At 71.6% G+C, this 57,671-nt stretch carries 47 protein-coding genes and 1 tRNA gene (2 of these 48 cut by a window edge); 36 read left to right on the top strand and 12 right to left on the bottom strand.

The genetic code is table 11. From position 1 onward, the window contains the following. Nucleotides 1–50 (top strand) — tRNA-Ala (locus ACWDGI_RS05350); it begins 23 nt to the left of the window's first position. A 197-nt stretch (nucleotides 51–247) separates the two neighbouring features. On the opposite strand, the gene ACWDGI_RS05345 is transcribed toward ACWDGI_RS05350, so the two are convergent. Together ACWDGI_RS05345 and ACWDGI_RS05340 are read right to left on the bottom strand one after the other, a co-directional pair. Next, nucleotides 248–1,858: an NADH-ubiquinone oxidoreductase-F iron-sulfur binding region domain-containing protein gene (locus tag ACWDGI_RS05345; RefSeq protein WP_450755578.1), complete on the bottom strand. Its 1,611-nt coding sequence runs from the start codon at nucleotides 1,856–1,858 to the stop codon at nucleotides 248–250. Next, nucleotides 1,855–3,159, bottom strand: coding sequence for a cytochrome b/b6 domain-containing protein (locus ACWDGI_RS05340; protein WP_450755576.1), 1,305 nt, complete (start codon nucleotides 3,157–3,159; stop codon nucleotides 1,855–1,857). The genes ACWDGI_RS05345 and ACWDGI_RS05340 overlap by 4 nt, the downstream gene beginning before the upstream one ends. Before the next feature lie 426 nt (nucleotides 3,160–3,585). Here ACWDGI_RS05340 and leuS point away from each other — a divergent pair, with 426 nt between their 5' ends. The 9 genes from leuS (at nucleotide 3,586) to holA (ending at nucleotide 15,522) form a co-directional block, all read left to right on the top strand. Continuing rightward, nucleotides 3,586–6,465, top strand: a complete 2,880-nt coding sequence (leuS, locus tag ACWDGI_RS05335) for a leucine--tRNA ligase (RefSeq protein WP_450755574.1) — start codon at nucleotides 3,586–3,588, stop codon at nucleotides 6,463–6,465. A gap of 167 nt (nucleotides 6,466–6,632) precedes the next feature. Next, nucleotides 6,633–7,361 carry a hypothetical protein gene (locus tag ACWDGI_RS05330; protein ID WP_450755572.1) on the top strand — a complete coding sequence of 243 codons (729 nt, stop codon included), beginning with the start codon at nucleotides 6,633–6,635 and terminating at the stop codon, nucleotides 7,359–7,361. Between the two features lie 72 nt (nucleotides 7,362–7,433). Next, nucleotides 7,434–8,279: a DegV family protein gene (locus tag ACWDGI_RS05325; protein WP_450755570.1), complete on the top strand. Its 846-nt coding sequence runs from the start codon at nucleotides 7,434–7,436 to the stop codon at nucleotides 8,277–8,279. Between the two features lie 131 nt (nucleotides 8,280–8,410). Continuing rightward, nucleotides 8,411–9,514 (top strand): helix-hairpin-helix domain-containing protein, encoded by a 1,104-nt coding sequence (locus tag ACWDGI_RS05320; protein WP_450755568.1) that lies wholly within the window; start codon nucleotides 8,411–8,413, stop codon nucleotides 9,512–9,514. Continuing rightward, nucleotides 9,511–12,192 (top strand): ComEC/Rec2 family competence protein, encoded by a 2,682-nt coding sequence (locus ACWDGI_RS05315; protein ID WP_450755566.1) that lies wholly within the window; start codon nucleotides 9,511–9,513, stop codon nucleotides 12,190–12,192. The genes ACWDGI_RS05320 and ACWDGI_RS05315 overlap by 4 nt, the downstream gene beginning before the upstream one ends. A gap of 4 nt (nucleotides 12,193–12,196) precedes the next feature. Then, nucleotides 12,197–13,051 (top strand): arylamine N-acetyltransferase family protein, encoded by an 855-nt coding sequence (locus ACWDGI_RS05310; RefSeq protein ID WP_450755564.1) that lies wholly within the window; start codon nucleotides 12,197–12,199, stop codon nucleotides 13,049–13,051. A 174-nt stretch (nucleotides 13,052–13,225) separates the two neighbouring features. Next, nucleotides 13,226–14,107: a YceI family protein gene (locus ACWDGI_RS05305; RefSeq protein WP_450755562.1), complete on the top strand. Its 882-nt coding sequence runs from the start codon at nucleotides 13,226–13,228 to the stop codon at nucleotides 14,105–14,107. Nucleotides 14,108–14,169: 62 nt separating this feature from the next. Then, entirely contained in the window at nucleotides 14,170–14,415 is a 246-nt protein-coding gene (locus tag ACWDGI_RS05300; RefSeq protein ID WP_450755560.1) for a hypothetical protein, read from the top strand. 117 nt (nucleotides 14,416–14,532) lie between these two features. Further along, nucleotides 14,533–15,522, top strand: a complete 990-nt coding sequence (gene holA, locus ACWDGI_RS05295; protein ID WP_450755558.1) for a DNA polymerase III subunit delta — start codon at nucleotides 14,533–14,535, stop codon at nucleotides 15,520–15,522. A gap of 212 nt (nucleotides 15,523–15,734) precedes the next feature. Here the strand turns inward: holA and rpsT are convergent, their stop codons facing one another. Continuing rightward, nucleotides 15,735–16,001 (bottom strand): 30S ribosomal protein S20, encoded by a 267-nt coding sequence (gene rpsT / locus ACWDGI_RS05290; RefSeq protein ID WP_351691285.1) that lies wholly within the window; start codon nucleotides 15,999–16,001, stop codon nucleotides 15,735–15,737. Nucleotides 16,002–16,222: 221 nt separating this feature from the next. Between rpsT and lepA the strand changes: the two genes are divergently transcribed. Both lepA and ACWDGI_RS05280 read left to right on the top strand, forming a co-directional pair. Continuing rightward, a complete protein-coding gene (gene lepA / locus ACWDGI_RS05285; protein ID WP_450755555.1) occupies nucleotides 16,223–18,097 on the top strand; it encodes a translation elongation factor 4 in 1,875 nt (624 codons plus the stop codon). A 273-nt stretch (nucleotides 18,098–18,370) separates the two neighbouring features. Beyond that, on the top strand, nucleotides 18,371–20,245 hold the full coding sequence (locus tag ACWDGI_RS05280) for an AMP-dependent synthetase/ligase (protein WP_450755553.1): 1,875 nt from the start codon (nucleotides 18,371–18,373) through the stop codon (nucleotides 20,243–20,245). 11 nt (nucleotides 20,246–20,256) lie between these two features. Here ACWDGI_RS05280 and ACWDGI_RS05275 read toward each other — a convergent pair whose 3' ends face one another. Continuing rightward, nucleotides 20,257–20,853: a response regulator gene (locus tag ACWDGI_RS05275; protein WP_450755551.1), complete on the bottom strand. Its 597-nt coding sequence runs from the start codon at nucleotides 20,851–20,853 to the stop codon at nucleotides 20,257–20,259. Next, complete coding sequence (locus ACWDGI_RS05270) at nucleotides 20,850–24,953, bottom strand: HAMP domain-containing protein (protein ID WP_450755550.1); 4,104 nt, start codon at nucleotides 24,951–24,953, stop codon at nucleotides 20,850–20,852. The genes ACWDGI_RS05275 and ACWDGI_RS05270 overlap by 4 nt, the downstream gene beginning before the upstream one ends. 102 nt (nucleotides 24,954–25,055) lie before the next feature. On the opposite strand from ACWDGI_RS05270, the gene ACWDGI_RS05265 reads away from it, so the two are divergent. Both ACWDGI_RS05265 and hemW read left to right on the top strand, forming a co-directional pair. Further along, nucleotides 25,056–27,089 (top strand): SpoIIE family protein phosphatase, encoded by a 2,034-nt coding sequence (locus tag ACWDGI_RS05265; RefSeq protein ID WP_450755548.1) that lies wholly within the window; start codon nucleotides 25,056–25,058, stop codon nucleotides 27,087–27,089. 27 nt (nucleotides 27,090–27,116) lie between these two features. After that, on the top strand, nucleotides 27,117–28,349 hold the full coding sequence (gene hemW / locus ACWDGI_RS05260; protein ID WP_450755546.1) for a radical SAM family heme chaperone HemW: 1,233 nt from the start codon (nucleotides 27,117–27,119) through the stop codon (nucleotides 28,347–28,349). Between the two features lie 85 nt (nucleotides 28,350–28,434). Here the strand turns inward: hemW and ACWDGI_RS05255 are convergent, their stop codons facing one another. Continuing rightward, nucleotides 28,435–29,250 carry a DUF3097 domain-containing protein gene (locus tag ACWDGI_RS05255; protein WP_450755544.1) on the bottom strand — a complete coding sequence of 272 codons (816 nt, stop codon included), beginning with the start codon at nucleotides 29,248–29,250 and terminating at the stop codon, nucleotides 28,435–28,437. A 34-nt stretch (nucleotides 29,251–29,284) separates the two neighbouring features. Beyond that, nucleotides 29,285–30,007 (bottom strand): MBL fold metallo-hydrolase, encoded by a 723-nt coding sequence (locus ACWDGI_RS05250; protein ID WP_450755542.1) that lies wholly within the window; start codon nucleotides 30,005–30,007, stop codon nucleotides 29,285–29,287. A 163-nt stretch (nucleotides 30,008–30,170) separates the two neighbouring features. Between ACWDGI_RS05250 and hrcA the strand changes: the two genes are divergently transcribed. The 10 genes from hrcA to ACWDGI_RS05200 all read left to right on the top strand — a co-directional run bounded on the left by hrcA (nucleotide 30,171) and on the right by ACWDGI_RS05200 (nucleotide 41,239). Then, nucleotides 30,171–31,187 (top strand): heat-inducible transcriptional repressor HrcA, encoded by a 1,017-nt coding sequence (gene hrcA / locus ACWDGI_RS05245; protein WP_360484040.1) that lies wholly within the window; start codon nucleotides 30,171–30,173, stop codon nucleotides 31,185–31,187. Continuing rightward, complete coding sequence (dnaJ, locus tag ACWDGI_RS05240; RefSeq protein ID WP_450755540.1) at nucleotides 31,188–32,324, top strand: molecular chaperone DnaJ; 1,137 nt, start codon at nucleotides 31,188–31,190, stop codon at nucleotides 32,322–32,324. Between the two features lie 269 nt (nucleotides 32,325–32,593). Continuing rightward, complete coding sequence (locus ACWDGI_RS05235; RefSeq protein ID WP_450755538.1) at nucleotides 32,594–33,703, top strand: nitronate monooxygenase; 1,110 nt, start codon at nucleotides 32,594–32,596, stop codon at nucleotides 33,701–33,703. After that, nucleotides 33,700–34,458 (top strand): 16S rRNA (uracil(1498)-N(3))-methyltransferase, encoded by a 759-nt coding sequence (locus ACWDGI_RS05230; protein WP_450755536.1) that lies wholly within the window; start codon nucleotides 33,700–33,702, stop codon nucleotides 34,456–34,458. The genes ACWDGI_RS05235 and ACWDGI_RS05230 overlap by 4 nt, the downstream gene beginning before the upstream one ends. Nucleotides 34,459–34,506: 48 nt before the next feature. Then, nucleotides 34,507–34,899, top strand: coding sequence for a VOC family protein (locus ACWDGI_RS05225; RefSeq protein WP_450755534.1), 393 nt, complete (start codon nucleotides 34,507–34,509; stop codon nucleotides 34,897–34,899). 97 nt (nucleotides 34,900–34,996) lie between these two features. Beyond that, nucleotides 34,997–35,563 (top strand): hypothetical protein, encoded by a 567-nt coding sequence (locus ACWDGI_RS05220; RefSeq protein ID WP_450755532.1) that lies wholly within the window; start codon nucleotides 34,997–34,999, stop codon nucleotides 35,561–35,563. Between the two features lie 46 nt (nucleotides 35,564–35,609). Then, a complete protein-coding gene (locus ACWDGI_RS05215) occupies nucleotides 35,610–38,819 on the top strand; it encodes a S41 family peptidase (protein ID WP_450755530.1) in 3,210 nt (1,069 codons plus the stop codon). A 141-nt stretch (nucleotides 38,820–38,960) separates the two neighbouring features. Further along, nucleotides 38,961–39,314 carry a histidine triad nucleotide-binding protein gene (locus ACWDGI_RS05210; protein ID WP_450755528.1) on the top strand — a complete coding sequence of 118 codons (354 nt, stop codon included), beginning with the start codon at nucleotides 38,961–38,963 and terminating at the stop codon, nucleotides 39,312–39,314. A 6-nt stretch (nucleotides 39,315–39,320) separates the two neighbouring features. After that, nucleotides 39,321–40,226 carry a ribonuclease Z gene (locus ACWDGI_RS05205; RefSeq protein WP_450755526.1) on the top strand — a complete coding sequence of 302 codons (906 nt, stop codon included), beginning with the start codon at nucleotides 39,321–39,323 and terminating at the stop codon, nucleotides 40,224–40,226. Nucleotides 40,227–40,246: 20 nt separating this feature from the next. Beyond that, a complete protein-coding gene (locus ACWDGI_RS05200; protein ID WP_450755524.1) occupies nucleotides 40,247–41,239 on the top strand; it encodes an adenosine deaminase in 993 nt (330 codons plus the stop codon). On the opposite strand, the gene ACWDGI_RS05195 is transcribed toward ACWDGI_RS05200, so the two are convergent. Beyond that, nucleotides 41,236–42,417: an MFS transporter gene (locus tag ACWDGI_RS05195; RefSeq protein WP_450755522.1), complete on the bottom strand. Its 1,182-nt coding sequence runs from the start codon at nucleotides 42,415–42,417 to the stop codon at nucleotides 41,236–41,238. The two genes, ACWDGI_RS05200 and ACWDGI_RS05195, sit on opposite strands and share 4 nt — an antisense overlap. Before the next feature lie 335 nt (nucleotides 42,418–42,752). Further along, complete coding sequence (locus ACWDGI_RS05190; RefSeq protein ID WP_450755520.1) at nucleotides 42,753–43,532, bottom strand: IclR family transcriptional regulator; 780 nt, start codon at nucleotides 43,530–43,532, stop codon at nucleotides 42,753–42,755. A 155-nt stretch (nucleotides 43,533–43,687) separates the two neighbouring features. Here ACWDGI_RS05190 and ACWDGI_RS05185 point away from each other — a divergent pair, with 155 nt between their 5' ends. The 3 genes from ACWDGI_RS05185 (at nucleotide 43,688) to ACWDGI_RS05175 (ending at nucleotide 47,142) form a co-directional block, all read left to right on the top strand. After that, nucleotides 43,688–44,584: a 5-dehydro-4-deoxyglucarate dehydratase gene (locus ACWDGI_RS05185; RefSeq protein WP_450756475.1), complete on the top strand. Its 897-nt coding sequence runs from the start codon at nucleotides 43,688–43,690 to the stop codon at nucleotides 44,582–44,584. Beyond that, nucleotides 44,581–45,870 (top strand): glucarate dehydratase family protein, encoded by a 1,290-nt coding sequence (locus ACWDGI_RS05180; protein WP_450755518.1) that lies wholly within the window; start codon nucleotides 44,581–44,583, stop codon nucleotides 45,868–45,870. Before ACWDGI_RS05185 ends, ACWDGI_RS05180 begins: the two co-directional genes overlap by 4 nt. Before the next feature lie 96 nt (nucleotides 45,871–45,966). Continuing rightward, a complete protein-coding gene (locus ACWDGI_RS05175; RefSeq protein WP_450756473.1) occupies nucleotides 45,967–47,142 on the top strand; it encodes a carbohydrate kinase family protein in 1,176 nt (391 codons plus the stop codon). Between the two features lie 58 nt (nucleotides 47,143–47,200). Here ACWDGI_RS05175 and ACWDGI_RS05170 read toward each other — a convergent pair whose 3' ends face one another. After that, complete coding sequence (locus ACWDGI_RS05170; RefSeq protein WP_450755516.1) at nucleotides 47,201–47,890, bottom strand: FAD binding domain-containing protein; 690 nt, start codon at nucleotides 47,888–47,890, stop codon at nucleotides 47,201–47,203. Nucleotides 47,891–48,141: 251 nt separating this feature from the next. Between ACWDGI_RS05170 and ACWDGI_RS05165 the strand changes: the two genes are divergently transcribed. The 8 genes from ACWDGI_RS05165 (at nucleotide 48,142) to ACWDGI_RS05130 (ending at nucleotide 55,339) form a co-directional block, all read left to right on the top strand. After that, nucleotides 48,142–49,209: a PhoH family protein gene (locus ACWDGI_RS05165; RefSeq protein ID WP_450755514.1), complete on the top strand. Its 1,068-nt coding sequence runs from the start codon at nucleotides 48,142–48,144 to the stop codon at nucleotides 49,207–49,209. Between the two features lie 14 nt (nucleotides 49,210–49,223). After that, a complete protein-coding gene (ybeY, locus tag ACWDGI_RS05160; protein WP_351691360.1) occupies nucleotides 49,224–49,721 on the top strand; it encodes an rRNA maturation RNase YbeY in 498 nt (165 codons plus the stop codon). Nucleotides 49,722–49,739: 18 nt separating this feature from the next. Next, nucleotides 49,740–51,041, top strand: coding sequence for a hemolysin family protein (locus tag ACWDGI_RS05155; protein WP_450755512.1), 1,302 nt, complete (start codon nucleotides 49,740–49,742; stop codon nucleotides 51,039–51,041). Continuing rightward, entirely contained in the window at nucleotides 51,038–51,397 is a 360-nt protein-coding gene (locus tag ACWDGI_RS05150) for an MmcQ/YjbR family DNA-binding protein (protein WP_450755510.1), read from the top strand. Before ACWDGI_RS05155 ends, ACWDGI_RS05150 begins: the two co-directional genes overlap by 4 nt. 50 nt (nucleotides 51,398–51,447) lie before the next feature. Then, complete coding sequence (locus ACWDGI_RS05145; protein WP_450755508.1) at nucleotides 51,448–51,798, top strand: cytidine deaminase; 351 nt, start codon at nucleotides 51,448–51,450, stop codon at nucleotides 51,796–51,798. Between the two features lie 445 nt (nucleotides 51,799–52,243). Beyond that, nucleotides 52,244–52,711, top strand: a complete 468-nt coding sequence (locus tag ACWDGI_RS05140) for a hypothetical protein (RefSeq protein ID WP_450755506.1) — start codon at nucleotides 52,244–52,246, stop codon at nucleotides 52,709–52,711. A gap of 154 nt (nucleotides 52,712–52,865) precedes the next feature. After that, on the top strand, nucleotides 52,866–54,200 hold the full coding sequence (locus ACWDGI_RS05135) for a beta-xylosidase (protein ID WP_450755504.1): 1,335 nt from the start codon (nucleotides 52,866–52,868) through the stop codon (nucleotides 54,198–54,200). 80 nt (nucleotides 54,201–54,280) lie between these two features. Next, nucleotides 54,281–55,339, top strand: a complete 1,059-nt coding sequence (locus ACWDGI_RS05130; RefSeq protein WP_450755502.1) for a WxL protein peptidoglycan domain-containing protein — start codon at nucleotides 54,281–54,283, stop codon at nucleotides 55,337–55,339. On the opposite strand, the gene ACWDGI_RS05125 is transcribed toward ACWDGI_RS05130, so the two are convergent. Beyond that, entirely contained in the window at nucleotides 55,233–55,571 is a 339-nt protein-coding gene (locus ACWDGI_RS05125) for a P-II family nitrogen regulator (RefSeq protein ID WP_450755500.1), read from the bottom strand. The genes ACWDGI_RS05130 and ACWDGI_RS05125 overlap by 107 nt on opposite strands. Next, complete coding sequence (locus ACWDGI_RS05120; RefSeq protein ID WP_450755498.1) at nucleotides 55,568–56,878, bottom strand: ammonium transporter; 1,311 nt, start codon at nucleotides 56,876–56,878, stop codon at nucleotides 55,568–55,570. Before ACWDGI_RS05120 ends, ACWDGI_RS05125 begins: the two co-directional genes overlap by 4 nt. 142 nt (nucleotides 56,879–57,020) lie before the next feature. On the opposite strand from ACWDGI_RS05120, the gene era reads away from it, so the two are divergent. Continuing rightward, nucleotides 57,021–57,671, top strand: the 5' portion of a protein-coding gene (era, locus tag ACWDGI_RS05115) for a GTPase Era (protein WP_450755496.1). Its footprint extends 318 nt past the window's final position; the window shows 651 of its 969 coding nt (coding positions 1–651); the start codon lies at nucleotides 57,021–57,023; its stop codon lies off the right edge, out of view.

The raw sequence follows: 57,671 nt of genomic DNA, 5'->3' as shown, positions 1-57,671 counted from the left end.
GCGCCTGCATGGCATGCAGGAGGTCAGGAGTTCAATTCTCCTTAGCTCCACAGAAGTCGAAGGCGGACCGTCCGGATGGACGGTCCGCCTTCGACGTTTTCGGGAAACATTCGGAAACACCGGAAACGGGCGCCGCGAAACGTGTGTCACAGGTAAGGCGGGCCACCCGACCGGGTGGCCCGCCTTACCTGTCGTGCTGGTGCTGGTGCTGGTGCTGGTGCTGGTGCTGGTGCTGGTGCTGGTGCGGTCAGCGGCCGAGGGCGCGGCGGCCGCGGCCCTGCGAGAGGACCGGCAGGTTCTTGGCCGGCGCCTGGGAGCGCGTGTCCTCCTCGAGACGCAGGGCGAGCGCCGGGCAGCGGCGCACCGCGCGCAGCGCCTTGGCCTCCGCGAACCGCGGCACCTTCGCCTGCGCCACCGTCGGGAAACCGTCCGCGCCCAGCTCGAAGACCTCCGGGAGGATGTCCGCGCACAGGCCGTGGCCCCGGCACAGCGTCCAGTCGACGTGGATCTTCTGACGGCTGCCGCCGGTCTCCTCGGGCTCTCCGCCGCCCGGGATACCGGCCGGCATCTTGCCGTCCTCGAAGAGTGGCAGAACGCCCTCCACGGGCCGTCCGCAGCCGTTTCCGAGGACATGCGCGGCCAGGTCGTCGGTGAACGCCTTGATCGTCGATTCCAGGAACATCGCGGAGCCGTCCGGGTGTGAGCACGCGCCGCGCCGCTTCACGTTCTTGGCGACCTGCTTGAGCGCCTCCAGGGCGGCCGGTCCGCCGCCGTTGAGGATGTCCTCCATGCCGCGCGCTGCCGCCGGCAGACCGAGGTAGCAGGGACCGCACTGTCCCGCGCTCTCCTCCGCCAGCCACTGGGCGACCCGCAGCGACTCGCCCAGCGGGCAGGTGTCCTGCGTGATCGGCAGGATCGCGCCGGCGCCCAGTGCTCCGCCCACCGCGTCCAGGGAGTTGCGGGAGACGATCGCCTCGTTGACCGTCGCCGCGTCGATCCACTTGCCGTGATAGCCGCCGGTCAGCACACCCTGCGGCACCGGCGGGGCGCCGGCCAGCTGCAGGACGTAGCGCAGCGGCACACCCGTGGGCACCTCGATCACCATGGGGCGGGCGACCGCGCCCGAGACCGTCAGCATGACGGTGCCCGGTTCGTCGTACAGGCCGGTGTTGCCGTAACGCTCCGGGCCGATCCGGGCGGCGATCGCCAGCTGCGCGAACGTCTCCGCGTTCGACAGCAGCGTGGGCGCGCCGCCGACACCGTTCTGGGAGGCGCTGGTCTTACGGCCGGGCGGGACCGCCGGGCCGCCGTCGATCGAGCGGACGAGCGACGCCGCCGCGCCGGTGACCATCCGGACCGGGTTCCGCTGGACGAACGCCTTCAGGGCCGAACGGCGGCCGGTGCTCAGACCGCGTTCGGCGAGCGCCTGCTCCATGGAGCGCTGCGTGGACTCGCGGGTGACCCCCACCACGAGCGTGCGGGCACCCAGCGCCTCGGCGCACAGCAGCGCACCGTCCAGGATCAGATGCGGGGCACGGTTGATCAGCACCGTGTCCTTGCGGCAGGCCGGCTCGTCCTCGCTGCCGTTGACGACGACCACCGGCCGGACACCGCGCTTGATCGCCGCTTCGGCGACCGAGCGCAGCTTTTTGTGGAAGGGGAAGCCCGCGCCGCCGCGGCCCTTCAGGTTGATGCGTTCGGAGAGCTGCGCGAGCTGCTCCCCGCCCAGGGGTTCAAGCGGCCCGTGCACCTTGAGGTGCATGGGCAGATCGAGTCTTTCGACAAGGTCGAAGCCCGACGTGAGCTGCGGAAGGCCGACCACGCGGACTTCTGGGACGTCGGGCAGGGCCTCGTTCACCTATAGCCTCCGGAAGGCGTGTTCCAAGGTTCGCCCGAACCCGGTGCGTCGAAGGACGCGCCGGGTGCTGGTTCGTTGGCGGGACCGCTGTTGTACGTGTCGTTCGAGTTGTACGTGCCGTAGCCGGGGTTCGTCTCACCCGTGTCGTACACATCACGTCCACCCGGTCCGCCGACGCCCGGATTGCCATAGACCGGGATGTTGTATCCGGTGTCCTGGAGCGGGTCGTACGCCGACGGGGGCGCCTCGCCGACCGGCGGCGGCGACGGGACCGGCCAGCTGCCCGAGGTGCTGCCGGGGCCGTCCATGCGCGGGAAGGCCTCGGTGGCCTGGAGGTCCAGCCGCTCCATGCGCGCGGTCTGACCGGCCGCGAACGGCGACTGGGGCTGGGGCTGGGGCTGACCGGGCGTGGAGGTGGCCCGGTAGGCGGCCGCGAAGCCGGAGGCCGCCTCGGGGGCGGGCATGCCGGTCGGGAACAGCGGGTTGGGCTGCGGGGCCCCGGCGTCTGCTCGGGAGGACCTCGGCTCGCGTTCGCGTCCGCCGTCGTAGCCCGGCAGGCCGGACTCGCCCACCCGGGCGCGGCTGGCGTCCAGCTCGTCCAGGTCGGGGCGCTCCGAGCTGCCCAGGATGGAGACGAGACGGTCGGCGACCTTGCGCTTGAACGGGCGCGGGGCGGCGCGCAGCGCCAGCGCGCCCATCACGCCGACCAGGCACAGCTCGTACGAGATCATGAAGAAGGGCTTCGCCGCGCGGCCCGCGAACAGGCCGTGGATCAGCGCGGCGCACCAGGCCGGGTAGGCCAGCATGTGCATGGCCCGCCAGCGGGCCGCCACCACGGCCGGGGCGGCGAAATTGCTGCGCAGGGCGCCGGTGACACCCACGAAGATCATCAGCAGTCCGGCCAGCGAACCGAGTCCGATCAGGCCGGCGCTTCCGGTGACGCCGAGCGAGAACGGGATGATCGCGGCGATCACCACGGTGTGATCGAGGGCGATCTTCGTGACGATGTGCACCAGCAGGAACGCGATCGAGGCGACCGCGGTCGTCCGGTGCACCGCCTGCCCGACGATCCGCTGGCGGGTGTTGAGGAAGATGCGGTCCTGTGCGACCAGACCCCAGATCACCGAGCAGCTCAGCGAGACGAGCGAGAGCACGCCCGCGCCGAAGTTCAGGAACGACTGGAACTGGCTGCCTCCGGTCAGCACGACCACGGGTATGAGCAACAGAACGACAGCGGACGCCACCCCCCAGGCCGAGCGGCCTGGCTTGGGGAGCGAGCTGTTACTACGACGAGGGTTCATGGGGGCAACTCCGAGCAGTTCGGGAAAGCGGTCCCGGTGCCGCAGCCTAAGTGGCGCCATACCGATCAGTACGAGGTTTGAGTTATTGCGTTGTTATCAAAGGGCAATGCGGGACTTGCGATGTCCCTTAGTGGTTGTTACGCGAAGTAAGTTTTGAACCTGGTTCAACTATCGTCCCGGTTGTCGCCTTGGACGTACGTGTCAACCGTTGATACGTAAGCGCGTCGCGGCTTGCTCAAGTGCTGCGGTACCCTGACGCCATGCGTGCCGTACGCCTTCTGCTTAGCGGGCCGCGCTGATCAGTCCCGACCGCCGGGCCAAACGGCCGGTCGGCATCGGCGCGGCGTCCCCTCCTGTGCGAGGGGATTTTTCGTTTCTAGAAAGTCACAGCCGCAGGCAGAGACGATCGATGGAGCTTTGAGGATCATGAGCGAGACGAACCCCGCTGCCGCCGCCACGTCGGCGGAGGCCGCGCCGCACCGCTACACGGCCGCCCTGGCGGCCGAGATCGAGGCACGCTGGCAGGACTTCTGGGACGCCGACGGCACCTACGCGGCCCCCAATCCCAAGGGTGACCTGGCCGGCGACCCCGAGCTGGTCGCCAGGCCCAAGAAGTTCATCATGGACATGTTCCCGTACCCGTCCGGGGCGGGACTGCACGTCGGCCACCCCCTGGGCTACATCGCCACCGACGTCTTCGCCCGCTTCCAGCGGATGAACGGCCACAACGTCCTGCACACCCTGGGCTTCGACGCCTTCGGCCTGCCCGCCGAGCAGTACGCCGTGCAGACCGGCACGCACCCGCGGGTGTCCACCGAGTCCAACATCGAGAACATGAAGGCCCAGCTGCGCCGGCTGGGCCTGGGCCACGACAAGCGCCGGTCGTTCGCCACGATCGACCCGGACTACTACAAGTGGACCCAGTGGATCTTCCTGCAGATCTTCAACTCCTGGTACGACGACGAGGCCAAGAAGGCCCGCCCGATCTCCGGGCTGATCGCCCAGTTCGAGTCCGGTGAGCGAGCCGTACCGGGCCACACGCGCGCGTGGAACGAGCTGACCGCAGTCGAGCGAGGCGACGTCCTGGGCGAGTTCCGGCTGGCCTACGCCTCCGACGCGCCGGTCAACTGGTGCCCCGGGCTGGGCACCGTGCTGGCCAACGAGGAGGTCACCGCCGACGGCCGTTCCGAGCGCGGCAACTTCCCGGTCTTCAAGGCCAAGCTGCGCCAGTGGAACATGCGCATCACCGCCTACGCCGACCGGCTGCTGGACGACCTGAACGAGCTGGACTGGCCCGAGGCCATCAAGCTGCAGCAGCGCAACTGGATCGGCCGTAGCGAGGGCGCCCGCGTCGACTTCCCGATCGACGGCGAGAAGATCACCGTCTTCACCACGCGCCCCGACACCCTGTTCGGTGCGACCTACATGGTGCTGGCCCCCGAGCATCCGCTGGTCGACGAGTTCGTTCCGGCCGCCTGGCCCGAGGGCACCCACGACGTGTGGACCGGCGGTCACGCGACGCCCGTCGAGGCCGTGGCCGCGTACCGCGCGCAGGCCGGCGCCAAGTCCGACGTGGAGCGGCAGGCCGAGGCCAAGGACAAGACCGGCGTCTTCACGGGCGCGTACGCGACCAACCCGGTCAACGGCGAAAAGGTCCCGGTGTTCGTCGCCGACTACGTGCTGATGGGATACGGCACCGGCGCGATCATGGCCGTCCCGGCCGGCGACCAGCGCGACTTCGAGTTCGCGCGCGCCTTCGAGCTGCCGATCGTCTGCATCGTCGAGCCGACCGACGGCCGCGGCACCGACACCTCGACGTGGGAGGACGCCTTCGCCTCGTACGACGCGAAGATCATCAACTCCTCCAACGACGACATCAAGCTGGACGGCCTGCCGGTCGCCGAGGCCAAGGCCCGTATCACCGAGTGGCTGGCCCGCAAGGGCATCGGCGAGGGCACCGTCAACTTCCGGCTGCGTGACTGGCTGTTCAGCCGCCAGCGCTACTGGGGCGAGCCCTTCCCGATCGTCTACGACGAGGACGGCGTCGCGCACGCGCTGCCCGAGTCGATGCTGCCGCTGGAACTGCCGGAGGTGGAGGACTACTCGCCGCGCACCTTCGACCCGGAGGACGCGGACACCCAGCCCGAGACGCCGCTGTCGCGCAACGAGGATTGGGTCAACGTCACCCTGGACCTGGGCGACGGGCCGAAGAAGTACCGCCGCGAGACCAACACCATGCCCAACTGGGCCGGTTCCTGCTGGTACGAGCTGCGCTACCTGGACCCGCACAACGACCAGCAGCTGGTCGACCCGGAGATCGAGCGGTACTGGATGGGCCCGCGCCAGGGCCTGCCGCACGGCGGTGTCGACCTGTACGTCGGCGGCGCCGAGCACGCGGTGCTGCACCTGCTGTACGCCCGTTTCTGGTCGAAGGTCCTGTACGACCTGGGGCACGTCTCGTCCGCCGAGCCGTTCCACAAGCTGTTCAACCAGGGCATGATCCAGGCCTACGTCTACCGCGACGGCCGCGGCTTCCCGGTGCCCGCCACCGAGGTCGAGGAGCAGGACGGCGCCTACTACTACCAGGGCGAGAAGGTCACCCGGCTGCTGGGCAAGATGGGCAAGTCCCTGAAGAACGCGGTGACTCCGGACGAGATCTGCGCCGAGTACGGCGCCGACACGTTGCGCCTGTACGAGATGGCGATGGGCCCGCTGGACGTCTCCCGGCCGTGGGACACGCGCGCGGTGGTCGGGCAGTTCCGGCTGCTGCAGCGGCTGTGGCGCGTCATCGTCGACGAGGCGACCGGTGCGGTCACCGTCACCGACGCCGATGCCGACGAGGACACGCTGCGTGCTCTGCACAAGGCGATCGACGGTGTCCGCCAGGACCTGGAGGGCCTGCGCTTCAACACCGCCATCGCCAAGGTCACCGAGCTGAACAACCACCTGACCAAGGCGGGCGGCGCGGTGCCGCGTACGGTCGCCGAGCCGCTGGTGCTGATGATCGCGCCGCTGGCCCCGCACGTCGCCGAGGAGCTGTGGCGCAAGCTGGGTCACACCGACTCGGTCGTGCACCGCGACTTCCCGGTCGCCGACCCGGCGTACGTCGTGGACGAGACCGTGACCTGCGTCGTGCAGATCAAGGGCAAGGTCAAGGCCCGCCTGGAGGTGTCGCCGGACATCTCCGAGGACGAGCTGGAGAAGGTGGCGCTGGCCGACGAGAAGGTCGTCGCGGCGCTGGACGGCGCGGGGATCCGCAAGGTGATCGTCCGCGCGCCGAAGCTGGTGAACATCGTCACGGCGTAACGGCCACGGGCCGCCTTCGGGTGGTCCCCTAAGGGCAGGTTCGGGGTCTTTCTGGAACTCCGGGCCTGCCCTTTGCGTTTACCGTTGAAGGGGCGGCCGCCCCTGCCGTGCTCGGAAGCGATCGGGTGGTCGGGTGGTCGGGTGGCCGTCAGCGGAGGAGGAGCACCGTGGAAACAGTGATCGCCGTATTCGCCGTGCTCTTCCTGCTCTTCGTCGCGGGCGGGGCATACGTCACGTTCAAGGCGGTCGGCGCCGCCAAGCGCGGTGTGGACCGTACGATCACGCAGGCCCGGCGTACGGTCGAGGACCACACGCTGCGCGCCAAGTCCATGGTCCAGATCGGCCCGGCGGCCGAGATCGCCCAGCTGCGGCTCACCCTGCGCACCTCTATGCGGGCCACCCAGGACGCGCTGCACGCCGGCGTCGCCGAGGACGAGTCGCTGAAGGAATCCCTCGGCCTCTTCCAGCGGCTGAGTGTGCACGGGCAGGAACTGGACGGCGAGCTCAGGCGCCTGGAGTCCGAGCCGGACCGGGCCACGCTCACCGCCCGGCTGCCCGAGCTGCGCCGGCGCACCACACGCGTCACCGAGTCCGCGGACGCATTGCGGTGGGCGGTGCGTGACCGTGCCCACCGGTTCGCCGACGACGACCTGGACACCTTGAGCACGCAGATCGGCGTCGAGGCGGAAGCCCTGCGGCACTGGACCCGTCCCGCCCCCGCACCCGAGACCCCGCCGTGGCCCGACGCCGCCGCCGGTCAGGGGGATCGCCAGACCTGGCCGGAGGCACCCCGGTCCGCCCCGGAGGAGGAGCCGGCGCAGCCCGCGATCACGCCGCCCGGGCGGCGTCAGGCCTACCCCTGGCAGAAGAAGCCCCGGCCGGAGAGCACCACTTGACACGGCCGGTCCTGGCCGAGGCGGGCGGGGGCGGGCTGCCGCCCCTGGGCTACGCCAGGTAACCTCCAGCTCATGTCCCGCCATGTCGCGATCGTCACCGATTCAACGGCCTACCTGCCGCCGCGGACGATGGAGCGCCACGGCATCACCGCGGTTCCCCTGACCGTGGTCCTCGGCGACCGGGCGTTCGAAGAGGGCACCGAGATCTCGACCCGTTCCCTGGCCCAGGCTCTGCAGAAGCGGCGCTCCGTCACCACGTCCCGGCCCAGCCCCGAGGTGTTCGCGGAAACGTACCGCAAGGTCGCCGAGTCCGGTGCCACCGGCATCGTCTCGCTCCACCTGTCCGCCGAACTGTCGGGTACCTACGACGCGGCGGTCGTCGCGGCGCGCGAAGCATCCGTTCCGGTGCGGGTGGTGGACACCGGGATGGTCGCGATGGCGCTGGGTTTCTGCGCGCTCGCGGCGGCCGAGGCCGCCGAGGCGGGCGGCACCGCCGACGAGGCCGTCACCGCGGCGGAGAAACGCGCCGCCGGCACCTCGGCGTACTTCTACGTCGACACCCTCGACTATCTGCGCCGTGGCGGCCGCATCGGCGCGGCGCAGGCGCTGCTGGGTTCCGCGCTGGCCGTCAAGCCCCTGCTGCGGCTGGACGGCGGTCGGATCGAACTGCTGGAGAAGGTACGGACGGCGTCCCGGGCCATCGCCCGCCTCGAGGAGCTCGCCGCCGAGCGTGCGGGCGGCGCCGAGGTGGACATCGCCGTCCACCATCTCGCCGCCCCCGACCGGGCCTCTGCCCTCGCCGACCGGCTGCGGGCACGGGTGCCGGGACTGGCCGAGCTGCACGTGAGCGAGGTCGGTGCGGTGATCGGCGCGCACACGGGACCTGGGCTGCTCGGGGCGGTCGTCTCACTGCGGTGACCTGTGGATCAGAGGGCGGCGGTCTCGCCGCTTTCACTCGTGTGGGTGGTGAAGTTATCCACAACCGGGCCGTGATCCACGGAACTTGAGCAAGATCATCGTGGATCGGCGGAAGGCCTGATCCTCGTCGCATGGCACTTCGATCACGCTCACACGAGACACATGCGACCAGTGGCCCGGGCCGGGGCCCTTCCTCCGACGGCCGGACCCGGCACCGCCGGTCCCCGGCCCGGGTCCGCACCCGGCACCGCCCGGCCCCGGCGGAAGAACTGCGCCGCCGGGCGGAGCTCCTCTTCGGCGAACGGGGAGTCACCAGGCCGGATCCGGGACACGGCCTCCCGCACGCGGGCACGGTGACCGGTACCGGTACGGCGGCCGGACTGACCGCGGCCACCTCCGGGTTGCGCACCGCCGCGTCCGGGGTGCGCACCGCCGCGGCCGTACTGTCCACGGCGGCGGCGGTGATGTCCTCGGCCCGTGCGCTCGCCGACGAGGGCACGGGCCTGCGCGAACCGGCGCTCCCCAAACTGCGGTCCCGCGTCGGGCTCGCCGTGCGGGAGCGGATGCCGGTGTGGCTGCAGACCCGCTGCGGGCTGGAACGCCGGGGCGCCGTCGCCATCGGGGTGGTTCTCGTGGTGGCCGGGGCCCTGGCCGTGCAGCACTTCTGGACGGGCCGGACCGAGGCGGTGAGTGCACCGGAGGTGGTGCGCGCCGAGGCACCGTACGAGAAGAGCGAGGAGAAGGTTCCGGCCGCGGGCACCGGTACCGCCGCGGCGCCCGCCGGGCCGGCGGGGCCCGGCGGCGAGGTCGTCGTGGATGTCACCGGGAAGGTGCGTGAGCCGGGGGTCCACTCCCTGCCAGCCGGGTCCCGGGTGACCGACGCGTTGAGGGCGGCGGGCGGGGTGCGGCCCGGTACGGACACCGGCGGACTCAACCGAGCCCGTTTCCTGGTGGACGGCGAACAGATCGTCGTCGGGGGCCCTGCCCCGCCGCCCGCCCCGGACCAGGTGGCAGACGGTGCCGCGACGGGAACGGGCCCGGCCGCCCCGATCTCCCTGAACACGGCGACCGTGGAGCAGCTCGATGCCCTGCCCGGGGTCGGCCCGGTACTGGCCCAGCACATCGTCGACTACCGGACCCAGCACGTCGGCTTCCGCTCGGTCGACGAACTCCGCCAGGTCAAGGGCATCGGCGACCGCCGCTTCTCCGACCTGCGGGATCTGGTCCGGCCATGAGCCGCGTGAGCGACGGAGCGCCGTCGGGATCCGTGACGGTACGCCGGGCCGTGCACGCCGGTTCGGGCAAGCGGCTCGGGACCGCGCACCCCCGGCAGGACGCCGCGGCCGACCTGCGGCTGGTGCCGCCCGCGCTGGCCGCCTGGGCGACGGCGGCGCTGACCCTGGACGCGCCGCCGAATTGGACGGCCGGGACCGCCGGCATCTGCCTGGTCGTCGGACTGATCCTGCTGTGCCGGAGCCGGTCAGGCCGCCGACCCGGCACGGCGACTCGCAACTCTCCGGATCTCGGGTCCGTGACGGTGACCGGCAACTCTCCGGATCCCGGGTCTGGGACGGTGACCGGCCACTCTCCAGTCCCCGGGCATCGGAGGGTGACTCGCAACCCCCCGGCCCTCCGGTCGACTTGGCGGAACGCCTCCGTCGGTGCTCTGCTCCTCTGTGTCGCCGGGGCCGCCGCCTCCGCGGGGCTGCACGGGGCGGATGTCCGCCGGGGGCCGGTGCCCGGCCTGGCCCGCGCCTACGCGACCGTGACCGCGGAGGTGGAACTCACGGGCGATCCGTGGCTCAGCAGGCCGCGCGTGCGGGGTGACCATGCCACTCCCGTCGCCGTGCTGGTGCGGGGCGAGGTACGGCGGGTGGAGAGCGGCGAGGGGGCGGCGGTGACGACGAGGTCACCGGTGCTGATGGCCGTCGACCCGGGGGTGCGGGCGCCGGGTGGCGGTGGCCGCGCGGAGTGGCTCGGGCTGCTGCCCTCCACCCGGCTGCGGGTGAGCGGGCGGCTGGCACCGGCGACGGCCGGCGGGGACCGGACCGCGGCGATGCTGCGGGTGCGGGAGCGTCCCGCGCCGGTGGTGGTGGGTGAGCCCAGCGGGCCGCAGCGGCTGGCCGGACGGCTGCGGGCCGGGCTGCGGGAGGCGACCGAGGGACTGCCCGAAGACGCGCGGGCACTGCTGCCCGGGTTGGTCGTCGGGGACACCTCGCGGATCACCCCCGAACTGGACGAGGCCTTCGAGCAGACCGATCTCGCGCACACCCTCGCGGTCTCGGGCAGCAACCTCACCATCCTGCTCGCCCTGCTCATCGGACCGCCGGGACTGGCCCAGCAGGTCGAGCGGCGCGGCCTCGCCCCGCGCCTGGGGCTGTCGCTGCGATCGACGGCGCTGTTCGCGTCGGCACTCACCCTCGGATTCGTCGTCGTGTGCCGGCCGGACCCCAGCGTGCTGCGGGCCGCGGCCTGCGGAGCCGTCGCCCTGCTCGCCCTGGCGACCGGGCGCCGCAGGTCCCTGATCCCGGCACTGGCGACGGCGGTTCTGCTGTTGGTGCTGTACGACCCGTGGCTGGCACGCAGTTACGGCTTCCTGCTGTCGGTGCTGGCCACCGGGGCGCTGCTGGTGCTGGCGCCCGGCTGGAGCGAGGCGTTGCGGCGGCGCGGGGTGCCGGAGCGGCTGGCCGAGGGCCTGGGCGCGGCTGCCGCCGCGCAGGCGGTGTGTGCGCCGGTGGTCGTGGTGCTGTCGGCGCGGGTGAGTCTGGTGGCGGTGCCGTGCAATCTGCTGGCCGAGATCGCGGTCGCGCCGGCCACGGTGCTGGGGTTCGCGGCGCTCGCTGCGGCCCCGGTGGCGATGCCCCTGGCCAAGGCGCTGGCGTGGTGCGCGAGCTGGCCGGCCGGGTGGATCGCGGGGATCGCCCGGACCGGGGCCGCGTTGCCGGGCGCGGGCGTGGACTGGCCCGGGAGCTGGGCGGGGGCGCTGCTGCTGGCCGGGGTCACGGTGGTCGTCGTACCGCTGGGGCGGCGGTTGCTGCGGCATCCCTGGTGGTGCGGGGCGCTCGGGTTGCTGCTCGTGCTGCTGGTGGTGCGGCCGGCGCCGCTGACCCGGGTGATCACGGGCTGGCCGCCGCCCGGCTGGCGGCTTGCGATGTGCGACGTCGGGCAGGGCGACGCGACGGTGCTCGCGGCGGGCGCCGGCACGGCCGTGGTGGTCGATGCAGGACCCGATCCGGCACTGGTCGACCACTGCCTGCGGGAACTCGGCGTCACCCGCGTCCCGCTGGTCGTCCTGACCCACTTCCACGCCGACCATGTCGGCGGGCTGCCCGGGGTGCTGCGGGGGCGGACGGTGGCGCAGATCGAGACGACCGGGTTCGAGGAACCGGCGGAACAGGCCGAGTTCGTACGCAGGGAGGCGGCCGAGCACCGGATCCCCCTCACGCGCGCGGTCGCCGGGGAGCGGCGCACCACCGGCGGGCTGGACTGGCGGGTGCTGTGGCCGCCCCCGGATCCGGCACCGGAACCCGACGGCCCGAACGACGCCAGTGTCGCCCTGCTGGTCCGTTCGGCCGGACTGCGGATGCTGCTGCTCGGAGACCTCGAACCCCCGGCCCAGCAGGAGCTGCTGAGATCACCGGCGGCCGCAGGACTGGGCCGGGTGGATGTTCTGAAAGTGGCCCACCACGGGTCCGCGTACCAGGATCCGCAGCTGCTGCGGCTGGTGGCACCCCGGGTGGCGCTCATCTCGTGCGGGGCGGACAACCCGTACGGGCATCCGGCGCCCGACACGGTGGCGCGACTGAGGGCCGCGGGTGCGGTGGTGCTGCGGACCGACCGGGACGGGGCGCTCGCGGTGACCGGCGGCCGTACGGGACGGGAGGCGGGGGAGCTGGCAGTGGCGCGAGACTGAGGGCATGAACGCGGTGAACAGCACGCAGACCGACGCCTACCTACACCGGCTCGGGGCCGCCCGCCCGGCCCGGCCCACCGCCGAGGCTCTGCGGGATCTGCATCTGAGGCATCTGCGGGCCGTGCCCTTCGAGAACCTCGCGATCCACCTCGGCGAGGAGATCGTGCTGGCGCAGGAGCGGCTGGTGGACAAGGTGGTGGGCGTGGGCCGGGGCGGGTTCTGCTACGAACTCAACGGCGCGTTCTCGGCGTTGCTGACCGCGCTCGGTTTCCAGGTGACGCTGCTGGCGGGGCGGGTGTACGGGGACGAGGGGAGGCTCGGGATCCCGTACGACCATCTCGCGCTGCGCGTGGGGACGGTGGACGGGGGCGAGTGGCTCGCCGACGTCGGGTTCGGGGCGCACAGCCACTACCCGCTGGCGTTCGCGGAGCGGGGTGAGCAGGCGGATCCGGGCGGCACGTTCCGGATCACCGGGGCCGGGCCGGACGCGGCGGGGGCCGGGGGAGCACCGGGTGCGGTGGCCGGGGACCTGGACGTGCTGCGGAACGGGAAGCCGCAGTACCGGCTGGAGGTCCGGCCCAGGGTGCTCGGGGACTTCACGGCCGGGGCGTGGTGGCACAGCACCTCGCCGTCTTCCCATTTCACGCAGTCGCTTGTGTGTTCCCGGGTCACCGAGGACGGCGGCCGGATCACGCTCGGCGGGCGGACGCTGACGGTGACGGCGGCGGACGGGGCGCGTGAAGTACGGGAGTTGGAGGGCGACGAGGAGGTGCTGGGGGTCTACCGGGAGCGGTTCGGGATCGAGCTGGACCGCCTACCCGTTGTGCGAACTCCACGGAACATCAACCGGAACGGCTAAGCCGGGCGTCACGGGAGAACAGGTCGCTACCGGCGCGTAGCGTGCTACTCGTGGGTAGTTCCGGCACATATGCTGGATTCCCGTGATGTGGGCCCGTGTTGCCTCGAAAGCCGCATCAGTGTTCGAATGTTTCTTCGGTAACGGATGGTGGCGAGGCGTACAGGGGTGGCGTGGATGTTCGGCGGCTTGAGGGGAAACCGAACGAACCGGGTGCAGCGGACGAGTCCCCTCGCGGCGGTGCAGACTCCGCCCGACGCCGGGGTGCTGAGCTGCCGGGTGATCGACCCGGTCAACGAGCCGGTGACGAACGCGGAGTTCGCGGTCAGCGACACCCTGGGGCGCACGGTGGTCAGCGGGGGCGCGGATCCCTACGGTTCGTTCATGACGACCGTCCCGGCGGGGGAGTACCGGCTCGCGGTGTCCGCCGAGGGCTTCAAGCCGTACCGGGCCACCGCGCGGGTCGGCGAGAACAGCCTCGCCTCGCTCGGTGACGTGACCCTCCAGGTCGCCCAGCCGCCGGAGCTGCCGGCGCCCGGGGACTGGCAGATCGAACCGACGCATTCCTCGATCGCGTTCACCGCCCGGCACATCGGACTGGCCCGGATCCACGGGCGGTTCAACTCGTTCGCGGGCGCGGTACGGATCGCCGAACCGATGGAGCGGTCCGCCCTGCACGTCGTGATCGACGCCGCGACCATCGACACCGGCGTGCGCATGCGGGACGACCATCTGCGGTCGGCGGACTTCCTGGACGTGCTGCGGTTTCCGACGCTGGAGTTCTACGGCGACCGGTTCGCGCACCGGGGCGGCACCAGGTGGGCCGTCACCGGGGCACTGTCCCTGCACGGCGTGACCCGGACGGTCACCCTCGACACGGAGTACCTCGGGCTCGGCAACGGCATGGAGGGCGAGGTGCGGGCGGCCTGCCGGGCCACCACCGAACTGCACCGGGACGACTTCACGGTGAGCTGGCAGACGATGCTGGCGCGCGGGATCGCGGTCGTCGGGCCGAGCATCCGCGTCGACCTCGACGTGCAGATCGTGCCCCAGGGCTGAGCAGGCCGCTCCTGCCCGGCTCCGGCTCGTTGCGGCCGGTGGCGGTACCGGAGAATGGTGCCGTGAGCGATGTGAGACATGTGCTGGTGCTGCCGGACCGGGACGCGGCGGAGGAAGCCGCCGAGGCGCTCGGGGAGCGCTTCGGGATCGGTGAGGAGCCGCGGCTGGTGCGGGACGCGCTGGCGGGGGAGGACGACGCCGAGGACGCACAGTGGCTGGTGCTGTTGCGGGACGTGGAGGAACGGCTGGACCCGGCGGAGCTGGACGAGTTCGCGGGCGAGTGGGAGGGATGGCGGGAGGAGCCGTAGCGGGTGCGCGGGGCCGCCGCGGCCACTCCTGCCGGCTCGGCGGTACGACGGTCCTCGCCCGCGTCGGCAGGCGGCACGGCCGCCGCGTTGTCAGTGGGCCGTGGGATGCTTGGCGTGATGGCAAAGAAGACTGCTGATGACGATCCGCTCGCCCCGCTGACGCTTGCCGTGGGGCAGGAGGAGCTGCTGCTCGACCGTGCCGTGCAGCAGGTGGTGGCCGCCGCCCGGGCCGCCGACGCCGACACGGACGTACGGGATCTGACCCCGGACCAGTTGCAGCCCGGCACGCTCGCCGAGCTGACCAGCCCGTCGCTCTTCGCGGAGCGCAAGGTCGTCGTCGTACGCAACGCGCAGGATCTGTCGGCCGACACGGTCAAGGACGTGAAGGCGTACCTCGGGGCGCCCGCCGAGGAGATCACGCTGGTGCTGCTGCACGCGGGCGGCGCCAAGGGCAAGGGGCTGCTGGACGCGGCGCGCAAGGCGGGGGCGCGGGAGGTCGCCTGCCCGAAGATGACGAAGCCGGCGGACCGGCTCGCGTTCACGCGGAACGAGTTCCGGGCGCTGGGCCGCTCCGCCACCCCGGAGGCCTGCCAGGCGCTCGTGGACGCCATCGGCAGCGATCTGCGCGAGCTGGCCTCCGCCGTGACGCAGCTCGCCGCCGACGTCGAGGGCACCATCGACGAGGCCGTCGTCGGGCGCTACTACACCGGGCGGGCCGAGGCGTCGAGCTTCACCGTCGCCGACCGGGCCGTGGAAGGACGTACGGCGGAGGCCCTGGAGGCGTTGCGCTGGTCGCTGGCGACCGGCGTTGCCCCGGTGCTGATCACGAGTGCGCTCGCGCAGGGGGTGCGGGCGATCGGGAAGCTTTCGGGCGCGCGGGGCGGACGGCCCGCCGATCTCGCCCGGGAGCTCGGGATGCCGCCGTGGAAGATCGACCGGGTACGGCAGCAGATGCGGGGCTGGACGCCCGACGGGGTGGCGGTGGCGCTGCGGGCCGTCGCCGAGGCCGACGCGGGCGTCAAGGGCGGCGGGGACGATCCCGAGTACGCCCTGGAGAAGGCCGTGGTGACCATCGCGCGGGCGGCGCGGTCGCGCGGCAGGGGGTAACCGGCCGGACGTACCGCAGGGGGACGGGCTCGCCCGGAAACGCCGAAAGCCCCGGCGTCCGTCCTGGGGAAGGGCGGAGTGCCGGGGCATCGGTTTCAAGCTTTTCGAGCCCGTTCCCGCGTGGCGAACGCAGGCCGCGAACAGGCTCTGGGGGCCGGTCGGGGGCGGATGAGAGAGGGCCCGCCCGGGTCCTTCCGGCGTCGTATCAAGTGTCAGCCCTGGAGGGACGCGACCTTGGAAGCGAGCGCCGACTTCTTGTTGGCAGCCTGGTTCTTGTGGATGACGCCCTTGGAGACGGCCTTGTCGAGCGCACGCGACGCGGCGCGCTGGTACTCGGTGGCCTTCTCGACGTCACCCGCGGCAGCGGCCTCGCGGGCCTTGCGGATCGCGGTCTTGAGGGAGGACTTGACAGCCTTGTTGCGCTGACGAGCCTTCTCGTTGGTCTTGATCCGCTTGATCTGGGACTTGATGTTCGCCACGAAAGAGCCTTTTCAGGTTCTGGTGCGGGACCGTGCAGATCCCGTACCGATGATTTCTCGAAGACGTGCCTCGCGCTGAGAGGGCATGAGACACAGCTGCCCAGACTAGCAGCGGGGCGGGGAACCGCCCAAACCGGTCCCCGGTCCCCCGTCATGGGACCATGGAGGCTACGTATCGATCCGACCCGAGGCATAAGGCGCCTCAAGAGACAGGACCCTGCGTGCCCGCGACCCCTAACAATGTGCCCGAGCCGAGCCGTACCGACCCGGCTCTGATCCGCAATTTCTGCATCATCGCGCACATCGACCACGGCAAGTCCACGCTCGCCGACCGGATGCTCCAGCTGACCGGTGTGGTCGAGCAGCGGCAGATGCGTGCTCAGTACCTCGACCGGATGGACATCGAGCGCGAGCGCGGCATCACGATCAAGTCCCAGGCGGTGCGTCTGCCCTGGGCCCCGACCGAGGGCCCCGACCAGGGCAGCACGCACATCCTCAACATGATCGACACCCCGGGGCACGTCGACTTCACCTACGAGGTCTCGCGGTCGCTGGCGGCCTGCGAGGGGACCGTCCTCCTCGTCGACGCCGCCCAGGGCATCGAGGCGCAGACCCTCGCCAACCTCTACCTGGCGATGGAGAACGACCTCACGATCATCCCCGTGCTCAACAAGATCGACCTGCCGGCCGCCCAGCCGGAGAAGTTCGCGGAGGAACTGGCGAACCTGGTCGGCTGCGAGCCGGACGACGTGCTGCGGGTCTCCGCCAAGACCGGCCTCGGTGTCGACGCCCTGCTGAACAAGGTCGTCAAGGAGATCCCGGCGCCCGTCGGTGTCGCCGACGCGCCCGCCCGCGCGATGATCTTCGACTCGGTCTACGACTCCTACCGCGGTGTCGTCACCTACGTCCGTGTCATCGACGGCCAGCTCAACAAGCGCGAGCGCATCAAGATGATGTCGACCGGCGCCACCCACGAGCTGCTGGAGATCGGGACGAACTCGCCCGAGATGCTGGGTGCCGACGGCCTCGGCGTCGGCGAGGTGGGCTATCTGATCACCGGTGTGAAGGACGTGCGGCAGTCCAAGGTCGGTGACACCGTCACCAGCCAGCACAAGGGCGCCACGGAGGCCCTCGGCGGCTACAAGGACCCGAAGCCGATGGTCTTCTCCGGTCTGTATCCGCTGGACGGCTCCGACTACCCCGAACTGCGCGAGGCCCTCGACAAGCTGCAGCTCAACGACGCCGCGCTCGTCTACGAGCCGGAGACCTCCGCCGCCCTCGGCTTCGGCTTCCGTGTCGGCTTCCTCGGCCTGCTGCACCTGGACGTGATCCGGGAGAGGCTGGAACGCGAGTTCGGGCTCGACCTGATCGCGACCGCTCCGAACGTGGTCTACCGCGTCGTCATGGAGGACGGCAGCGAGCACACGGTCACCAACCCGAGTGAGTTCCCCGAGGGGAAGATCGGCGAGGTGTACGAGCCGGTCGTGCGCGCCACCATCCTGGCGCCCAGCGAGTTCATCGGCTCGATCATGGAGCTGTGCCAGACCCGGCGCGGCACCCTGCTCGGCATGGACTACCTGTCCGAGGACCGCGTCGAGATCCGGTACACGCTGCCGCTCGCGGAGATCGTCTTCGACTTCTTCGACCAGCTGAAGTCGAAGACGCGCGGTTACGCGTCGCTGGACTACGAGCCCACCGGCGAGCAGACGTCCAGCCTGGTCAAGGTCGACATCCTGCTGCACGGCGACAAGGTGGACGCCTTCTCGGCGATCACGCACAAGGACGCGGCGTACGCGTACGGGGTGCGGCTCGTCGCCAAGCTGCGCGAGCTCATCCCCAGGCAGGCCTTCGAGGTGCCCATCCAGGCCGCCATCGGCTCCCGGGTGATCGCCCGCGAGACCATCCGCGCCATCCGCAAGGACGTCCTCGCCAAGTGCTACGGCGGTGACATCTCCCGTAAGCGCAAGCTGCTGGAGAAGCAGAAGGAAGGCAAGAAGCGGATGAAGATGGTGGGTTCCGTGGAGGTTCCGCAGGAGGCCTTCATCGCGGTCCTCAGCAGCGATGACAGCGCGGGATCGGCCAAGAGCAAGAAGTAACCGCCGGTAACAATCGGCGACGGCCGCAAATCGGGTACAACAGGGGTCCGCCGTACGAAAGTGCGGCGGACCCCTACGCGTGCGTAGGGTCGCTCTGTGTGGAACATGCGGGGAAACAGACAGGCCGATGCCCCTTACGTACAGGCCGGTCGCGGCTTACTCTGATCCCTGCTCGATAGTTACTCGCGAGTTAAACAAGTAGTGCGATCCGCACCGTGAGTAAACCCAGCCGCACTGAGCCAGCCGCACCGTCGCGGGCCCCCGGAGGATGTCGTGAGCGACACGCAGACACTGATCGAGAACCGTCCGCCGTCTGTGGCGGCCCTCTTCCTGGAGCGTGTGGCGGCCACACCGGACGCCGAGGCCTACCGGTACCCGGTGCCCGCCGCCTCCGGTCAGGGGCCGGACGAGTGGAAGTCCCTGAGCTGGGGGCAGGCGGCCGAGCGCGTCTACGCGATCGCGGCCGGTCTCATCGAACTCGGCATCCAGCCCGAGCAGCGGGTCGCCCTGGCCGCCTCCACCCGCGTCGAGTGGATCCTCACCGACCTCGGCATCCTGTGCGCCGGAGCGGCCACCACGACCGTCTATCCGCAGACCAACGCCGAGGAGTCGGCGTTCATCCTCTCCGACTCCGGCAGCCGGGTGCTGATCGCGGAGGACGCGGCACAGGTCGCCAAGGCCGTCGAGAAGCGCGCCGAGCTGCCCGAACTCATCCAGGTCGTCGTCATCGACCCGGCCGGCGTGGAGACGGACGACTGGGTTCTCACCCTCGCCGAGCTGGAGGAGCGCGGCGCCAAGCACCTGGAGAAGCACCCCGAGCTGATCAAGGAGCGGGTCGGCGCGATCACCAAGGACCAGCTCGCCACGCTCATCTACACCTCCGGCACCACCGGCCGCCCCAAGGGCGTACGGCTGCCGCAGGACAACTGGTCGTACATGGCGAAGGCGATCGCCGCGACCGGTCTGATCAGCACCGACGACGTGCAGTACCTCTGGCTGCCGCTCGCCCATGTCTTCGGCAAGGTGCTCACCTCCGGGCAGATCGAGGTCGGCCATGTCACCGCCGTCGACGGCCGCGTCGACAAGATCATCGAGAACCTGCCGATCGTGCAGCCGACGTACATGGCCGCCGTACCGCGCATCTTCGAGAAGGTCTACAACGGTGTCGCCGCGAAGGCCCGTGCCGGTGGCGCCGCCAAGTACAAGATCTTCCAGTGGGCGGCCGACGTCGCACGCGAGTACGCCAAGGCCACCCAGGACAACTTCCGCCGCACCGGCTCCGCCACCGCGCCCTTCGGGCTCACCGCCAAGCACAAGGTCGCCGACGGGCTCGTCTACTCCAAGCTGCGGGAGGCCTTCGGCGGGCGGCTGCGGGCCTGTGTCTCCGGGTCCGCCGCGCTGGCCCCCGAGATCGGCTACTTCTTCGCCGGCGCCGGTGTGCACATCCTCGAGGGCTACGGTCTGACGGAGTCCTCCGCCGCGTCCTTCGTGAACCCCGGTGAGGCCTACCGCACCGGTACGGTCGGCAAGCCGCTGCCCGGCTGCGAGGTGCGGATCGCCGACGACGGGGAGATCCTGCTCCGCGGCCCCGGCATCATGCAGGGCTACCACGGGCTGCCCGAGAAGACGGCGGAGGTCCTGGAGGCCGACGGCTGGTTCCACACCGGTGACATCGGTGAGCTGTCCCCCGACGGCTATCTGCGGATCACCGACCGCAAGAAGGACCTCATCAAGACGTCCGGCGGCAAGTACATCGCGCCCGCCGAGGTCGAGGGACAGTTCAAGGCGGTCTGCCCGTACGTCTCCAACATCCTCGTGCACGGCGCCGACCGGAACTTCTGCACGGCCCTGATCGCCCTCGACGAGGTCGCGATCCTGGAATGGGCCAAGGAGAACGGCCTGGACGGCAAGTCCTACGCCGAGGTGGTGGCCGCGCCGGCGACCGTCGAGATGGTCGACGGTTACGTCAAGGAGCTCAACGAGGGGCTGCAGCGGTGGCAGACCATCAAGAAGTTCCGGCTGCTGCCCCGGGATCTGGATGTGGAGCACGGGGAGATCACGCCGAGCCTGAAGGTGAAGAGGCCGGTAGTGGAACGCGGGTACAAGCACCTGATCGACGAGATGTACGCGGGGACGCGCGAGGCGTAGGTGTCTCGTCCTCAGGTACCGGGGCGTGGGGGCCGCTGGCGCGGTTCCCCGCCCCCCTGCGGTCGGATCAGCTGACGTAGCTCACCGACCTCGGCCCGCAGAGCCGCCGCGTCCAGAGGACCGTCTTGCGACAGGTGGTCCTCCAGGACCGCCAGCCGCTTGCTCAACTCGCTGAAATCCGCCTGTTCTCGCGTCAGCAGAGCCTGCAACTGCTGGTTTTTTCTGTGCAGCTCCAAAAACACGTTGACCTTCGCCCGCAGCACCCATGGATCGAAGGGTTTCGTCAGATAGTCCGCCGCGCCCGTCGCATAACCGCGGAAGGCGTACCCGGCGTCCTCCTCCGCTCCCGTCAGGAAGATGATGGGGACGTCCTTGGTCTGGTCGAGGCGTTTGATGTTCGCGGCCGTCTCGAAGCCGTCCATGCCCGGCATGCGGATGTCGAGGAGGACCACGGCGAAGCGGCGGCGCAGCAGGGCCTTCATCGCCTCCTCACCGGAACGCGCGCGCACTATCGGCTCGTTCAGCGAGCCCAGTACGGCCTCCAGCGCGATCAGGTTGTCCTCCATGTCGTCGACCAGGAGGATGCCGGCCCGCTCATCAGCGATCATCGCCCTGTCCGTTCCTCGTCGGCGGCCTCGCCGCCTTCCGTGCTGTCGGGGTCCAGGAGTGCGCAGACGACGGTGAGCAGCCGGTCGACGTCCACGGGTTTGGGTACGTAGTCGTTGGCGCCGCGCGCGATGGACTTCTCCCGGTCGCCGGGCATCGCCTTCGCCGTCAGCGCGACGATCGGCAGGCCGGTCCAGCGAGGAGCGCGGCGGATGGCCGCGATGGTCTCGTAGCCGTCCATCTCCGGCATCATGATGTCCATCAGGACCAGTTCGACGTCCTGGTTGCGTTCGAGGGTCTCGATGCCCTCCCGGCCGTTCTCCGCGTACAGCACCGGCATGCCGACGCGGCCCAGGACGTGGGTGAGCGCGAACACGTTGCGGATGTCGTCGTCGATGATCAGGACGCGCCGGCCGGGCAGGATCTGGCTGGCGCGGCCGGACTGCCAGGCCTCCAGCTTGGTCGGCGCCGGCCAGGAGTCGTCGGTGTCGGGGGCGCCGGGCCTGGCGGGGTCGGGGACCGGCAGGGTGTGGTCCTCGGGGGTGGGGCCCGCCGCCGTGTGGCCGGGGCTGACGACCGGGACGTACAGCGTGAACGTCGAGCCCTTGCCCTGCTCGCTCGCCGCGACGATCCGGCCGCCCAGCAGGCCCGCGATCTCGCGGCTGATGGACAGGCCGAGGCCGGTGCCGCCGTACTTGCGGTTCGTGGTGCCGTCGGCCTGCTGGAACGCCTCGAAGATCACCGGGAGTTTCTCGGCGGCGATCCCGATACCGGTGTCCGTCACCTCGAAGGCGATCAGTTCGTCGCTGCCGCGGACGTAGTGCTGGTCGGGGTCCGTCACCCGGCCGACCCGCAGTTCCACCCTCCCCTTGGCGGTGAACTTGATCGCGTTGGAGAGCAGGTTGCGCAGGATCTGCTGGAGGCGCTGTTCGTCGGAGTACATCTCGCGCGGTACGTCCTCGCCGACCGCCACCTCGAAGGCCAGACCCCGGTCCAGGGTCAGCGGGCGGAAGGTCGCGTGGACGTAGTCGAGCAGTTTGATCAGGGGGAGGCGTTTGGGGCGTACGTCCATCCGGCCGGCCTCGATCTTCGACAGGTCCAGGATGTCGTTGATGAGCTGGAGGAGGTCGGAGCCCGAACGGTGGATCGTCGTCGCGAACTGGACCTCCTGGTCCGAGAGACGGCCGTCCGGGTTGTCGGACAGCAGTCGGGCCAGAATCAACAAGGAGTTCAGCGGAGTGCGCAGTTCGTGGGACATGTTGGCCAGGAACTCCGACTTGTACTGGGAAGAAGTCGCAAGGAGGGCGGCTTTTTCCTCAAGTTCCGCGTTGGAGCGCTGTAGTTCCGCCTGTTGTTTCTGAAGTTCGTCCGAACGTTCCTGGAGCTGCATCGCCAGCCGCTGCGACTCGCCGAGCAGGGACTCCGTGCGGGAGTTGGCGATGATCGTGTTGATGGCCACGCCGATGGTGTTGACGAACTGGTCGAAGAAGGCCAGGTGGACGTCCGAGAAGCGGGAGAAGGAGGCCAGTTCGATCACGCCGAGGAGTTTGTCCTCGAAGAGGATCGGGATGATGACGATCGTCGTCGGCGACGCCTCCCCGAGACCACTGTTGATCTTGATGTAGTCCGGCGGTGCCTCCTCGACGAGGATCCGCGTCTTCTCGCGGGCCGCCTGCCGGACCAGGCCGTGCACCGGCAGGCCGCCGGTCTCGACGATCGCGCCCTGTGCCGAGCCGTAGCCGGCGATGAACGCCAGGCCCTTCGCCGGTACGGCCGTCCGCACGGCGGCGCCGTCCTCGTCCGGGTCGGCCAGGAAGAACGCGCCGTACTGGGCGTTCACCAGCGGGGTCAGTTCGCGCAGGATCAGGTCGGCGACCTCCATCAGGTCCCGGTGGCCCTGCATCAGCGCGGCGAGCCGGGCCAGGTTGGACTCCAGCCAGTCCTTCGCGCGGGTCGTCTCGCGCAGGTTGGCCACCATCAGGTTGATGTTGTCCTTCAGCTCGGCGACCTCGCCCTGCGTCTCCACCGTGATTGACCGGGACATGTCGCCCTGCGCGACGGCCGAGGCGACCTCGGCGATCGCGCGGACCTGGGTGGTGAGGTTGAGGGCGAGTTCGTTCACGTTGGTCGTCAGGCGCTTCCAGGTGCCGTACACGCCCTCCACGCGCGCCTGGCCGCCCAGTTGCCCTTCGGAGCCCACCTCGCGGGCCACGCGGGTCACCTCGGAGGAGAACGACGACAGTGTGTCGACCATCGTGTTGATCGTCGTCTTCAGTTCGAGGATCTCGCCGCGCGCGTCCACGTCGATCTTCTTCGACAGGTCGCCCTGTGCCACGGCCGTCGCCACCTGGGCGATGTTCCGCACCTGTGAGGTGAGGTTGTCGGCCATGTAGTTGACGTTGTCGGTCAGGTCCCGCCAGACGCCGGAGACGCCGAGCACCTGGGCGCGGCCGCCCAGCCGGCCGTCGGTGCCGACCTCGCGGGCCACCCGGGTCACCTCGTCGGCGAAGGCCCGCAGCTGCTCCACCATCGTGTTGACGGTGTCCTTCAGTTCGAGGATCTCGCCGCGTGCGTCGACGGTGATCTTCTTGGAGAGGTCGCCGTTGGCGACGGCTGTCGTCACCTGGGCGATGTTGCGGACCTGCGAGGTCAGGTTCAGCGCCATGAAGTTGACGTTGTCGGTGAGGTCTTTCCAGACCCCGGAGACGCCTCTGACCTGTGCCTGACCGCCGAGGTTTCCTTCGGTGCCGACTTCGCGGGCGACGCGGGTGACTTCGTCGGCGAACGCCGACAGCTGGTCGACCATCGTGTTGATCGTCGACTTGAGTTCGAGGATCTCGCCTTTCGCCTCCACGGTGATCTTCTTGCCGAGGTCGCCCTGGGCGACGGCCGTGGAGACGAGCGCGATGTTGCGGACCTGGGAGGTCAGGTTGTCCGCCATGAAGTTGACGTTGTCGGTGAGGTCTTTCCAGACCCCGGAGACGCCTCTGACCTGCGCCCGGCCGCCGAGGTTTCCTTCGGTGCCGACTTCGCGGGCGACGCGGGTGACTTCGTCGGCGAACGCCGACAGCTGGTCGACCATCGTGTTGATCGTCGACTTGAGTTCGAGAATCTCGCCCTTGGCGTCGACCGTGATCTTCTGTGAGAGGTCGCCGTTGGCGACGGCTGTCGTCACCTGGGCGATGTTGCGGACCTGCGAGGTCAGGTTCGACGCCATGAAGTTGACGTTGTCGGTGAGGTCCTTCCAGACGCCGGAGACGCCCCGCACCTGGGCCCGGCCGCCCAGCTGGCCCTCTGTGCCGACCTCGCGCGCGACCCGGGTCACCTCGTCGGCGAACGCGGACAGCTGGTCGACCATGGTGTTGACGGTGAGCTTCAGTTCCAGCAGTTCACCGGTCGCCTCGACGGTCACCGTGCGGGTCAGGTCACCCCGGGCCACCGCCGTCGTCACCAGGGCGATGTCGCGGACCTGGGCGGTCAGCCGGGACGCCATGGTGTTGACGGCCTCGGTCACGTCCCGCCAGCTGCCGGACAGGCGCTGCACCTTGGCCCGGCCGCCGAGCCGCCCCTCGGTGCCGACCTCGCGTGCGACCCGGGTCACCTCGCCGGTGAACAGGGACAGCTGGTCGACCATCTTGTTCACGGCGCGGCCCAGTCTGCGCAGATCCCCGCGCAACTGGCGGCTGCCGTCGTGCAGATCGACGCGTTGGGTCAGATCGCCGCCGGCCACCGCGTCCAGGACGCGCGTGGCGTTCGCCGCCGGGGCGACCAGGGCGTCGAGGACCTGGTTGACGTCGTTGACCCGGGACGTCCAGGCGCCCTGGCCGGGGCTGGCCGACACTCGTTCGTCGAGGCGGCCGTGGCGCACCAGCTCGCGTTTCACGCGTTGCACCTCGGTGTTGAAGTGAACGCTGCGGTCCATGATCTGGTTGAAGACCGCGGTGAGTTCGCCGACGATCCCCTCCCCGGTCTCCGGCACTTTCGTGAAGTCGCCGTCGCGGGCGGCGGTCATGGCGGCGAGCAGAGGGCGCAGTTCGGATGCTCGGAGTTGTTCCGGTTTCTGTCCGTCTTCGAGCACACGCGTAGCACTGTTCTCACTCATGGCGGCCCACTTCGGTAACTCGGTGCTTATGGGCGCAGCCAGTCTGTCACTCTGTCCGCATCGATCGGGATGTATTCGTCCGAACTGCTCGGGGAGCTCGACATGGGGGCCATACCCACGCAACGGGAGACCGCCTCCCGGGTCCGTGAGGCGCCTGCGCGCGACGAGGCGCCCGCGCACAAGGACACCGGCGCGCCCGCGCACAAGGACACCGGCGCGCCCGCGCACGAGGACACCGGCGCGCCCGCGCACGAGGACACCGGCGCGCCCGCGCACGAGAGCGCGGGCGCGTACGCGCAGGGGCGCGCGACCCTCCCCGGGAGCCCCCTCGCGCCGGGCTCCGCCCGCGCACTGGTGCGCGCCTGCCTCGACGAGTGGACCGACTGCGGCCTGCTGCGGCCGGGACAGCGGGTCGCCGAGGACGCCATGGTCGTGGTCAGCGAACTGGTCACCAACGCCGTCGTGCACGCCGGCACCGACGTCGAGGTCGACTGGTGGCTGGAGGAGGCACGGCAGGAGACGGCGTTCGTCGTCGAGGTCACCGACCACCATCCCTCCCGCGCCCCGCGCGACCACCCGGGGGAGACGCCGTACGAGACCCCGGAGTACGGGCGCGGGCTGCGCCTGGTCGCCTCGCTCGCCGAGTCCTGGGGGGTCACCTACCGCGTCGGCGCGAAGACGGTGTGGGCGCGCCTGACCGGGCACGGCGGCACGCTCCCCGACGAGCAGGAGCTGAAGGTGGCCGAGATCCTCGCGCCCGAGCCTCCGCCGCACTCGGCCGCGCTGGAACGGGGGTGCACCCATCGCCCCGACCGCGACCGGGACTGGCTCGACCGGGGCGCGCTGTCCTTCCTCGCCGAGGCCTCCGACCTGCTCGCCGGACAGCTCGACGAGAACCTGGTGGCCGCGCTCACCGGCCAGCTGATCGTGCCGCGGCTGGCCGACTGGTGCGCGGTGTGGCTGGAGGACGAGTCGACGGTGCGGTCCGGCGGCTGGGGTGACGCGAACGGCGCGGGCGGGCCGCGGCTGGCCCGGGTCTGGCACGGCAGCGAGAACCGCATCGAGGAACTGCGCCGCGCCCTGGAGAAGGACCCGCCGTGCGTGACGGACGGCCTACGGTCCGGTCCCGAGCCGTATCCCTGGCCCGGTGAGGCGCTCGGCCCGCAGACCGCCCGCGGCTCGGCGCTCTCCTACCGGCTGATCGCGGGCGGCCGTCCGCTCGGCACGCTCGTGATCGGACGCTCCGGCCCGGCCGGTTTCCCCGACGAGATCACCGGTCTGGTCGAGGACTTCGGCCGCCGGGTCGCCCTCGCCATCGGCGCGGCCCGCCAGTACGCCCGCCAGGCCACCATCAGCGCCGTCCTGCAACGCGGGCTGCTGCCCGGCGCGGTCGCCGAGATCCCGGGCGTGCGCAGCGCGCTGGTCTACGAGCCGTGCGACAAGGGCGGCCCCAGCGGTGACTTCTACGACCTCTTCCCGGCCGGCGACGGCCGCTGGTGCTTCGCCGTCGGCGACGTCCAGGGCAAGGGCCCCGAGGCCGCCGTCGTCATCGGCCTGGCCCGGCCCTGGCTGCGGCTGCTCGCCCGGGAGGGGTACCGGGTCGCCGACGTCCTCGACCGGCTCAACCAGCTCCTCCTCGACGACGCCACCGAGGCCGCCGACGCCGCCGCCCGCGCCCTGGTCGCGGCCGGCGGCCGCATGCCGCCCGGGGACGGCCCGCAGACCCGTTTCCTCTCCCTTCTCTACGGCGAACTCACCCCCCTCGAAGCGGGCGGCGTCCGCTGCACCCTCGCCTCCGCCGGGCATCCGCTGCCGCTGCTCCTCGGCCCCGACGGCGCGGTCCGCACCGCCGCCCGGCCGCAGACGCTGCTCGGGGTCGTGGAGGACGAGACGTACACCAGCGAGACCATCGAGCTCGGGCCCGGTGACAGCCTGCTGTGCGTGACCGACGGGGTCACCGAGCGCCGCTCGGGCTCCCGGCAGTTCGACGACGGCGACGGGCTCGCCCGGGCGCTCGCGAGCTGTACGGGCCTGAGCGCGGAGCTGATCGCCGAGCGGATCCGACGGCTCGTGCACGAGTTCGGCGGCGGGCAGCCGGAGGACGATCTGGCGCTGCTGGTGCTCCAGGCGGAGTAACCGGCGTCGTACGGGACAATGGAGGACATGCCTTCCGCACTTCCCGACGGCGAACCGGTCCCCGACGACGGCGCGCTCCCGGCGCACGCGCTGGCCGGTGCCGCCGGCCGCCCCCTCGGGTTCTATCTGCACGTCCCCTACTGCGCGACCCGTTGCGGCTACTGCGACTTCAACACGTACACGGCGACCGAGCTGCGCGGCACCGGCGGTGTCCTCGCCTCCCGCGACAACTACGCGGACACCCTGATCGACGAGATCAGGCTGGCCCGCAAGGTTCTCGGCGACGACCCGCGCGAGGTCCGCACGGTGTTCGTGGGCGGGGGTACGCCGACCCTGCTGGCCGCCGGTGACCTGGTACGGATGCTGCACGCGATCCGCGACGAGTTCGGTCTGGCCGCCGACGCGGAGGTCACCACGGAGGCGAACCCGGAGTCCGTCGACCCCGCGTATCTGACGGCCCTGCGTGAGGGCGGCTTCAACCGGGTCTCCTTCGGCATGCAGAGCGCCCGGCAGCATGTGCTGCGCGTCCTGGACCGCACGCACACCCCGGGGCGTCCCGAGGCGTGTGTCGCGGAGGCCCGCGCGGCCGGCTTCGAGCACGTCAACCTGGATCTGATCTACGGCACGCCGGGTGAGTCCGACGACGACTGGCGGGCCTCGCTGGACGCGGCGCTCGGAGCCGGCCCGGACCATGTGTCGGCGTACGCGCTGATCGTCGAGGAGGGCACCCAGCTGGCCCGCCGGATCCGCCGGGGCGAGGTCCCGATGACCGACGACGACGTCCACGCGGACCGCTACCTGATCGCCGAGGAGATGCTGTCCGCGGCGGGCTTCGACTGGTACGAGGTGTCCAACTGGGCCACCTCCGAGGCCGCCCGCTGCCTGCACAACGAGCTGTACTGGCGGGGCGCCGACTGGTGGGGCGCGGGACCGGGCGCGCACGCGCACGTGGGCGGTGTGCGCTGGTGGAACGTCAAGCATCCGGGGGCGTACGCGGCGGCGCTGGCGTCGGGGCGGTCGCCGGGGGCCGGGCGTGAGCTCCTCACCGACGAGGACCGCAGGGTGGAGCGGATCCTGCTGGAGCTGCGGCTGCGGGAGGGGGTGCCGCTGACGTTGCTGAAGGAGCAGGGGCTGGCGGCCGCGCGGCGGGCGCTGGGGGAGGGGCTGCTGGAGACCGGCCCGTACGAGGACGGGCGGGCCGTGCTGACGCTGCGCGGGCGGTTGCTGGCGGACGCGGTGGTCAGGGACCTGGTGGACTGAGGGGGCCGGGGCGGCAGGGGTGCCCGGCCGAGGAGCCAAGGAGCCGTCACGAAGTCGATGAAGCCGTCAGTCACGAAGCCGTCAGTCACGAAGTCGATGAAGCCGTCACGAAGTCGATGAGTTCCTCCACCCGCCCCAGCAGTTCCGGTTCCAGGTCCTTGTAGGACCCCACGCGGGCCAGGATCGCCTGCCACACCGCGCCCGTGTTGTCCGAGGGCCAGCCGAGCGCCCGGCACACGCCCGTCTTCCAGTCCTGGCCGTGCGGGACGCGCGGCCAGGACTCGATGCCCAGGGCGGCGGGTTTCACCGCCTCCCAGATGTCGATGTACGGGTGGCCGACCACCAGGGCGTGTTCGCTGGTGACCGACTGTGCGATGCGCCACTCCTTGGTGCCGGGGAGCAGGTGGTCCACCAGGACACCGAGGCGTGCGTCGGGGCCCGGTGCGAAATCGGCGACGATCGACGGGAGGTCGTCGACGCCCTCCAGGTACTCCACGACCACGCCCTCGATGCGCAGGTCGTCGCCCCAGACCTTCTCGACCAGTTCCGCGTCGTGGCGGCCCTCGACGTAGATGCGGCCGGCGCGGGCCACGCGCGCGCGTGCGCCGGGCACGGCGACCGAACCGGAGGCGGTGCGCGCGGGACGTACGGGGCCGGCCGAGGCGGGGCGTACGAGGGTGACCACCCGGCCCTCCAGGAGGAAGCCCCGCGGTTCCAGCGGGAAGACGCGGTGTTTGCCGAAGCGGTCCTCCAGCGTCACCGTGCCCGCCTCGCAGCGGATCACCGCGCCGCAGAAGCCGGTGCCGGGTTCCTCGACGACCAGGCCGGGTTCGGCGGCCACCTCCGGTGCCGGTTTCGGCTTCTTCCACGGCGGGGTCAGGTCGGCGGAGTACTGGCGCATTCGGATGACGATAGGAGAAGCGGCGGCGGCGTGGTCACGACACGCCGAAACGGGCGGCCAGGGCGTCGCGTTGCCGTCGTACGAAGGCCGCGTCCACCACCGCTCCGTGACCGGGCACATACCGGGCGTCCTCGCCGCCGAGGGCGAGCAGCCGGTCCAGGGCGGCCGGCCAGCGGGACGGCACGGCGTCGGGGCCGGCCTGGGGGTCGCCGGACTCCTCCACCAGGTCGCCGCAGAACACCACCGGCGGGTCGCCGGGGACGAGGACGGCGAGGTCGTGGCGGGTGTGGCCGGGGCCCACGTCGGCCAGCAGGGCCCGGCGGCCGTCGCCGAGGTCGAGGTTCCACTCGCCGGAGACAGGGCGGCGGGGCGGGGGCAGCGCGTCGGCCGCCTCCTCGGCCTCCGGGGCCGGCAGGCCGTTGCGGACCGCGTCCAGGCGGAGTGCCTCGCGGCCGTGCGTGAGGACGGCCTCCGCGCCCGCCGCCGCGTACACCTCCGTGCCCGCGAACACCGGGGCGCCGAAGACGTGGTCGAAGTGCGGATGGGTGAGCGCGAGATGGGTCACACGGCGCCCGGCCAGCCGCTGCGCCTCCCCGCGCAGCCTCGCGCCCTCCGCCAGGCTCGACCCCGCGTCCACCATCAGGACCGGGCCCGCCCCGAGGACCAGCCCGGCCGTGCAGTCCCAGCCCGGCAGCCGGCACCGGCCGACCCCCTCGGCCACCCGCTCCCAGCCCAGCTCTTCCCAAGTCACCGTCACACCGCGACGCTAGCGGCAGAACGTCCCGGGTCCTCGCCGACCTTGCCCAGTCGGTACCCGACGGCCGTACACTGGGCCGGGGATGCTGGCACTCGGGCTCGCAGAGTGCCAGGCGAAAGACCCGAAAGGCCGCGGGGACGACTTTCTGGAGGTGTGGCGCTGGATGCTGAGTGAACGCAGGCTTCAGGTATTGCGCGCCATCGTCCAGGACTACGTCGGCACCGAGGAGCCGGTGGGGTCGAAGGCGCTGACCGAGCGGCACAACCTCGGCGTCTCCCCGGCGACCGTGCGCAACGACATGGCCGCCCTGGAGGACGAGGGGTACATCGCCCAGCCGCACACCAGCGCCGGGCGGATCCCGACCGACAAGGGCTACCGGCTGTTCGTCGACAAGCTCGCCGGCGTGAAGCCGATGAGCGCGCCGGAGCGGCGGGCCATCCAGAACTTCCTCGACGGCGCCGTCGACCTCGACGACGTCGTGGCGCGGACGGTGCGGCTGCTGGCGCAGCTGACGCGGCAGGTCGCGGTCGTGCAGTATCCGTCGCTGACCCGGTCCACCGTGCGGCACGTGGAACTGCTCGCGCTGGCGCCGGCCCGGCTGATGCTGGTGCTGATCACCGACACCGGGCGGGTCGAGCAGCGGATGGTCGACTGCCCGGCGCCCTTCGGGGAGTCGTCGCTGGCCGATCTGCGGGCGCGGCTCAACAGCCGGGTCGCCGGTCGCCGGTTCTCGGACGTGCCCCGGCTGGTCGAGGACCTGCCGGACGCCTTCGAGGCCGAGGACCGCGGTACGGTCTCGGCGGTGCTCTCCACCCTGCTGGAGACGCTCGTCGAGGAGAACGAGGAGCGGTTGATGATCGGCGGCACCGCCAATCTCACCCGCTTCGGGCATGACTTTCCCCTCATGATCCGGCCCGTCCTGGAGGCACTGGAGGAGCATGTCGTCCTCCTCAAGCTCATGGGCGAGGCGGGGGATTCGGGCATGACCGTACGCATCGGTCACGAGAACGCCTACGAGGGACTCAACTCCACGTCCGTGGTGTCGGTCGGCTACGGTTCGGGCGGCGAGGCACTCGCCAAACTCGGCGTGGTCGGCCCGACCCGCATGGATTACCCGGGAACGATGGGAGCGGTACGAGCGGTGGCACGGTACGTCGGACAGATCCTGGCGGAGTCGTAAGTGGCCACGGACTACTACGCCGTTCTCGGCGTGCGCCGCGACGCGTCGCAGGAAGAGATCAAGAAGGCCTTCCGTCGGCTCGCGCGCGAGCTGCACCCGGACGTCAACCCGGATCCGAAGACCCAGGAGCGGTTCAAGGAGATCAACGCCGCTTACGAGGTGCTCTCGGACCCGCAGAAGAAGCAGGTCTACGACCTCGGCGGCGATCCGCTCTCGCAGAGCGGCGGCGCGGGCGCGGGCGGCTTCGGGGCCGGTGGTTTCGGAAACTTCTCGGACATCATGGACGCGTTCTTCGGCACCGCGTCGCAGCGCGGCCCGCGATCGCGCACCCGGCGCGGTCAGGACGCCATGATCCGGATCGAGGTCGAGCTCGACGAGGCGGCCTTCGGTACGACCAAGGACATCCAGGTCGACACGGCGGTCGTCTGCAACACCTGCAACGGTGAGGGCGCGGCGCCGGGCACCTCCGCCCAGACGTGTGACATGTGCCGCGGTCGCGGCGAGGTGTCGCAGGTGACCCGGTCCTTCCTGGGCCAGGTCATGACCTCCCGGCCCTGCCCGCAGTGCCAGGGCTTCGGCACGGTCGTGCCGACGCCGTGTCCCGAGTGCGCCGGTGACGGGCGGGTGCGGTCGCGGCGGACGCTGACCGTGAAGATCCCGGCCGGTGTCGACAACGGCACCCGGATCCAGCTCGCCGGCGAGGGCGAGGTCGGGCCCGGTGGCGGTCCGGCCGGCGACCTGTACGTAGAGATCCACGAGCTGCCGCACTCCACGTTCCAGCGGCGCGGCGACGACCTGCACTGCACGGTGACGATCCCGATGACGGCGGCGTCGCTCGGTACGAAGGTGCCGCTGGAGACGCTGGACGGGATGGAGGAGGTCGACATCCGGCCGGGCACGCAGTCCGGGCAGTCGATCCCGCTGCACGGCCGCGGTGTCACGCATCTGCGCGGCGGCGGCCGGGGCGACCTGATCGTCCACGTCGAGGTGACGACCCCGACCAAGCTCGACCCCGAGCAGGAGCGGCTGCTGCGCGAGCTGGCGAAGCTGCGCGGCGAGGAACGGCCGACGGGGCAGTTCCAGCCGGGCCAGCAGGGATTGTTCAGCCGGCTGAAGGACGCGTTCAACGGGCGCTGACGCGGGCTGCGGGAGTTGCCGGGGGTCCGGGGGTCGGCCCCCGGAGGATGCGGTCAGCCGGGCCGGCAGGGATTGTTCAGCCGGCTGGAGGGCGCGTTCAACGGGCGTTGACGGCTCACCGGGCCGGGGCGCCGCCCCTTCGGCCTGGAGACGGGCGCCGCCCCTTCGGCCCGGAGACGGGCGCTGCCCCTTCGGCCCGGAAATATCTGGCATGTGCCAAAGGGACGGCCCGATTCGGTCTTGTTCGGAGGACGTGACAACATGCCGTCATGTCCTCCGCACTGACCGATCTCTTCCCGCTTCCGATCGTGCAGGCCCCGATGGCGGGCGGGGTTTCCGTGCCGCAGCTCGCCGCCGCCGTGTCCGAGGCGGGCGGGCTGGGGTTCCTGGCCGCCGGGTACAAGACCGCCGACGGGATGTACCAGGAGATCAAGCAGCTGCGCGGACTGACCGGCCGCCCCTTCGGGATGAACCTCTTCATGCCGCAGCCGGAGCATGCCGAGTCCGGCGCGGTCGAGGTCTACGCGCATCAGCTGGCCGGTGAGGCCGCCTGGTACGAGACCGAGCTCGGCGACCCGGACAGCGGCCGGGACGACGGGTACGACGCGAAGCTCGCCGTGCTCCTCGACAACCCGGTGGCCGCGGTCTCCTTCCACTTCGGTGTGCCGAGTCCCGAGGCACTGGCCGCCCTGCGCCGGGCGGGGACCCTCACCCTCGTCACCGCCACCACCGCCGAGGAGGCCCTCGCCGTCGAGCGGGCCGGCGCCGACGCGGTGATCGCCCAGGGCGTGGAGGCCGGCGGACACCAGGGCACCCACCGGGACGTGCCGGAGAACGACGGCTCCGGGATCGGCCTGCTGTCGCTGGTCGCCCAGATACGCGAGACCGTGAGCATCCCGGTGGTCGCCGCGGGCGGCATCATGCGCGGCAGCCAGATCGCCGCCGTGCTCGCCGCGGGGGCGAGCGCGGCCCAGCTGGGCACCGCCTTCCTCGCCACTCCCGAGTCCGGCGCCGCCGACCCGCACAAGCGGGCGCTGACCGACCCGCTGTTCACCCGGACCGCGCTGACCCGGGCGTTCTCCGGGCGGCCCGCCCGCGGCCTGGTCAACCGCTTCATGCGCGAGCACGGCCCGTACGCGCCCGCCGCCTACCCCGAGGTCCACCACCTCACCTCCCCGCTGCGCAAGGCCGCCGCCAGGGCCGGGGACGCGCAGGGCATGGCCCTGTGGGCCGGGCAGGGGCACCGGATGGCCCGGGAGCTGCCCGCGGGGCGGCTGGTGGAGGTCCTCGCGCAGGAACTCGCCGCCGCGTCGACAGCGTTGTCGGGCAAGGCCGAGGGCGACCGGGCCGGCGGAGCCGACAGGGAGGACGGGCGATGACCGCCCCGGTGTTCGTGCTCGACCCGCTGGTGGTGCCCGGCTCCGCCGGCGGCGAGGTCGTCCTGGACGGCCCCGAGGGCCGGCACGCCGTCTCCGTGAAGCGGCTGCGGCCCGGGGAGGACGTCATCCTCACCGACGGGCGCGGACGCTGGAGCGAGGGCGTCGTCAAGGCCGCCGAGGGCAAGGACCGGCTCGTCGTGACGGACCTGGAGACCCTCCACGAGGAACCCCTCCCGCGGCCCCGTATCACCGTCGTCCAGGCGCTGCCCAAGGGCGACCGCGGCGAGGTCGCCGTGGAGACCATGACCGAGGTCGGCGTCGACCGGATCGTGCCCTGGCAGGCCGCCCGCTGCATCACCCAGTGGAAGGGCGACCGGGGCCTGAAGTCCCTCGCCAAGTGGCGGGCCACCGCCCGCGAGGCCGGCAAGCAGTCCCGCCGGGTGCGCTTCCCGGAGATCACGGACGCGGCGACCACCAAGCAGGTCGCCGCACTGCTCGCCGAAGCCGATCTGGCCGCCGTACTGCACTCCGACTTCGAGCACGCCAGCGAGCCGCTCGCCGCCGCCCGGCTGCCCGCCGAGGGCGAGATCGTGCTGGTCGTCGGACCCGAGGGCGGCGTCGCCCGGGACGAGGTGGCGCTCTTCGAGGAGGCGGGCGCCAAGGCCTGCACCCTGGGGCCTACCGTGATGCGCACATCGACTGCCGGGACCGCGGCCGCGGCCCTGCTCCTCGGCCGTACCGGCCGGTGGTCCTGACCGGTACGACTGGTCCCGACCCGTACGACACCACAGGGGGAACGCGCCGTGGAACTCGCCCAAGTCCGGCTCCTGGTCTCCGACTTCGCCGCCTGCTACCGCTTCTACGCCGAAGTGCTCGGACTGAAGCCGCAGTCGGGGGCGAGCGAGGGACCGTACGAGAAGTTCAGTCCGCACGCCGGGTCGGCGGGGATAGCCCTGCAGGACCGGGCCATGATGGCCGAGGTACTGGGCGAGCTGGGAGACACCGCGACCGGGCACCGATCGCTGGTGGTGCTGCGCGTGGACGACCTGGACGCCTACTGCGAGCAGATCGCCGCCCGGGGCGCGGTCCTGGTGCACGGGCCGGCGCCGATGACGGAACGCATGCGCGTCGCCCACCTCAAGGACCCGGAGGGCAACCTGGTGGAACTCCAGGAGTGGCTGCTGCTGCGCACCTGAGGAGTCCGTCCTTCCGCCTCAGGGGGGACGACTCCGAACACGTGAGTGGCCGCATGCCCCCTACCGTCACGGGCACGACGGTGGCAGGCTGCCCTCCATGGGGGCATTGAGGCCGATTTGGCGACGGCCGCTCGTGACGCGACGGCCGCGCAAGACCGCAGTGGCGGCCGTGGTGGGGCTCGCGGTGATCGCCGTGGGCGGTGCGGTGGGATGCCGGCCGACCGACCTGAACTCCGCGACCGTCGCGTACACCACCGACCGGACCGCCACCGCCGAGCTGAAACGGCAGCACGTCGACGTCAGCTGGCTCACCTGCACCGGCAACTACGGCTCGGCGGCGCCGAGGACGCCCTCGGCGTCCGAGACCACCGCGGTCTCCGTGGACTGCCGGGGCCGGACCAGGGACGGCCGGGACATCACCGTCACCGGACGCGTCACCAAGGCGGTCAGCGGCGCCTGTGTGCGCGGGAACCTCGTCGCGAAGGTGGGCGGCAAGGAGTGGTTCCGGGTGACGGGCCTCGGCAACTGCGACGCCACACCCGGACCGGCGTACAGCACCTACCGGCCGCCCACCTACGGACAGCAGCCCGGCCCCACCGTGACCGTGACGGAGACCGTCTGGTGCCAGAGCGACCCCAAGTGCCGGCCGGTCCAGGGCAAGTGATCGAAATCGGCCACCGCGATCGTCCGGCGATGCATAGGCTGAGCGGGTGACTCAGGGTGCAGCGACAGGACCGCGGTCCTACCTCCGATTTCCCCATGTCCACGGCGACCTGGTCGCCTTCACCGCCGAGGACGACGTGTGGCTCGCGCCCCTGGACGGCGGCCGGGCCTGGCGGGTCAGCGCCGACAACGTCCCCGTGACGTTGCCGCGTATCTCGCCCGACGGGACCACGGTCGCCTGGACCTCCACCCGCGACGGCGCTCCCGAGATCCACACCGCCCCCGTCGACGGCGGCTCCGCCACCCGCCTGACGCACTGGGGGAGTTCCCGCACCCAGGTGCGCGGCTGGACCGACGACGGACAGGTCCTCGCGATCAGCACCTACGGACAGTCCAGCCTCCGGCGCAGCTGGGCCCGGACCGTCCCGCTCGACGGCGGCCCGTCCACCGTCCTGCCGTACGGCCCGGTCGGCCATGTCGCCTTCGGGCCGCACACCGTGCTGCTGTCCGCGCCGATGGGCCGGGAGGCGGCCTGGTGGAAGCGGTACCGGGGCGGCACGGCCGGGAAGCTGTGGATCGACCGGGCCGGGGACGGCGAGTTCGTACGGCTGCACGAGGAGCTGGACGGCAACCTCGAACACCCCGTGTGGGCCGGGGACCGGATCGCCTTCCTCTCCGACCACGAGGGGACGGGCGCGCTGTACTCGTCCCTCGCCGACGGTTCCGACCTGCGCCGGCACACCCCGCTCGACGGCTTCTACGCCCGGCACGCGTCCGGTGACGGCACCCGGGTCGTCTACGCGTCGGCCGGTGAACTCTGGCTCCTCGACGACCTGGAGGGCGCCGAGCCGCGCCGGCTCGACATCCGGCTCGGCGGGGCCCGGGTGGACCGGCAGCCGCACCCGGTCAACGCCGCCCGCTGGTTCAGTTCCGCCTCGCCCGACCACACCGCGCGCGGCAGCGCCGTCCTGGTGCGCGGCGGCGTGCACTGGGTGACCCACCGCTCGGGCCCGGCCCGCGCCCTGGCCGCCCAGCCCGGGGTGCGCGCCCGGCTGCCCGTCACCTTCCGCTCGGAGGCGGAGGAGTGGGTGGTGTGGGTGACGGACGCCGAGGGCGAGGACGCCCTGGAGTTCGCGCCCGCCACCGGTGCCGTGCCCGGCTCCACCCCGCGGCGGCTCGCCGCCGGGCAGCTCGGCCGGGTCCTGGACCTCGCCGTCGCCCCCGACGGCGGCCGGGTCGCGGTCGCCGCGCACGACGGACGGCTGCTCCTCGTCGAACGCGAGACCGGCGAGGTGCGCGAGGTCGACCGCAGCGAGGACGGCGACGTGTCGGGTCTCGCCTTCTCACCCGACTCCGGCTGGCTGGCCTGGTCCCACCCCGGGGCCGGCGGGCTCGCCCAGCTCCGGGTCGCCCACACCACCGACCTCACCGTCACCGAGGCGACCCCGCTGCGCTTCCAGGACTACGACCCCGTCTTCACCCGCGACGGCAAACACCTCGCCTTCCTCTCCACCCGCTCCTTCGACCCGGTCTACGACGAGCACGTCTTCGACCTGGCCTTCGTGGTCGGCGACCGGCCGCACCTGATCACCCTGGCCGCGACCACCCCCTCGCCGTTCGGCCCGCAGCGGCACGGCCGGCCCTTCGAGGCGCCCGACAAGGACGAGACCCCGGACGCCGAGGGCACCCCCGCCACCCGGATCGACCTGGAGGGCCTCGCCGACCGGATCGTGCCCTTCCCCGTCGAGGCCGGCCGCTACTCCGGGCTGCGCGCCGCCAAGGACGGCGTCCTGTGGCTGCGCCACCCGGTGCGCGGTGTGCTCGGCGCCTCCCGCGCCCACCCGGAGGACCCCGACCCCAAGACCGAGCTGGAGCGCTACGACCTCGCCCAGCAGCGCATCGAGTACCTGTCCTCCGACGCCGACCACTTCGAGGTCAGCGGTGACGGCAAACGCGTCCTGCTGTGGGCCGACGGCAAGCTCAAGGTCGTACCCAGCGACCGCCGTGCCTCGAACGACGACGACAGCGACACCAACATCACCGTCGACCTGTCCCGGGTCCGGCAGACCCTCGACCCGGCCGCCGAGTGGCGGCAGATGTTCGACGAGACCGGCCGCATCATGCGGGACCAGTTCTGGCGGCCGGACCTCGGCGGCGTCGACTGGAACGGCGTCCTGGACCGCTACCGCCCGCTCGTCGAGCATGTCGCCACCCACGACGACCTGGTCGACCTGCTCTGGGAGGTCCAGGGCGAACTGGGCACCTCGCACGCCTACGTCACCCCGCGCGGCGGCCACGGCAACGGCCCCCGCCAGGGTCTGCTCGGCGCCGACATCTCCCGTCATCCGGACGGCAGTTGGCGCATCGACCGGATCCTGCCCGCCGAGACCTCCGACCCCGGCGCCCGTTCCCCGCTCGCCGCGCCCGGCGTCGCGGTACGCGCCGGCGACGCGATCGTGGCCGTCGCGGGCCGCCCCGTCGACCCGGTGACCGGACCCGGCCCGCTGCTCGTCGGCACGGCCGGCAAGGCGGTCGAACTGACCGTGTCCCCGGCGGGCGGCGGCGAGTTGCGGCACCCGGTGGTCGTCCCGGTCGCGGACGAGGAGCCGCTGCGCTACCACGCGTGGGTGGCCGACCGCCGGGCCCATGTGCACGAACTCTCCGGCGGCCGCCTCGGCTACCTCCACGTGCCGGACATGCAGGCACCCGGCTGGGCCCAGATCCACCGTGACCTGAGCGTGGAGATGGCCCGCGAGGGCATCGTCGTGGACGTCCGGGAGAACCGCGGCGGACACACCTCGCAGCTCGTCGTGGAGAAACTGGCCCGCCGGATCGTCGGCTGGGACCTGCCACGCGGCATGCGCCCGTTCAGCTACCCGAGGGACGCGCCCCGGGGCCCGGTGGTCGTCGTCGCGAACGAGTTCTCCGGCTCGGACGGGGACATCGTCAACGCGGCGATCAAGGCGCTCGGCATCGGCCCGGTGGTCGGCACCCGCACCTGGGGCGGCGTGATCGGCATCGACAGCCGCTACCGCCTGGTCGACGGCACGCTGGTCACCCAGCCGAAGTACGCGTTCTGGCTGGAGGGCTACGGCTGGGGCGTGGAGAACCACGGCGTCGACCCGGACGTGGAGGTCGTACAGACCCCGCAGGACTGGGCCGCGGACCGGGACCCCCAACTCGACGAGGCGGTACGGACAGCGCTGGAGGCGTTGGAGACGACGCCTGCGAAGGTTCCGCCGACGTTGCCGATGTAAGGAGGGGCGCCGGGTCCGGCCGAGGGGGCGCGGGGCCATGCCGATGTGCGGCTCCGCCGCGTGGGCGCGACAAGCCCCCACCGGTCCGCAGCCGAACCGACTACGATGCCCCCCGAAGCTGATCACCGGTGAGGAGAAGACATGGCCGGGGAACCCCAGGACGACTGCCTGTTCTGCAAGATCGTCGCAGGCCACGTCCCGGCGACGATCGTCCGGGAGACGGACACCACCGTCGCCTTCCGGGACATAAACCCCCAGGCACCCACCCACGTCCTGGTGATCCCCAAGGTCCACTACGAGAACGCGGCCGAGCTCGCCGCGGGCGACCCCGCCGTGGCCGCCGACATACTGCGCGAGGCGCAGGCCGTCGCCGACGAGGACAAGCTGGACAGCTACCGCATCGTCTTCAACACCGGCAGCGGCGCCGGACAGACCGTCTGGCACGCCCACGCGCACATCATCGGCGGCCGTGGCCTGCAGTGGCCGCCCGGATAGGTCGTCGTGTCCGTCCGTGAACTGGTGGTCCTCGGCACCGCCAGCCAGGTTCCCACCCGGCACCGCAACCACAACGGCTACCTGCTGCGCTGGGACGGCGAGGGCATCCTCTTCGACCCCGGCGAGGGCACCCAGCGGCAGATGCTGCGGGCCGGGGCCGCCGCACACGACCTCAACCGGATCTGCGTCACCCACTTCCACGGCGACCACTGTCTCGGTCTCGCCGGGGTCATCCAGCGCATCAACCTCGACAAGGTTCCGCACCCGGTCACCGCGCACTACCCGAAGTCCGGCCGGCGGTTCTTCGACCGGCTCCGGTACGCCACGGCCTACCGGGAGACCGTCGGCATCACCGAGGCCCCGGTCGACGCGGACGGCGACCTCGCCGTGACCTCGTCGTACACGCTGCAGGCCAGGAAGCTGTCCCACCCCGTCGAGTCGTACGGCTACCGGCTGGTCGAGCCCGACGGCCGCCGCATGCTGCCCGACCGGCTCGCCGCGCACGGCGTCAAGGGCCCGGACGTCGGCCGTCTCCAGCGCGACGGCGTCCTCGGGGACGTCACCCTCGACCAGGTCAGCGAGGTGCGACGCGGGCAGCGGTTCGCGTTCGTGATGGACACCCGGCTCTGCGACGGCGTGCACGCGCTCGCCGAGGGCTGCGACATGCTGGTCATCGAGTCCACGTTCCTCGACGAGGACGCCGAACTCGCCGCGGAGCACGGCCATCTGACCGCCGGACAGGCGGCGGCCGTCGCGCGGGACGCGGGGGTACGGCACCTCGTGCTGACCCACTTCAGCCAGCGCTACTCCGAACCCGAGGAGTTCGAGCGGCAGGCGCGGGCGGCCGGATACCAGGAGGAGCTGACCGTGGCACGGGATCTGCTCCGAGTGCCGGTTCCGAAGCGCAGGTGAGACGGCCGTACCATGCTCTGATGCCCCTCCCCAAAGCTGAACTGCACCTCCACATCGAAGGCACCCTGGAGCCGGAGCTGGCGTTCCGGCTCGCCGCCCGCAACGGCGTGGAACTGCCGTACGCGGACACCGACGCCCTCCGTGAGGCCTACCGGTTCAAGGACCTCCAGTCCTTCCTGAACCTGTACTACGAGCTCATGGCCGTCCTGCGCACCGAGCAGGACTTCGAGGACCTCGCGAACGCCTATCTGGCCCGGGCCGCCGCGCAGGGCGTGCGGCACGCCGAGATCTTCTTCGACCCGCAGGCACACATCGCCCGGGGCGTGCCGCTCGGCACGGTCGTGGACGGGCTGTGGCGGGCGCTCGGCGAAAGCGTCGAGAACCACGGGATCTCCACCCGGCTGATCATGTGCTTCCTGCGGGACGAGTCCGCCGACTCGGCGCTGGAGACGCTGGAGGCCGCGCGGCCGCACCTCGACCGGATCATCGGGGTCGGGCTGGACTCGGCCGAGGTCGGGCATCCGCCGGCGAAGTTCCGCGAGGTGTACGAGGCCGCCGCGGACCTCGGGCTGCGACGCGTGGCGCACGCCGGTGAGGAGGGGCCGCCCGCCTACATCACCGAGGCGCTGGACGTGCTCGGCGTGGAGCGCGTCGACCACGGGCTGCGCTGCCTGGAGGACCCGGACCTGGTCGCCCGTCTGGTGCGGGAGCGGATCCCGCTGACGCTGTGCCCGCTGTCGAACGTGCGGCTGCGCGCGGTCGACGTGCTCGCCGAGCACCCGCTGCCGGCGATGCTCGACGCGGGCCTGCTGTGCACGGTCAACTCCGACGACCCGGCCTACTTCGGCGGTTACGTCGCCGACAACTACCACGCCGTGCACGACGCCCTGGGTCTGTCCCGGGAGCAGATGCGGGAACTGGCCCGCAACTCCTTCCTCGCGTCCTTCCTGGAGGACGACGAGGAGCTGCGGGCCCGCTACCTCGCCGAGGTGGACGCCTACGAGTTCGGCTAGGCGGCGACGTCCAGCCGTACCGTCTCGTCGGTGAGTGCCGGGTAGGTCGTGACGGTGGTGGTCCTGCGCCGCAGTGCCACCGCCGTCAGCGGGACCGCGACCGCGAGCAGGCCCACCGCCAGGACCGTCCCCATCGCCGGGAAACCGGCCCGGGCCGACAGCAGGCTGCCCGTCATCGGGCCCACGGCCGTCCCCAGCGACGACGCCGAGCCGACCAGCACCGCCCAGCGGCCCCGCGGGTCCAGGGAAGCGGCCAGGCCGATCACGTACGACAGGACGACCGGGTAGAGCAGGTTCCAGGCGATCTCGCCGGACGCGAACGTCGTCAGGTCCGTGGCGGAGGCGCTGAGCGCGATACAGCCGGCGATCAGCACGGTGCCGAGACCGATCGGCAGGGCCTGGCCGAGCCGAGGGCCGAGCGCGCCCGCGCCGACCACGCCCAGCAGGCCGGCGCCGAGGGCCACCGCGAACACCACGCCGACGGTCACCTCGCCCAGGTGTGCCTGCGTCAGGCCGATCCGGCCGCTCACGCCCCACAGCGAGTTCTGCGCGGCCGACCAGCAGGGCATCGCGGCGGCCAGCAGCAGACCCGGGCGCAGGTGCGGGAGACGGGAGCCGGTGACCGTGCGGGGCAGCACCGGGGCGGTACGGGGGGACAGGCGGGCGGTGAGCGGCCAGACCGCCAGCGCGGTGAGCGCGATCGCGGCGAGGGGCTGCGCATGACCGGGGCCGAGGTGCGGGACCGTCAGATAGACGGCGCCCGCGAGGGCGGAGACGCCGAGCAGGCCGAGGGTGGTGGTGCGGTGCGGGTCCCGCTGCCCGGCGATACCGGTGGCGGCCACCGCGGTGACCGTGCCGGAGCCGAAGCCGCCGACCACCGCACCGGCCACGACCGCCGGGACGTGCGTGGTGAGGGCGGCGCCGCCGTAACCGAGGACGGCGAGCAGCAGGCCGGCGCGGGCGAGGGTGCGGGGGCCGATGCGGTCCACGCGGGAGGCCAGCAGGAAGCCGGCCGCCGCGGAACTCAGCAGCAGGGCACTGCCGATGACACCTGCCTGGGTGGCGGAGATCGGGAGCCCCGATTCGAGCCTGCCGACGGTGGTCGGGAGCAGGTAGGGGGCGAGATACCCGGCCGTGAAAAGGGCGACGAGGGGCCAGGGGGTGGTGCGGGCGAACACGGGCGTTCCCAGGGCATGCGAAAGGACCGACGGAGGAGGGGGGTTGGGCGCAGGCCGTCGACGGACAGGAACGCGCGGGCAATTTGTATCAAGTGGGGGAGGCCGGAAGAAGGGCGGGGGGTGTGATGTGGGTCATGTTCGGTTTCGGGTGTGGGGGGAGGGGTAGACGCGCCGCGCGCCGTGGGGGTTGGACGGGGGCGCGTGCGGGTCCGATCCGGCCTGTCGCGCCCACGCGGCGGAGCCGCGTGCCGGTACGGCCCCGCGCCCCTTTCGGGTCGGCAGCGTGGGCGCGTGCCGACAGGTCCCCCGGTGCCGCCGAGAGAAGGCGGGCGCGGTCAGCGCCAGTTGACCGTGCCGCCGGGGGCCGTCGCCGACTCGATCCTCGTGCGGGTCTCTCTCATCACCGACACGATCTCCGCCTCGTGTTCCGGCGTCAGGCGGGTCACCGGTACCGAGCAGCTGATCGCGTCCTGGGCCGGGGTGTCGTAGCGCAGGGCGAGGCCGAAGCCGACGATGCCGGTGACGGCTTCCTCGCGATCGATCGCGTAGCCGCGGGCGCGGATCCCGGCGAGGTCGGCGGCCAGCGCGTCCCGCGTGGTGTGAGTACGGGGGGTCAGGGGCTCGTACGGGCCCGCGGGGAGGTTCTCGGCGGGGCGTTCCGCCAGGAGTGCCTTGCCGAGGGCGCCCGCGTGGGCCGGCAGCCGTCGGCCCACCCTGTTGATCGTGCGCAGGTATTCGTGCGACTCCCGGGTCGCCAGGTACGCCACGTCCGGGCCGTCCAGGCGGCCCAGATGGATGGTCTCGCCCAGTGCCTCGGACGCCTCGTCCAGGTACGGGCGCACGAGGCGGACGCGCGGGTCGGAGTCCAGGTAGCTCGTGCCGGTCAGCAGGGTGCGGATGCCGACGCCGTAGAGGGAGCCGGTCGTGTCGGTGCGTACCCAGCCCCGCGTGATCAGCGTCTGGAGCAGGGCGTACATCGAGCTGCGCGGGACGCCGAGTTCGTCCGCCAGCTCCTGGAGGCGGGCCGGGCGGTCACCGCGGGCCGCGAGGAGCTCCAGCAGCTCCACGGTGCGTGCCGCGGACTTCACCTCACGGACGCCTGCTGTCTCGGACATGGTGCAGATCGTAAGGGGGCGGGGGCGGTGGGCGCCGTTGACGGGGGGTGTTCGCATATCTAGTCTTTGTTTCTATACGTGGATGACGTCTACATGGGGAGATGGATTCGGTGGCCGGACAGCCGGAGGACGTGGTGCGCAGGCTGCGGGACGGGATGGCGGGCGGGGTGCTGTCGTTCCCGCTCACCGCCTTTCACGCCGACGGATCCCTGGACGTGGACGGATTCCGGGAGTACGTCGGCGGGCAGCTGGCCGCCGGGCCCGGTGCCCTTTTCCCGGCCTGCGGGACGGGGGAGTTCTTCTCGCTGGACGAGGACGAGTACCGGCAGGTCGTGGCCGTCTCCGTCGAGGAGGCCGCCGGCCGGGTGCCGGTGGTCGCCGGGGTGGGGTACGGCTGGGCGCAGGCCGTGCGGTTCGCCCGGGTCGCCGAGGAGGCCGGGGCCGACGCCCTGCTCGTGCTGCCGCACTATCTCGTCGCCGCCCCGCAGGACGGGCTGGTCGCGCAACTGGAGCGGATCGCGGCCCGGACGTCCCTTCCGCTCATCGCCTACCAGCGCGGACAGGTCGCCTTCACGGCCGACTCGTTGACGCGTATCGCCGGCATCCCCGGCGTGGTCGGGCTCAAGGACGGGCACAGCGACCTGGACCGGCTCCAGCGGCTCACCCTCGCCGCCCCGGAGGGCTTCCTCTTCTTCAATGGCGCCGCCACCGCCGAGATCCAGGCCCGCGCCTACGCCACCGTCGGCGTCCCCGCCTACTCCTCCGCCGTGCACGCCTTCGCCCCCGAGATCGCCGACGCCTTCTTCGCCGCCCTCGACGCCGGCGACCACGGCACGGTCGACAAACTGCTGCGCGACTTCTACGTGCCGTTCGTCGAACTCCGCGACCGCGTCCCCGGATACTCCGTGTCCCTCGTCAAGGCGGCGGCCCGGCTGCGGGGCCGCCCCGTCGGCCCGGTGCGCGCCCCGCTCACCGACCCCTCGGCCGCCGACCTCGCCGACCTCGAGACCCTGCTGGCCGCCGGACTCGACCTCGTGGGAGCGTCGCTGTGAACCTCACGATCACCGACGTCCGCCTGACGCCGATCCTGGTCGCCGACCCGCCGCTGCTGAACACCCAGGGCGTGCACCAGCCGTACACGCCCCGGCTCATCGTGGAGGTGGAGACCGCCGACGGGGTGACCGGGGTCGGTGAGACCTACGGCGACACGAAGTACCTGGAACTGGCCCGGCCGTTCGCCGAGCGGCTGCGCGGGCGCCGGGTCAGTGATCTCAACGGGCTGTTCACCGTCGCCGACGAGGTCACCGTGGACGCGGCCCGGGTCTCCGGACAGGTCGACGTCGGCGGGCTGCGCGGCGTCCAGACCGCCGACAAGCTGCGGCTGTCCGTGGTCTCCGGCTTCGAGGTCGCCTGCCTGGACGTGCTCGGCAAGGCACTCGGGCTGCCCGTGCACGCCCTGCTCGGCGGGAAGGTCCGCGACTCGGTCGAGTACAGCGCGTACCTGTTCTACAAGTGGGCCGCCCACCCGGAGGGCGTGCCCGCGGAACCCGACGACTGGGGGGCCGCGCTCGACCCGGCCGGGGTGGTGGCGCAGGCCCGCCGCCTCACGGAGCGGTACGGCTTCACCTCCTTCAAGCTCAAGGGCGGGGTCTTCCCGCCCGAGGAGGAGATCGCGGCCGTCCGGGCACTGGCGCAGGCGTTCCCCGGACATCCGCTGCGCCTCGACCCCAACGGCGCCTGGTCCGTCGAGACCTCCCTGAAGGTCGCGAAGGAACTCGGGGACGTCCTCGAGTACCTGGAGGACCCGGCGCTCGGCACCCCGGCCATGGCCGAGGTCGCCGCGGGCACCGACGTGCCGCTGGCCACCAACATGTGCGTGACGACCTTCGGCGAGATCCAGGAGGCGTTCACCCGCGGTGCCGTCCAGGTCGTCCTCTCCGACCACCACTACTGGGGCGGCCTGCGCAACACCCAGCAACTTGCCGCCGTCTGCCGCACCTTCGGCGTCGGCGTCTCCATGCACTCCAACACCCATCTCGGGATCAGCCTGGCCGCGATGACCCACGTGGCCGCGACCGTCCCCGGCCTCCACCACGCCTGCGACTCCCACTACCCCTGGCAGTCCGAGGACGTCCTCACCGAACGGCTCGTCTTCGAGGACGGCCGGGTCGCCGTCTCCGACGCGCCGGGCCTGGGGGTCGAGCTGGACCGGGAGCGGCTGCGGGCGCTGCACCGGCGCTGGCTGGACGACGACGGGACGTTCCGCGACCGCGACGACGCGGCCGCGATGCGGGTGGCCGAGCCGGGGTGGACCACACCGGCCGTGCCGCGCTGGTAGCGGCGCTCGTTCGGGCGGTCGTACGACGAGAGCCGTCGCCGCCGTCCCGGCATGGTGCAGACTGGCCGGATCCGCACCACGTCCAGGGAGCGCACCGTGACCGCGTCCAACGCGTTCGCCGGAGAGGAACCGGAGTACCTCGACGACGACAGAGGAGCAACGACCCCGCACTGCGCCGCGCAGGTCGACCCGCTGGCCGGCCTGCGCTCGCCGGACGATCCGCCCTGGGACGTCTACCTCACCGGCACCGTCTTCCTCGACATCATCTTCACCGGCCTGCACTCCGCCCCCGTGCGCGGCACCGAGTCCTGGGCCCGGGGCATGGGCTCCAGCCCCGGCGGCATCGCCAACATGGCCACCGCGCTCGCCCGGCTCGGCCTGAAGACCTCCCTCGCGGCGGCCTTCGGCGACGACCACTACGGCGAGTACTGCTGGGACGCCCTGGAGCAGGGCGAGGGCATCGACCTCTCCCCGTCGCGGACCGTGCGCGGCTGGCACTCGCCGGTCACCGTCTCCATGGCGTACGAGGGCGAGCGGACCATGGTCTCGCACGGCCACGAGCCGCCCGCCGACACGCTGTTCCGGCAGCAGAACGCCCCCGGCCACCCGGCCCACGCCCGCGCCGCCGTCGCCTCCCTCACGCCCGGCAAGCGCAACCCCTGGATCGCCAAGGCCGCCGCCGAGGGCACCCGGATCTTCGCCGACGTCGGCTGGGACGACACCGGCGCGTGGGACCTGGCGGGGCTCGCCGACCTCGAACACTGCGAGGCGTTCCTGCCGAACGCCGAGGAGGCGCGGCGGTACACCGGCGCGGACTGCCCGCGCGCCGCGGCCCATGCCCTCACCGAGTACGTGCCCCTCGCCGTCGTCACCCTCGGGGCGGAGGGGGCCTATGCCGTGGACGGGCGGACCGGGGAGTCCGCGGAGGTCCCGGCGATCGCCGTGGAGGCCCTCGACCCGACGGGTGCGGGTGATGTCTTCGTCGCCGGGTTCGTCACCGGCACGCTCGCCGACTGGCCACTGGCCGACCGCCTCGCCTTCGCGGGCCTCACGGCGGCGCTCTCCGTCCAGGAGTTCGGCGGCTCCCTGTCCGCGCCCGGCTGGTCGGAGATCGGGGCGTGGTGGCGCAAGGTCCAGTCGGTGCCGGGCCAGGACCGGGCGGCGCTGCGGCGCTACGCGTTCCTGGAGGGCCTGGTGCCGGAGGAGGACCAGGTGAGGCCGTGGCCCCTGCGGAGGGCGGTGCCGACGATCGGGTTCGGGCGCGCGGGGTGACTGCCGAGGTTGCGGGTGCGGGTGCCGCGGCCGACGACCGGTGGTCACCACCCCGAGGCTAACCTCCGAGCACCCCGGCGACCTGCTCCCGCAAAAGCTCCCGGCCCGGACCCGACACCCCGGCCAGCGCGCCGGCGAACAGCTCCTCCGCCCCGCCCCCCTCGGCGCCCACCCTCCCGCTGCTCAGCACATACCCCTCCCGTACCGCGACCCTCAGCACACCGTCCGTGTCCACGGCCGCCGCGGCGATCGTCGGTACCTCGCCGCCCCCCGGGTCCGCGACCTTCGCGTACGCCCCCTTCACCGGCTCCCGCCAGCGCAGCGCCAGCAGCACCGGCGCCTTCGCCTCCACCTCGGACAGGTCCACCTCGTCCACCCCGTCCGCCGTGAGCACCTCGGCCCACGCGTCCAGCACGATCGCCGCCGGCAGCAGATCCCGCAGGTTCGACCCGGCGATGTTCCCGCCCACCGTCGCCGTCCGGCGCACCGCCCCCGTGCCGACCCCCTTCGCCGCCTTCCGCAGCACCTCCGGAACCCGGTCGTCCACCTGGTGCAGAAGCACCGCACCCCCCAGCACGCCGTCCCCGATCGCCGTCGCTTCCGGCACCCTCCGCAGGGACACCGCCTGTTCCGGGAAGCCGTCCCGCTGCCAGACGGCCCAGACGAGGGTGGCACCGCCGACGGGTATCGCCCCCTCGGCCAGGCATTGACGGGCCTCGGACACCGACGTGGGCAGACGCAGCAGCACGGCTACCTGCTTTCTGAACGGACAGGTGGCGTGGGGCGGACGCGGCCCCCCGACCACGCGTGGCGGTGACGGCCCGGATTCTGCCCCGGCGCGCCGGAGCGCATGCAGGGCTCACGGCTGCAACGGGGGCGCCTTCCGCTGTGAAAAGGCCTACGGCGTTGTCAGCCCCGCGTCGTACGCTTGGTATCGCGAGGCCGCCCTCAGCTACGCGGCCGTGATGAGGAGGAACCGCAGGCCTTAAGCGCCGGCCCATGACTCAGACACCCACAGCTCACACTCCCGCGCAGCAGCAGGCCCGAGCTCAGTTCGAGGTTCCCGCCCAGCACCCGATGGTCACCGTGCTGGGATCCGGCGACTCCCTGCTGCGCGTGATCGAGAAGGCCTTCCCGGCGGCCGACATCCATGTCCGGGGCAATGAGATCAGCGCGGTCGGCGATGCCCGTGAAGTCGCCCTCATACAGCGCCTGTTCGACGAGATGATGCTGGTGCTCCGCACCGGACAGCCGATGACGGAGGACGCAGTGGAACGCTCGATCGCCATGTTGCGGGCGAGTGAGAACGGGGAGGGCCCGGAGGAGACCCCGGCCCAGGTTCTGACACAGAACATCCTGTCCTCGCGCGGCCGCACCATCCGCCCCAAGACCCTCAACCAGAAGCGGTACGTCGACGCGATCGACAAGCACACGATCGTCTTCGGCATCGGCCCCGCCGGTACCGGCAAGACCTACCTGGCCATGGCCAAGGCGGTGCAGGCCCTGCAGTCCAAGCAGGTCAACCGCATCATCCTGACCCGGCCGGCGGTCGAGGCCGGCGAGCGGCTCGGCTTCCTGCCGGGCACGCTCTACGAGAAGATCGACCCGTACCTGCGCCCGCTGTACGACGCGCTGCACGACATGCTCGACCCGGACTCGATCCCGCGCCTGATGGCGGCCGGAACGATCGAGGTGGCGCCGCTCGCCTACATGCGCGGCCGCACCCTCAACGACGCCTTCATCATTCTCGACGAGGCCCAGAACACCTCGCCCGAGCAGATGAAGATGTTCCTCACCCGGCTCGGCTTCGAGTCGAAGATCGTGATCACGGGCGACATCACCCAGGTCGACCTGCCCAACGGGACCAAGTCCGGTCTGCGCCAGGTGCAGGACATCCTGGAAGGCGTGGAAGATGTGCACTTCTCCCGCCTGACGTCCCACGATGTCGTACGGCACAAGCTGGTGGGCCGTATCGTCGACGCGTACGAGCAGTACGACAGCACGCACGGCACGGAGAACGGCTCGCATCAGGGCGGCCGCTCGAAGTCCGGGCACAAGGGGAAGTAGACAAGCACAGCGCCATGTCGATCGACGTCAACAACGAGTCGGGAACCGAGGTCGACGAGCAGGCGATCCTCGACATCGCCCGCTACGCCCTCGCACGGATGCGCATCCACCCGCTCTCCGAGCTCTCGGTGATCGTCGTGGACGCCGACGCCATGGAGCAGCTGCACATCCAGTGGATGGACCTGCCCGGGCCGACCGATGTCATGTCCTTCCCGATGGACGAGCTGCGGCCGCCGTCGAAGGACGAGGACGAGCCGCCGCAGGGGCTGCTCGGCGACATCGTGCTCTGCCCGGAGGTCGCCGCCAAGCAGGGTGCCGAGGCCGACACCCAGCACTCCATGGACGAGGAGCTCCAGTTGCTCACCGTCCATGGCGTGCTGCACCTGCTCGGCTACGACCACGAGGAGCCCGACGAGAAGGCCGAGATGTTCGGCCTGCAGGCGGCCATCGTGGACGGCTGGCGGGGGGAGAAGGGCCTGACCGGCCCCTCCCCGGCGCCGACGGTCTCCTAGCCGGGTGGTCGTCCACGTATGAGTCCGCAGATCGTCGCGGGAGCGATCGCCCTGGTCGTGGTGGCGTGGCTGGCCGCCTGCGCCGAGGCCGGTATCGCCCGCGTCTCCAGCTTCCGCGCCGAGGAGGCCGTGAAGTCCGGGCGGCGCGGCAGCGCCAAACTCGCCCAGATCGCCGCCGACCCCACCCGCTACCTCAATGTGGCGCTGCTGGTCCGCGTCGCCTGCGAGATGGCCGCCGCGGCCCTGGTGACCTACGCCTGCCTCCAGGAGATCCCGACCACCTGGGAGGCGCTGCTCGCCGCGATCGGCGTGATGGTGCTCGTGTCGTACGTCGCCGTCGGCGTCTCCCCGCGCACCATCGGCCGTCAGCACCCGCTGAACACGGCCACGGCCGCCGCCTACGTGCTGCTGCCGCTGGCCAGGATCATGGGCCCGATCCCGTATCTCCTGATCCTCATCGGAAACGCCCTCACCCCGGGCAAGGGCTTCCGGCGCGGCCCGTTCGCCTCCGAGGCCGAACTGCGCGCCCTGGTCGACCTCGCCGAGAAGGAGTCCCTGATCGAGGACGAGGAGCGCCGGATGGTGCACTCGGTCTTCGAACTCGGTGACACGCTCGTGCGCGAGGTCATGGTGCCGCGCACCGACCTGGTGGTCATCGAGCGGTACAAGACCATCCGCCAGGCCCTGACGCTGGCGTTGCGCTCGGGCTTCTCGCGCATCCCCGTCACCGGGGAGAGCGAGGACGACATAGTCGGCATCGTGTATCTCAAGGACCTGGTCCGCAAGACGCACATCAGCCGGGACGCCGAGTCCGACCTGGTCTCCACCGCCATGCGGCCCGCGTTCTTCGTGCCCGACACCAAGAACGCCGGCGACCTGCTGCGCGAGATGCAGAAGGAACGCAACCACGTCGCCGTCGTCATCGACGAGTACGGCGGCACCGCCGGGATCGTCACCATCGAGGACATCCTGGAGGAGATCGTCGGCGAGATCACCGACGAGTACGACCGGGAGCTCCCGCCGGTCACCGACCTCGGCGACGACCGCTACCGGGTCACCGCCCGCCTCGACATCACCGACCTCGGCGAGCTGTACGGGCTCGAGGAGTACGACGACGAGGACGTGGAGACCGTCGGCGGACTGCTCGCCAAGGCGCTCGGCCGGGTGCCCATCGCGGGCGCCGCCGCCCAGGTCGAACTCCCCGACGGACGGAAACTGGCCCTGACCGCGGAGGCCGCCGCCGGACGCCGGAACAAGATCGTGACGGTGCTGGTGGAGCCGGTGCCGGTGGCCCACGACCCCGAGGACGGGCCCGAGTGACCCCCGACCGGCTCCGCGCCTGCTGCCTCTCCTTCAACGCGGCGGAGGAGGACTTCCCGTTCAACCCGGACATCTCGGTCTTCAAGGTCCTCGGCAAGATGTTCGCGCTGAGCTGGATCGACGCCCGCCCGCTGAAGGTCAACCTCAAGTGCGATCCCGACGACGCGGTCCGGCTGCGCACCGACCACGAGGGGCTGATCATCCCCGGGTACCACATGAACAAGCGCCACTGGAACACCGTGACCGTGGACGGCGCCCTCCCCGACCGGCTGGTGGAAGAGCTGATCGAGGACTCGTACGACCTGGTCGTGGCCGGCCTGCCGAGAGCGGAGCGGCTGCGGCTCGACCGGGCGTGACGCGGTGGCCGGGGTGCCTGACCCGGTCAAGTTGTTCGTATGCTCGGGGCATGACCGAGAGCAGTGCGCTTGATCCCGAGGACCGCAAGATCGTCACCCTGGCCCGTTCGGCCCGGGCCCGCAACGGGGTGCCCGAAGGGGCGGCCGTACGGGACTCGACGGGGCGGACGTATGTGGCGGGGACGGTGGAGCTGGCCTCGCTGAAGCTGAGCGCGCTGCGGACGGCGGTGGCGATGGCGGTGGCGTCGGGGGCGGAGTCGCTGGAGGCGGCGGCGGTCGTGACGGTTGCCGACGGCGTTTCGGCCGAGGACCTTGCGGCGGTGCGGGATCTTGGGGGGCCGGGGACGCCGGTGCTGCTGGCGGGGCCGGACGGGGCGGTACGGCTGACCGTCTCCGCCTAGCTTTCCCGCCCACCTACCCACCCACCCGACTCGCTCCGCTGAGAAGCGAGGCGTTCTCTGACTCCGTCGGGGGAGGGGTGGAGTTGGTTGACTCGGGTGGGCGGGCGCTTGTGGACGGGTGCGCCGCCGTCGTGGTTGCTCGCGCAGTTCCCCGCGCCCCTGAAGGGGCGCCACGGCTGACGCCCCCGAAAGGGGCGCGGGGAACTGCGCGACCAGCCCCCACGCACCCGCAGTCATCCGCGCGCCGCCCCCCTCCCCGCAGTCGGCCAGATTTCAACCTTGTCGGTCCCTGTCTCTCGCGTATCAATGGGACCGTAAGTTCCGACGGGCCGTCAGATTCTGATGGTGCGTCAGATTCGGCCCCGCGGTGTGCCCGCATCCACCCGGACCGGGGTCGCCATCCCCACATGGCATTCCCACGCAACGGGAAGGGAGCCCGATCTCCATGAAACGCTTGACCACCGGTGCGGCACTCGCGGCGGGGGCCCTCGCCGCCACGGCGCTGGCCTTCGCCCCCTCGGCCGCCGCCGTCACCCCGACCACCGCCACCGTCACCGCCAGCTGCGGCATCTTCGGCGGCGGCGCGGCTACCCTCACCGCGACCCAGAGCGGTACCTCGGCCACCCTCACGCTCACCTCCAGCGCGATCACCACCCCGCTCGCCCTGTCGGCGAACTCCATCGCCTCCACGCTGACCATGGCCAACTCCACCGGCGGCAACGTGGTCTTCAGCGGCACCGTGAACCCGGCCATGGCGGCCGGCAGTGCCGTCACCGTCGGCCCGCTGCCCGGCACCGTCGCCTCCGGCGACAGCCTCGACTTCCACGGCGGCTCGCTGAAGATGGTCATCTTCGGCATCACCGTCACCTGTACGTCCAGCGCCGCCCAGTCCCCGGGCCCGTTCGTCTTCTGAGTCCGCTGACGGGTTCGTTCCGGATGCCGCAGAAGCTGATGAACCGTCAGGTTTCTGCGGCATCTCCATTGACTTCTCACGCGCCCTCCACATCAATGGCCCCCTGTCGGCGCAGAGGAGCCGCTGCGCCCGCAACCCTCAGGAGGGGGCTTCCATGGGTTCACCCCCAAGATCACGAAGATCCCGACGGTGGCGCTGGATCTCACTGTTCGGGGCGACCGCGCTCGCGGTCACGACGGGGGGCGCGCTGGCCTGTCCGGCCGGTGCCGCCGGGACGAACGTCGACTTCGCCACGCACTGCATCCCGCCCGCGGTCGCGGGCCTCCCGCCGATCGACGGCACCACCACCGCGAGCATCTCGGTGGACGACACCACCCCCAAGGTCGGCGACACGGTCACCGTGACCTACACCGTGGTCACGCCCGCCGCCAACAACCCCACCGCCCTCGCCCTGCCGGCCGACATCATGACGCCGACCGGGAAGGTCACCCTGGGCGGGGCGCAGAGCGGGGACGTCACGGTGACCGGGCCGAAGAAGAACGATCCGGTGCCCGGGTACGGGACCTTCCCGTCGTTCTCCATGACGGGGACGTTCACCGTCACCTCGCCGGGTGCCATCACCCTCTCGCCCGGCGACTACAACATCCACACCAGCTACATCCTGGAGCTGGACACCCCCTGCACGGTCACCAACCCGCCCGCCCCGGTGTCGGAGACCGTCACGGCGACCGACTCGACCCCGGTCAACAACCGTGCCATCAGCCTGAGTTCGGCCTCCGGGAACCCCGGTGACAGCGTGACCGTCAGCGGCCGGAACTTCACGCCGGGCGCGAGTGTGACGCTGGCCGGGCGGTCCGGGTCCAGCCAGACCGCGGACACGGCCACCGCGACCGCGGGTTCCGACGGCTCCTTCAGCGCCCCGCTCACCGTCAACGACAAGACGACGAGCGGGATCGTGGCGTACGAGGGCAGCGCGTGGAGCGACACGGCGGGGGCCGGTCCGGCCGCCTACGTCGTCAACGACACCACGCCGGTGCCGGCCGGAAGCCAGAAACTGACGACCACCGTCAAGGCGGGGACCCTGTCCATGTCCCAGGCCGGGGACTCCGTCGCGCTGTCGGCGGTCGACTTCGGTCAGGGCGGGGCGTCGACGGGCAGCCTGCAGACCGTCACCGTCAAGGACTTCCGCGGCGGCCCGGCCGGCTGGTCGCTCACCGGCAAGGTCACCGACTTCACCGGTCCCGGCGCCAAGATCGACGCCGGGAAGCTCAGCTGGACCCCGTCCTGCGCGACCAAGGCGGGCAGCCCGAGCACCTGCGCGGCCGGTTCCGCGGGCGCCGTCGGCGGTTCCGGAGCGACCCTCGCGTCGACCCCGGACTCCACCGTCACCGGCGGTGAGTTCACCGTCGGCGCCGGACTCTCCCTGGACGTACCGGCGTTCACGCCTCCGGGGTCGTACTCCGGAGTCCTGACCCTGACCCTCACCTGATCCAACTCCCCCGTGGCGACCGGGCCTGCATGAAAGACCCGGTCGTCACCCGACCCGCTTCCGACCGGGGGTCCGCACCCATGCGTCGCGTCAAGCCGTATGTCCTCCTCCTGAGTTTGCTCCTCGGACTCCTCTGCACGGCGGCTCCCGCGCACGCCGCCGACAACGGCAGCTGGTCCGTCTACCCGGTCGCCTCCAAGATCGCGGCGCGGCCGTACTTCTACCTCTCCCTCGACCCCGGGCAGACGATCACCGACAGGCTGGCCGTCGCCAACAAGACCGGCGAACCGCTCACCTTCCGGCTGTACGCGGCCGACGCCTACAACACCGCGCGGGACGGCGGGTTCGCCGTCCGCACGGTGAAGGAGAAGATGCGGGGCGTGGGGGCCTGGGCGAGCATCGCGAAGGCGCGGGTCACCGTGGCGCCGCACAGGACGGTCACCGTTGCCTTCACCCTGCGGGTGCCCCGGGGCGCCGAACCCGGTGACCATCCGGGGGCGATCGTGGCACTGGACGAGCGCGTCGATCCGGGGGCCGGCTCCCTCGCGCTCGGTGTGCAGCGGGCCGTCGGTGCCCGGGTCTATCTGCGGGTGAGCGGGCCGACGCTCCCGGCCGTCGCCGTCGAGCACGTGCACCTCACCCATCACCAGCCGCTGGTGCCCGGCCTCGGCGACAGCACGGCCACCGTCTCCTACACCCTGCACAACACGGGGAACGTGACGTTGAACCCCCGGGTGCGGCTGCGGGCCGAGGGGCTCTTCGGCCGTACGCTGCTCAGCCGCGACCTCACCGGCGTCCCCTCCGAGCTGCTGCCGGGGGAGCGGGTGCGGCTCACCGCGCCCTGGCGGGACGCGCCCCAACTCGACTGGGGCGACGTGACGTTGACGGCCAGCGCGACCGGCACCAGGGAGTCGGCGAGCACGTCGTTCCTCGCGCTGCCGTGGCTCGTGGTGGGGCTGGCCTTCGTCGCCGGGGTGGCGGGCGGCGTGCTGCTCGCCCGGGCCCGCCGGGGCCGTGGTCTGCCGCGGCTGCTCAGAGGGCGTCGGGGCCGCGCTCGCCCGTCCGCACCCGTACGACCGTCTCCACCGGCAGTGCCCACACCTTCCCGTCCCCGATCTTCCCCGTCCGCGCGGCCTTGACGATCGCCTCGATCGCCGGCTCGGAGTCGGCGTCCTCGACGACGACCTCGATCCGGACCTTGGGGACCAGGTCGACCTGGTACTCGGCACCGCGGTACACCTCGGTGTGGCCGCGCTGCCGGCCGTACCCGCTGGCCTCGGTCACGGTCAGGCCGTGCACCCCGATCTCCTGGAGAGCGGTCTTCACCGCCTCGAGACGGTAGGGCTTGACGATCGCGGTGACGAGCTTCATGGGCGGGTCTTGACCTTCTGGGCGGAGGGGAGGACGGACGCGCTGACCGGGGCGCCGTGGCCCAGGACCCCGTGATCGTAAGCCGTCTCGGCGTGCACCGTAAGGTCCAGGCCGGTGTGCTCCTGCTCCTCGCTCGCCCGGAAGCCCAGCGTCCTGTCCAGCAGCTTGCCGAGGCCGTACGTCACGGTGAAGGCGTACGCCGCCACGGCCGCCACCGCCACCGCCTGCCTGCCGAGCTGGGCGAGCCCGCCGCCGTAGAAGAGGCCCTCGGCGCCGCCGGTCATGGCCCGCTCCGCGAACAGGCCGATGAGGAGGGTGCCGATGACTCCGCCGACCAGGTGAACGCCGACGACGTCGAGCGAGTCGTCGTAGTTCAGCCGGAACTTCCAGGAGACCGCGTACGAGCAGACCACGCCCGCGGCGAGACCGACGACCAGCGCGCCGAGCAGCGAGACCGAGCCGCAGGACGGGGTGATCGCGACCAGGCCGGCGACGGCGCCGGAGGCCGCGCCCAGGGTGGTGGGGTGGCCGTCCCGCTTCTGCTCGACGAAGAGCCAGCCCAGCAGGCCCGTGCAGCCGGCGGCCATGGTGTTGAGGAAGGCGGCGGCCGCGAGACCGTTGGCGCCGAGCGCGCTGCCCGCGTTGAAGCCGAACCAGCCGAACCAGAGCAGGCCGGCGCCCAGGATGACCATCGGGAGGTTGTGCGGGCGCATCGCGTCCTTCTTGAACCCGAGCCGCGGGCCCAGGACCAGGCACAGGGCCAGGCCGGAGGCGCCGGAGGTGATCTCGACGGGCAGGCCGCCGGCGAAGTCCAGGGCGCCGAGGTGCCGCACGATCCAGCCACCCGGGCCCCACACCCAGTGCGCCACCGGAACGTATACCAGCAGCGCCCACACCGGCACGAACACCAGCCACGCCCCGAACCGCGCCCGGTCCGCGACCGCACCGCTGATCAGCGCGGCCGTGATGATCGCGAAGGTGAGCTGGAAGGTGGCGAAGAGGAGGGTGGGGACGGTGCCCTGCACGCTGTCCGGCCCGATCCCGTGCATCCCGGCGTGCCGCAGCCCGCCCACGAGTCCCGCCCCGACGTCCTCCCCGAAGGCCAGCGAGTACCCGCCCGCCAGCCACACCACCGTCACCAGCGCGATCGACACGAAGCTCATCATCAGCATGTTGAGGACGCTCTTCGTGCGGACCATGCCGCCGTAGAACAGGGCCAGGCCCGGGGTCATCAGCAGGACCAGGGCGGTGGCGGCGAGCAGCCAGGCGGTGTCGCCGGTGTCGGCGTGCGCGGCGGAGAGGATCACGGGCGTCTCCAACGTCGTGGGGGCTCGTCAGAGATTCACCGGAACGCGTTTCCGGCCGCGTACGGACGTGTTTCCGTGACGTTTCGTTGCCGCTGGGTTACCGAAATCTCACGGTGCGGCGGGGTCTCGTGGATCAGGGAGAATGGGGGCCATGAGCGTTCGCAGCCAGTCCACCGAGCCGTCGGAATCGCCGGAGGCCGCCCACCGGGCGGGCTTCGCCTGTTTCGTCGGGCGCCCCAACGCGGGCAAGTCCACCCTCACGAACGCTCTGGTCGGGCAGAAGGTGGCGATCACCGCGAACCAGCCGCAGACCACGCGGCACACGGTACGCGGCATCGTGCACCGGCCGGACGCGCAGCTGATCCTGGTCGACACCCCGGGCCTGCACAAGCCGCGCACGCTGCTCGGCGAGCGCCTCAACGACGTGGTCCGCACCACCTGGGCCGAGGTCGACGTGATCGGCTTCTGCCTGCCGGCGAACGAGAAGATCGGCCCCGGTGACCGCTTCATCGCCAAGGAACTGGCCGGGATCCGCAAGACCCCGAAGATCGCGGTCGTCACCAAGACCGACCTGGTCGACTCCAAGACCCTCGCCGAGCAGCTGATCGCCATCGACCAGCTGGGCAAGGAGCTGGGCTTCGAGTGGGCCGAGATCGTGCCGGTGTCGGCGGTCGGTGACCAGCAGGTGAGCCTGCTGGCCGACCTCCTCGTCCCGCTCCTGCCCGAGGGCCCGGCCCTCTACCCCGAGGGCGACCTCACGGACGAGCCCGAGCAGGTCATGATCGCGGAACTG

Source organism: Streptomyces sp. NPDC001220, assembly GCF_053597895.1.
This window is presented reverse-complemented; position numbering and strand designations above follow the sequence as displayed.

Excerpts from the sequence above, each read along its gene's own strand:
- hrcA (WP_360484040.1), top strand. The coding sequence starts at position 30,171 with ATGCTGAGTGAACGCAGGCTTCAGGTATTGCGCGCCATCGTCCAGGAC.
- ACWDGI_RS05200 (WP_450755524.1), top strand. The coding sequence starts at position 40,247 with ATGCCCCTCCCCAAAGCTGAACTGCACCTCCACATCGAAGGCACCCTG.
- ACWDGI_RS05125 (WP_450755500.1), bottom strand. The coding sequence starts at position 55,571 with ATGAAGCTCGTCACCGCGATCGTCAAGCCCTACCGTCTCGAGGCGGTG.
- ACWDGI_RS05140 (WP_450755506.1), top strand. The coding sequence starts at position 52,244 with ATGAAACGCTTGACCACCGGTGCGGCACTCGCGGCGGGGGCCCTCGCC.
- ACWDGI_RS05270 (WP_450755550.1), bottom strand. The coding sequence starts at position 24,953 with ATGAGTGAGAACAGTGCTACGCGTGTGCTCGAAGACGGACAGAAACCG.
- ACWDGI_RS05315 (WP_450755566.1), top strand. The coding sequence starts at position 9,511 with ATGAGCCGCGTGAGCGACGGAGCGCCGTCGGGATCCGTGACGGTACGC.
- ACWDGI_RS05340 (WP_450755576.1), bottom strand. The coding sequence starts at position 3,159 with ATGAACCCTCGTCGTAGTAACAGCTCGCTCCCCAAGCCAGGCCGCTCG.
- ACWDGI_RS05230 (WP_450755536.1), top strand. The coding sequence starts at position 33,700 with ATGACCGCCCCGGTGTTCGTGCTCGACCCGCTGGTGGTGCCCGGCTCC.
- leuS (WP_450755574.1), top strand. The coding sequence starts at position 3,586 with ATGAGCGAGACGAACCCCGCTGCCGCCGCCACGTCGGCGGAGGCCGCG.
- ybeY (WP_351691360.1), top strand. The coding sequence starts at position 49,224 with ATGTCGATCGACGTCAACAACGAGTCGGGAACCGAGGTCGACGAGCAG.
- ACWDGI_RS05235 (WP_450755538.1), top strand. The coding sequence starts at position 32,594 with ATGTCCTCCGCACTGACCGATCTCTTCCCGCTTCCGATCGTGCAGGCC.
- ACWDGI_RS05305 (WP_450755562.1), top strand. The coding sequence starts at position 13,226 with ATGTTCGGCGGCTTGAGGGGAAACCGAACGAACCGGGTGCAGCGGACG.
- ACWDGI_RS05255 (WP_450755544.1), bottom strand. The coding sequence starts at position 29,250 with ATGCGCCAGTACTCCGCCGACCTGACCCCGCCGTGGAAGAAGCCGAAA.
- ACWDGI_RS05135 (WP_450755504.1), top strand. The coding sequence starts at position 52,866 with ATGGGTTCACCCCCAAGATCACGAAGATCCCGACGGTGGCGCTGGATC.
- holA (WP_450755558.1), top strand. The coding sequence starts at position 14,533 with ATGGCAAAGAAGACTGCTGATGACGATCCGCTCGCCCCGCTGACGCTT.
- ACWDGI_RS05185 (WP_450756475.1), top strand. The coding sequence starts at position 43,688 with ATGGCGGGCGGGGTGCTGTCGTTCCCGCTCACCGCCTTTCACGCCGAC.
- ACWDGI_RS05265 (WP_450755548.1), top strand. The coding sequence starts at position 25,056 with ATGGGGGCCATACCCACGCAACGGGAGACCGCCTCCCGGGTCCGTGAG.
- ACWDGI_RS05310 (WP_450755564.1), top strand. The coding sequence starts at position 12,197 with ATGAACGCGGTGAACAGCACGCAGACCGACGCCTACCTACACCGGCTC.
- ACWDGI_RS05130 (WP_450755502.1), top strand. The coding sequence starts at position 54,281 with ATGCGTCGCGTCAAGCCGTATGTCCTCCTCCTGAGTTTGCTCCTCGGA.
- ACWDGI_RS05210 (WP_450755528.1), top strand. The coding sequence starts at position 38,961 with ATGGCCGGGGAACCCCAGGACGACTGCCTGTTCTGCAAGATCGTCGCA.
- ACWDGI_RS05220 (WP_450755532.1), top strand. The coding sequence starts at position 34,997 with ATGGGGGCATTGAGGCCGATTTGGCGACGGCCGCTCGTGACGCGACGG.
- ACWDGI_RS05325 (WP_450755570.1), top strand. The coding sequence starts at position 7,434 with ATGTCCCGCCATGTCGCGATCGTCACCGATTCAACGGCCTACCTGCCG.
- ACWDGI_RS05155 (WP_450755512.1), top strand. The coding sequence starts at position 49,740 with ATGAGTCCGCAGATCGTCGCGGGAGCGATCGCCCTGGTCGTGGTGGCG.
- hemW (WP_450755546.1), top strand. The coding sequence starts at position 27,117 with ATGCCTTCCGCACTTCCCGACGGCGAACCGGTCCCCGACGACGGCGCG.
- ACWDGI_RS05190 (WP_450755520.1), bottom strand. The coding sequence starts at position 43,532 with ATGTCCGAGACAGCAGGCGTCCGTGAGGTGAAGTCCGCGGCACGCACC.
- ACWDGI_RS05145 (WP_450755508.1), top strand. The coding sequence starts at position 51,448 with ATGACCGAGAGCAGTGCGCTTGATCCCGAGGACCGCAAGATCGTCACC.
- ACWDGI_RS05275 (WP_450755551.1), bottom strand. The coding sequence starts at position 20,853 with ATGATCGCTGATGAGCGGGCCGGCATCCTCCTGGTCGACGACATGGAG.
- ACWDGI_RS05320 (WP_450755568.1), top strand. The coding sequence starts at position 8,411 with ATGGCACTTCGATCACGCTCACACGAGACACATGCGACCAGTGGCCCG.
- ACWDGI_RS05165 (WP_450755514.1), top strand. The coding sequence starts at position 48,142 with ATGACTCAGACACCCACAGCTCACACTCCCGCGCAGCAGCAGGCCCGA.